This is a genomic window from Bacillota bacterium (genome assembly GCA_013178045.1).
Classification (GTDB): Bacteria; Bacillota; Ch66; order Ch66; family Ch66; genus Ch66.
Genome location: JABLXP010000009.1, coordinates 1 through 57,671 on the forward strand (window position 1 = coordinate 1; position 57,671 = coordinate 57,671).

General features: G+C 47.2%; 59 protein-coding genes, 6 tRNA genes, 4 pseudogenes and 2 other annotated features (1 of these 71 running past the window's edge). Of the genes and pseudogenes, 49 read left to right on the plus strand and 20 right to left on the minus strand.

Features of this window, described 5'->3' with window-relative positions; all coding sequences use genetic code 11:
• Nucleotides 1–112: 112 nt before the first annotated feature.
• Nucleotides 113–460 (minus strand): hypothetical protein, encoded by a 348-nt coding sequence (locus HPY81_06235; protein NPV27047.1) that lies wholly within the window; start codon nt 458–460, stop codon nt 113–115.
• Nucleotides 461–677: 217 nt separating this feature from the next.
• Between HPY81_06235 and HPY81_06240 the strand changes: the two genes are divergently transcribed.
• From HPY81_06240 to HPY81_06275, 8 genes are all read left to right on the plus strand, one after another.
• A complete protein-coding gene (locus HPY81_06240; protein NPV27048.1) occupies nt 678–1,136 on the plus strand; it encodes an arginine decarboxylase, pyruvoyl-dependent in 459 nt (152 codons plus the stop codon).
• Nucleotides 1,137–1,179: 43 nt separating this feature from the next.
• A complete protein-coding gene (gene speE / locus HPY81_06245) occupies nt 1,180–2,007 on the plus strand; it encodes a polyamine aminopropyltransferase (protein ID NPV27049.1) in 828 nt (275 codons plus the stop codon).
• A 12-nt stretch (nt 2,008–2,019) separates the two neighbouring features.
• Nucleotides 2,020–2,877: an agmatinase gene (gene speB, locus HPY81_06250; protein ID NPV27050.1), complete on the plus strand. Its 858-nt coding sequence runs from the start codon at nt 2,020–2,022 to the stop codon at nt 2,875–2,877.
• A 250-nt stretch (nt 2,878–3,127) separates the two neighbouring features.
• Nucleotides 3,128–3,204, plus strand: a tRNA-Asp gene (locus HPY81_06255).
• Between the two features lie 22 nt (nt 3,205–3,226).
• Nucleotides 3,227–3,302 (plus strand) — tRNA-Phe (locus tag HPY81_06260).
• A 5-nt stretch (nt 3,303–3,307) separates the two neighbouring features.
• Nucleotides 3,308–3,382: transfer RNA gene (locus HPY81_06265), tRNA-Gly, on the plus strand.
• Nucleotides 3,383–3,422: 40 nt separating this feature from the next.
• Nucleotides 3,423–3,497: transfer RNA gene (locus tag HPY81_06270), tRNA-Cys, on the plus strand.
• 34 nt (nt 3,498–3,531) lie between these two features.
• Nucleotides 3,532–3,620, plus strand: a tRNA-Leu gene (locus tag HPY81_06275).
• A 331-nt stretch (nt 3,621–3,951) separates the two neighbouring features.
• On the opposite strand, the gene HPY81_06280 is transcribed toward HPY81_06275, so the two are convergent.
• The 5 genes and pseudogenes from HPY81_06280 to HPY81_06300 all read right to left on the minus strand — a co-directional run bounded on the left by HPY81_06280 (nt 3,952) and on the right by HPY81_06300 (nt 6,547).
• Nucleotides 3,952–4,314: a hypothetical protein gene (locus HPY81_06280; GenBank protein NPV27051.1), complete on the minus strand. Its 363-nt coding sequence runs from the start codon at nt 4,312–4,314 to the stop codon at nt 3,952–3,954.
• A 41-nt stretch (nt 4,315–4,355) separates the two neighbouring features.
• Nucleotides 4,356–4,591, minus strand: a pseudogene (locus tag HPY81_06285) (type II toxin-antitoxin system HicA family toxin).
• On the minus strand, nt 4,588–4,809 hold the full coding sequence (locus HPY81_06290; GenBank protein ID NPV27052.1) for a type II toxin-antitoxin system HicB family antitoxin: 222 nt from the start codon (nt 4,807–4,809) through the stop codon (nt 4,588–4,590). Before HPY81_06290 ends, HPY81_06285 begins: the two are co-directional and overlap by 4 nt.
• 440 nt (nt 4,810–5,249) lie before the next feature.
• Nucleotides 5,250–6,014, minus strand: a pseudogene (locus HPY81_06295) (IS3 family transposase).
• Between the two features lie 233 nt (nt 6,015–6,247).
• Entirely contained in the window at nt 6,248–6,547 is a 300-nt protein-coding gene (locus tag HPY81_06300) for a hypothetical protein (protein ID NPV27053.1), read from the minus strand.
• 267 nt (nt 6,548–6,814) lie between these two features.
• On the opposite strand from HPY81_06300, the pseudogene HPY81_06305 reads away from it, so the two are divergent.
• From HPY81_06305 to HPY81_06360, 12 genes and pseudogenes are all read left to right on the plus strand, one after another.
• Nucleotides 6,815–7,945: pseudogene (locus HPY81_06305) on the plus strand (histidine kinase).
• A gap of 3 nt (nt 7,946–7,948) precedes the next feature.
• Nucleotides 7,949–10,491, plus strand: a pseudogene (locus HPY81_06310) (PAS domain S-box protein).
• A gap of 223 nt (nt 10,492–10,714) precedes the next feature.
• Complete coding sequence (locus HPY81_06315) at nt 10,715–12,859, plus strand: GAF domain-containing protein (GenBank protein ID NPV27054.1); 2,145 nt, start codon at nt 10,715–10,717, stop codon at nt 12,857–12,859.
• 358 nt (nt 12,860–13,217) lie between these two features.
• Nucleotides 13,218–13,589 carry a hypothetical protein gene (locus tag HPY81_06320; protein ID NPV27055.1) on the plus strand — a complete coding sequence of 124 codons (372 nt, stop codon included), beginning with the start codon at nt 13,218–13,220 and terminating at the stop codon, nt 13,587–13,589.
• Nucleotides 13,590–13,592: 3 nt separating this feature from the next.
• Entirely contained in the window at nt 13,593–14,996 is a 1,404-nt protein-coding gene (locus HPY81_06325) for a circadian clock protein KaiC (GenBank protein ID NPV27056.1), read from the plus strand.
• An 11-nt stretch (nt 14,997–15,007) separates the two neighbouring features.
• On the plus strand, nt 15,008–16,423 hold the full coding sequence (locus HPY81_06330; protein ID NPV27057.1) for a GGDEF domain-containing protein: 1,416 nt from the start codon (nt 15,008–15,010) through the stop codon (nt 16,421–16,423).
• Nucleotides 16,424–17,138: 715 nt separating this feature from the next.
• The gene (locus tag HPY81_06335; GenBank protein ID NPV27058.1) at nt 17,139–17,855 is read left to right on the plus strand and encodes an HD domain-containing protein; all 717 of its coding nucleotides are present in this window, start codon (nt 17,139–17,141) and stop codon (nt 17,853–17,855) included.
• 28 nt (nt 17,856–17,883) lie between these two features.
• Nucleotides 17,884–19,125: an ATP-binding protein gene (locus HPY81_06340; protein ID NPV27059.1), complete on the plus strand. Its 1,242-nt coding sequence runs from the start codon at nt 17,884–17,886 to the stop codon at nt 19,123–19,125.
• Nucleotides 19,126–19,154: 29 nt separating this feature from the next.
• A complete protein-coding gene (locus HPY81_06345) occupies nt 19,155–19,445 on the plus strand; it encodes an STAS domain-containing protein (protein ID NPV27060.1) in 291 nt (96 codons plus the stop codon).
• Between the two features lie 37 nt (nt 19,446–19,482).
• Nucleotides 19,483–20,217, plus strand: a complete 735-nt coding sequence (locus HPY81_06350; GenBank protein ID NPV27061.1) for a serine/threonine-protein phosphatase — start codon at nt 19,483–19,485, stop codon at nt 20,215–20,217.
• A gap of 112 nt (nt 20,218–20,329) precedes the next feature.
• Nucleotides 20,330–22,162: a DUF342 domain-containing protein gene (locus tag HPY81_06355; protein NPV27062.1), complete on the plus strand. Its 1,833-nt coding sequence runs from the start codon at nt 20,330–20,332 to the stop codon at nt 22,160–22,162.
• Nucleotides 22,163–22,481: 319 nt separating this feature from the next.
• Nucleotides 22,482–22,847 carry a helix-turn-helix transcriptional regulator gene (locus HPY81_06360; protein ID NPV27063.1) on the plus strand — a complete coding sequence of 122 codons (366 nt, stop codon included), beginning with the start codon at nt 22,482–22,484 and terminating at the stop codon, nt 22,845–22,847.
• Nucleotides 22,848–22,893: 46 nt separating this feature from the next.
• Here HPY81_06360 and HPY81_06365 read toward each other — a convergent pair whose 3' ends face one another.
• The 5 genes from HPY81_06365 to HPY81_06385 form a co-directional block, all read right to left on the minus strand.
• On the minus strand, nt 22,894–23,628 hold the full coding sequence (locus HPY81_06365) for a transposase (protein NPV27064.1): 735 nt from the start codon (nt 23,626–23,628) through the stop codon (nt 22,894–22,896).
• A 126-nt stretch (nt 23,629–23,754) separates the two neighbouring features.
• Entirely contained in the window at nt 23,755–24,717 is a 963-nt protein-coding gene (gene bioB, locus HPY81_06370) for a biotin synthase BioB (protein NPV27065.1), read from the minus strand.
• On the minus strand, nt 24,711–26,090 hold the full coding sequence (gene bioA, locus HPY81_06375) for an adenosylmethionine--8-amino-7-oxononanoate transaminase (protein NPV27066.1): 1,380 nt from the start codon (nt 26,088–26,090) through the stop codon (nt 24,711–24,713). Before bioA ends, bioB begins: the two co-directional genes overlap by 7 nt.
• A gap of 26 nt (nt 26,091–26,116) precedes the next feature.
• Entirely contained in the window at nt 26,117–26,836 is a 720-nt protein-coding gene (gene bioD / locus HPY81_06380) for a dethiobiotin synthase (protein ID NPV27067.1), read from the minus strand.
• Nucleotides 26,833–27,381, minus strand: a complete 549-nt coding sequence (locus HPY81_06385) for a biotin transporter BioY (GenBank protein ID NPV27068.1) — start codon at nt 27,379–27,381, stop codon at nt 26,833–26,835. Before HPY81_06385 ends, bioD begins: the two co-directional genes overlap by 4 nt.
• Before the next feature lie 100 nt (nt 27,382–27,481).
• Between HPY81_06385 and HPY81_06390 the strand changes: the two genes are divergently transcribed.
• From HPY81_06390 to HPY81_06410, 5 genes are all read left to right on the plus strand, one after another.
• Entirely contained in the window at nt 27,482–27,643 is a 162-nt protein-coding gene (locus tag HPY81_06390; protein NPV27069.1) for a hypothetical protein, read from the plus strand.
• 348 nt (nt 27,644–27,991) lie between these two features.
• A complete protein-coding gene (locus tag HPY81_06395) occupies nt 27,992–28,552 on the plus strand; it encodes a hypothetical protein (protein NPV27070.1) in 561 nt (186 codons plus the stop codon).
• A 4-nt stretch (nt 28,553–28,556) separates the two neighbouring features.
• Nucleotides 28,557–29,426: an ATP-binding cassette domain-containing protein gene (locus tag HPY81_06400; GenBank protein ID NPV27071.1), complete on the plus strand. Its 870-nt coding sequence runs from the start codon at nt 28,557–28,559 to the stop codon at nt 29,424–29,426.
• Nucleotide 29,427: 1 nt separating this feature from the next.
• Nucleotides 29,428–30,264: an energy-coupling factor transporter ATPase gene (locus HPY81_06405; GenBank protein NPV27072.1), complete on the plus strand. Its 837-nt coding sequence runs from the start codon at nt 29,428–29,430 to the stop codon at nt 30,262–30,264.
• The gene (locus tag HPY81_06410; protein ID NPV27073.1) at nt 30,248–31,015 is read left to right on the plus strand and encodes an energy-coupling factor transporter transmembrane protein EcfT; all 768 of its coding nucleotides are present in this window, start codon (nt 30,248–30,250) and stop codon (nt 31,013–31,015) included. Before HPY81_06405 ends, HPY81_06410 begins: the two co-directional genes overlap by 17 nt.
• 6 nt (nt 31,016–31,021) lie before the next feature.
• On the opposite strand, the gene HPY81_06415 is transcribed toward HPY81_06410, so the two are convergent.
• Complete coding sequence (locus HPY81_06415; protein NPV27074.1) at nt 31,022–31,348, minus strand: hypothetical protein; 327 nt, start codon at nt 31,346–31,348, stop codon at nt 31,022–31,024.
• Nucleotides 31,349–31,708: 360 nt separating this feature from the next.
• On the opposite strand from HPY81_06415, the gene HPY81_06420 reads away from it, so the two are divergent.
• On the plus strand, nt 31,709–31,933 hold the full coding sequence (locus HPY81_06420) for a hypothetical protein (GenBank protein NPV27075.1): 225 nt from the start codon (nt 31,709–31,711) through the stop codon (nt 31,931–31,933).
• 293 nt (nt 31,934–32,226) lie between these two features.
• Here HPY81_06420 and HPY81_06425 read toward each other — a convergent pair whose 3' ends face one another.
• Nucleotides 32,227–32,427: a hypothetical protein gene (locus HPY81_06425; protein NPV27076.1), complete on the minus strand. Its 201-nt coding sequence runs from the start codon at nt 32,425–32,427 to the stop codon at nt 32,227–32,229.
• Between the two features lie 708 nt (nt 32,428–33,135).
• Entirely contained in the window at nt 33,136–33,696 is a 561-nt protein-coding gene (locus HPY81_06430) for a hypothetical protein (GenBank protein ID NPV27077.1), read from the minus strand.
• A 240-nt stretch (nt 33,697–33,936) separates the two neighbouring features.
• On the opposite strand from HPY81_06430, the gene HPY81_06435 reads away from it, so the two are divergent.
• Complete coding sequence (locus HPY81_06435) at nt 33,937–34,332, plus strand: hypothetical protein (GenBank protein NPV27078.1); 396 nt, start codon at nt 33,937–33,939, stop codon at nt 34,330–34,332.
• Nucleotides 34,333–34,491: 159 nt separating this feature from the next.
• Complete coding sequence (locus tag HPY81_06440; protein NPV27079.1) at nt 34,492–34,962, plus strand: MGMT family protein; 471 nt, start codon at nt 34,492–34,494, stop codon at nt 34,960–34,962.
• Between the two features lie 109 nt (nt 34,963–35,071).
• On the opposite strand, the gene HPY81_06445 is transcribed toward HPY81_06440, so the two are convergent.
• Together HPY81_06445 and HPY81_06450 are read right to left on the minus strand one after the other, a co-directional pair.
• A complete protein-coding gene (locus HPY81_06445) occupies nt 35,072–35,515 on the minus strand; it encodes a hypothetical protein (GenBank protein NPV27080.1) in 444 nt (147 codons plus the stop codon).
• A gap of 61 nt (nt 35,516–35,576) precedes the next feature.
• On the minus strand, nt 35,577–35,816 hold the full coding sequence (locus HPY81_06450; GenBank protein NPV27081.1) for a hypothetical protein: 240 nt from the start codon (nt 35,814–35,816) through the stop codon (nt 35,577–35,579).
• A gap of 421 nt (nt 35,817–36,237) precedes the next feature.
• Here HPY81_06450 and sleB point away from each other — a divergent pair, with 421 nt between their 5' ends.
• From sleB to rnhA, 5 genes are all read left to right on the plus strand, one after another.
• On the plus strand, nt 36,238–36,945 hold the full coding sequence (gene sleB, locus HPY81_06455; GenBank protein NPV27082.1) for a spore cortex-lytic enzyme: 708 nt from the start codon (nt 36,238–36,240) through the stop codon (nt 36,943–36,945).
• A gap of 39 nt (nt 36,946–36,984) precedes the next feature.
• On the plus strand, nt 36,985–38,340 hold the full coding sequence (gene ypeB / locus HPY81_06460; protein NPV27083.1) for a germination protein YpeB: 1,356 nt from the start codon (nt 36,985–36,987) through the stop codon (nt 38,338–38,340).
• A gap of 386 nt (nt 38,341–38,726) precedes the next feature.
• Nucleotides 38,727–39,413, plus strand: coding sequence for a GntR family transcriptional regulator (locus HPY81_06465; GenBank protein ID NPV27084.1), 687 nt, complete (start codon nt 38,727–38,729; stop codon nt 39,411–39,413).
• A gap of 343 nt (nt 39,414–39,756) precedes the next feature.
• Entirely contained in the window at nt 39,757–40,611 is an 855-nt protein-coding gene (locus HPY81_06470; protein NPV27085.1) for a 4-hydroxy-tetrahydrodipicolinate reductase, read from the plus strand.
• A gap of 147 nt (nt 40,612–40,758) precedes the next feature.
• On the plus strand, nt 40,759–41,229 hold the full coding sequence (gene rnhA, locus HPY81_06475; GenBank protein NPV27086.1) for a ribonuclease HI: 471 nt from the start codon (nt 40,759–40,761) through the stop codon (nt 41,227–41,229).
• 15 nt (nt 41,230–41,244) lie between these two features.
• Here rnhA and pdaB read toward each other — a convergent pair whose 3' ends face one another.
• Nucleotides 41,245–41,982, minus strand: a complete 738-nt coding sequence (gene pdaB / locus HPY81_06480) for a polysaccharide deacetylase family sporulation protein PdaB (GenBank protein NPV27087.1) — start codon at nt 41,980–41,982, stop codon at nt 41,245–41,247.
• 120 nt (nt 41,983–42,102) lie between these two features.
• The gene (locus HPY81_06485; protein NPV27088.1) at nt 42,103–42,315 is read right to left on the minus strand and encodes a hypothetical protein; all 213 of its coding nucleotides are present in this window, start codon (nt 42,313–42,315) and stop codon (nt 42,103–42,105) included.
• Between the two features lie 188 nt (nt 42,316–42,503).
• Here HPY81_06485 and HPY81_06490 point away from each other — a divergent pair.
• Nucleotides 42,504–42,578 (plus strand) — tRNA-Val (locus HPY81_06490).
• Between the two features lie 79 nt (nt 42,579–42,657).
• Here HPY81_06490 and HPY81_06495 read toward each other — a convergent pair.
• Nucleotides 42,658–43,320 carry a hypothetical protein gene (locus tag HPY81_06495; GenBank protein ID NPV27089.1) on the minus strand — a complete coding sequence of 221 codons (663 nt, stop codon included), beginning with the start codon at nt 43,318–43,320 and terminating at the stop codon, nt 42,658–42,660.
• Nucleotides 43,321–43,490: 170 nt separating this feature from the next.
• Between HPY81_06495 and HPY81_06500 the strand changes: the two genes are divergently transcribed.
• Both HPY81_06500 and HPY81_06505 read left to right on the plus strand, forming a co-directional pair.
• Nucleotides 43,491–43,781, plus strand: a complete 291-nt coding sequence (locus tag HPY81_06500) for a hypothetical protein (protein ID NPV27090.1) — start codon at nt 43,491–43,493, stop codon at nt 43,779–43,781.
• On the plus strand, nt 43,778–44,302 hold the full coding sequence (locus HPY81_06505; GenBank protein ID NPV27091.1) for a heme NO-binding domain-containing protein: 525 nt from the start codon (nt 43,778–43,780) through the stop codon (nt 44,300–44,302). Before HPY81_06500 ends, HPY81_06505 begins: the two co-directional genes overlap by 4 nt.
• Nucleotides 44,303–44,399: 97 nt before the next feature.
• Here HPY81_06505 and HPY81_06510 read toward each other — a convergent pair whose 3' ends face one another.
• Nucleotides 44,400–45,212 (minus strand): 3-keto-5-aminohexanoate cleavage protein, encoded by an 813-nt coding sequence (locus tag HPY81_06510; GenBank protein ID NPV27092.1) that lies wholly within the window; start codon nt 45,210–45,212, stop codon nt 44,400–44,402.
• 172 nt (nt 45,213–45,384) lie between these two features.
• Here HPY81_06510 and ytxC point away from each other — a divergent pair, with 172 nt between their 5' ends.
• The 13 genes from ytxC to zapA all read left to right on the plus strand — a co-directional run.
• Nucleotides 45,385–46,287 (plus strand): putative sporulation protein YtxC, encoded by a 903-nt coding sequence (gene ytxC, locus HPY81_06515; protein ID NPV27093.1) that lies wholly within the window; start codon nt 45,385–45,387, stop codon nt 46,285–46,287.
• A gap of 132 nt (nt 46,288–46,419) precedes the next feature.
• Nucleotides 46,420–46,599 (plus strand): DUF445 family protein, encoded by a 180-nt coding sequence (locus HPY81_06520; GenBank protein ID NPV27094.1) that lies wholly within the window; start codon nt 46,420–46,422, stop codon nt 46,597–46,599.
• Between the two features lies 1 nt (nt 46,600).
• A complete protein-coding gene (locus HPY81_06525; GenBank protein ID NPV27095.1) occupies nt 46,601–47,023 on the plus strand; it encodes a DUF445 family protein in 423 nt (140 codons plus the stop codon).
• Between the two features lie 65 nt (nt 47,024–47,088).
• Nucleotides 47,089–47,325 (plus strand) — a binding site (T-box leader).
• 172 nt (nt 47,326–47,497) lie between these two features.
• Nucleotides 47,498–49,408: a threonine--tRNA ligase gene (thrS, locus tag HPY81_06530; GenBank protein ID NPV27096.1), complete on the plus strand. Its 1,911-nt coding sequence runs from the start codon at nt 47,498–47,500 to the stop codon at nt 49,406–49,408.
• A gap of 114 nt (nt 49,409–49,522) precedes the next feature.
• Nucleotides 49,523–49,667 (plus strand) — a sequence feature (ribosomal protein L20 leader region).
• On the plus strand, nt 49,666–50,193 hold the full coding sequence (locus HPY81_06535) for a translation initiation factor IF-3 (protein NPV27097.1): 528 nt from the start codon (nt 49,666–49,668) through the stop codon (nt 50,191–50,193). Its footprint overlaps the feature before it by 2 nt.
• 17 nt (nt 50,194–50,210) lie before the next feature.
• Nucleotides 50,211–50,408: a 50S ribosomal protein L35 gene (rpmI, locus tag HPY81_06540; GenBank protein NPV27098.1), complete on the plus strand. Its 198-nt coding sequence runs from the start codon at nt 50,211–50,213 to the stop codon at nt 50,406–50,408.
• A 38-nt stretch (nt 50,409–50,446) separates the two neighbouring features.
• Nucleotides 50,447–50,806, plus strand: a complete 360-nt coding sequence (gene rplT, locus HPY81_06545) for a 50S ribosomal protein L20 (protein ID NPV27099.1) — start codon at nt 50,447–50,449, stop codon at nt 50,804–50,806.
• A gap of 148 nt (nt 50,807–50,954) precedes the next feature.
• The gene (locus HPY81_06550) at nt 50,955–52,295 is read left to right on the plus strand and encodes a Trk family potassium uptake protein (GenBank protein ID NPV27100.1); all 1,341 of its coding nucleotides are present in this window, start codon (nt 50,955–50,957) and stop codon (nt 52,293–52,295) included.
• Nucleotides 52,296–52,308: 13 nt separating this feature from the next.
• Nucleotides 52,309–52,965, plus strand: a complete 657-nt coding sequence (locus tag HPY81_06555) for a TrkA family potassium uptake protein (GenBank protein ID NPV27101.1) — start codon at nt 52,309–52,311, stop codon at nt 52,963–52,965.
• A gap of 38 nt (nt 52,966–53,003) precedes the next feature.
• Nucleotides 53,004–53,822: an RNA methyltransferase gene (locus HPY81_06560; GenBank protein ID NPV27102.1), complete on the plus strand. Its 819-nt coding sequence runs from the start codon at nt 53,004–53,006 to the stop codon at nt 53,820–53,822.
• 476 nt (nt 53,823–54,298) lie between these two features.
• Nucleotides 54,299–55,321, plus strand: coding sequence for a phenylalanine--tRNA ligase subunit alpha (gene pheS, locus HPY81_06565; GenBank protein NPV27103.1), 1,023 nt, complete (start codon nt 54,299–54,301; stop codon nt 55,319–55,321).
• Nucleotides 55,322–55,382: 61 nt separating this feature from the next.
• Nucleotides 55,383–57,455 carry a phenylalanine--tRNA ligase subunit beta gene (locus HPY81_06570; GenBank protein NPV27104.1) on the plus strand — a complete coding sequence of 691 codons (2,073 nt, stop codon included), beginning with the start codon at nt 55,383–55,385 and terminating at the stop codon, nt 57,453–57,455.
• 133 nt (nt 57,456–57,588) lie between these two features.
• Nucleotides 57,589–57,671, plus strand: the 5' portion of a protein-coding gene (gene zapA, locus HPY81_06575) for a cell division protein ZapA (GenBank protein NPV27105.1). 226 nt of this gene lie beyond the right edge of the window; 83 of the gene's 309 nt are visible here — the first part of the coding sequence; its start codon is at nt 57,589–57,591; its stop codon lies beyond the right edge, outside the window.

Below are 57,671 nucleotides of genomic sequence, written 5' to 3' on the forward strand. Positions count from 1 at the left end.
TTCAATATGATGGATGCTTCAGCATCACTTTCATCTTGAAGGATTATGGATAGTATTTCTATCATGAATTGAGCTTTTTCAATTATTTTTGCACTCGACTTGACATAAGCAATTACTTTGCATAATTCCCTACGCCACCTTTTCCGCTGGTGACCGCGATCACGCGGGTGCGTCGGCCAGAGTTGGTCAGCGACCAGGGAGTGGCCAGGGTTAAACCAGGTTGTGGACTGAAACATCTGTCAATGACTTCGGAATAAAATGTAGTGCCCGGATTAATAATGACCTTGAGCAGGGTCCCTACTCCCAGTAGAACCAGCTTACCGTCTTGATAGGGCATGCTAGTTCTCAGGTGACGCTCGGTTATGTCTATCACTTGAGTCTCGTAGGTACTCTTGTAGAGAACTGAGCGAGGCTCGAGATAAATGATCTGGCCTTTGTGGATACTGAGGTTACGTTCCATTAACTGCTCCTCGCGCTGCACATTGAATATTTGTGCTCATGAGTCGGTTCACTAATACTATTTTTCGACCCCCAAGGCATTTTTCCTGCAAATTGTTACTAATTCCCACCCTTGACAACAGAGGAAAATAACTGTTTATTTTTAAGAAGTTTCTGGTATAATAGTTCATGTATGCAATCAGACAGGTTAAATAAATGAAGTAAGGAGAGGATGACAGATGCTGCCAACCCCCACCAAGTTTTTTGTCACAGCGGCCAGTGCTGAAGGAGAAAGTAAATTAACTGCATTTGACAAAGCGTTGCTCAAGGCCAGGATTGGTAATGTCAACCTGCTGCGGATCAGCAGTATTCTGCCCCCCAAGGCCGAATATGTACCCGATCTGACTATCCCTCCCGGTTCGTTGGTACCGACTGCCTATGGCTCAATCGTCAGCGATGTTCCGGGGGAAATCATCTCGGCGGCGGTTGGGGTAGGAATTTCTGAAGATTCGTTTGGCGTGATCATGGAGTTCTCTGGCCGCTGCCGGAAGGAAGAAGCAGAAAAGGCAATTGAACAAATGGTCAGAGAGGCTTTTTCTGTTCGCAACATGCCTCTGGCGGACCTGAAGATAGCGGTGGTTGAACACAAAGTGGAGAAGATCGGCTGCGCGTTTGCGGCAGTACCGCTCTGGTATTAAAGATGCACATGGATAAGCCACGGTAAGGAGGTTGGTTGCACCAATGGACCTATGGTTTACGGAAAAACAAACCCCGCATTTGGGTATTACTTGTAAGGTACGGGCTACTTTACATTCGGAAAAAACTCCGTACCAGGAGCTGGCGATCATTGATACCGAGCAATTTGGCCGTATGCTGGTTCTTGACGGAATGGTAATGACAACAGTCAAAGATGAGTTTGTTTATCACGAGATGATTACCTGGGTTGCTTTGAATACTCACCCGGCACCCAAGCAGGTATTAGTAATTGGTGGGGGCGATGGTGGTGCTATTCGGGAGATTGTCAAGCACCCTGTCGTAGAAAAAGCAACTCTTGCTGAAATTGATGTGCGGGTTATCGAAACCGCTAAAGAATATTTACCAGAGATTGCTTGTGGGTACAAGAATCCCAAAGTAGAGATTCTTGTTGTTGATGGAATTAAACACGTCCAGGATTCGCCAAACACCTACGATGTGATTATCGTGGATTCAACAGAACCAGTAGGGCCAGCAGTAGGCTTATTTAGCCAAGATTTTTACCGTTCTGTTTTTGTGGCGTTAAAGGAAGATGGATTGTTTGTTGCCCAAACCGAGTCGCCTTTTATTAATAATGACTTGATATCTCAAGTTTATAAAGATATTTCGAGGATTTTCCCGATCACTAAACTGTACCTGGCCAGTATTCCTACTTATCCCAGTGGATTATGGAGTTTTACCATGGGTTCCAAAAAGCATGATCCAGAAATGGTAGATGAAAAAAGATGTTTAGCTATCGATACCAAATACTATACCCCGGAACTGCATAAGGCTGTTTTTAAATTACCGCGATTTGTAGCCGACCTTTTGAAGTAGGAGGATGTGAATTTGCATCAGTTTATCGAAAAAAGCTTGGGCTTTATGGGCAGCCGGGAGAAATACGAGGATGCGGACATCGTCCTTGTCGGGGTGCCGATGGATTTTACCGTTAGCTTTCGTCCGGGAACCAGGATGGGACCCCAGCAGGTACGCACAGTATCAATCGGGATTGAAGAATACAGTGTTTATCTTGACCGTGACTTGGCTGACTGCCGGTACTACGATGCCGGGGATATTGTCTTACCATTTGGTAATGTAACGGAGAGCCTTAACCGTATTCAAGAGGTGACAAGTCATCTTCTGTCTCACGGAAAAAAGCCAATTTTTATCGGCGGTGAGCATCTGGTTACTTATCCGATCGTTAAAGCGGTGGCTGCGAAGGTTCCTGATCTCACGATTATTCATTTTGACGCCCATGCCGATTTGCGGGAAAACTACCTGGATGAGGTCTACTCGCACGCGACCGTCATGCGTCGGGTTTGTGAAACCGTGGGCGCGCAGAATGTTTATCAGTTCGGTGTCCGCTCCGGGACAAAAGAGGAGTTTGCTTACGCCAAGGAGAACACCCACCTATTTGTCGATCAGGTGCTGGAGCCCCTGGAACAATTGTTGCCAACCTTCAAGGGGCGGCCGGTGTATATCACGCTGGACATCGACGTGGTTGACCCTGCTTATGCGCCAGGTACCGGTACGCCAGAGCCTGGTGGCTGCAGTACCCGCGACATTATCAAGGCGATTCACCTGCTGGGACAGCTTGAAGTGGTGGGATTTGACCTGGTGGAAGTCAGTCCGGTTTACGACACTAACGACCAGACGGCCCTTTTGGCCGCCAAGCTGATCCGGGAGGCAATACTTGCACTCTGGTAGCCTAAAATAGTGGGTTGGATGAAGAAAATTACATTTGACTTGGAATTTTGGCGCATGATATAATAAAAACGCTCCTTGATGAATATTGCCAGAAAATTACCTTTGACATCCGTCCTTAAATGCGTTATAGTAATTCCTGTAATTCCTGCTGACGGGCGATTAGCTTAACGAGGAGACTACCTGTCTTAGAAGCAGGGGGTTGACAGGTTGCTCTAATCATTGCTCTCACCATTCATGAGTTGCAAAATACGGAGCTGTGGTGTAGTGGCCTAACATGCCTGCCTGTCACGCAGGAGATCGCGGGTTCGACTCCCGTCAGCTCCGCCATAAAATTATTAATGAGTAACGTGGCTCGGTAGCTCAGTTGGTAGAGCAGCGGACTGAAAATCCGCGTGTCGCCAGTTCGATTCTGGCCTGAGCCACCATTTATGCGGAAGTAGCTCAGTGGTAGAGCATCGCCTTGCCAAGGCGAGGGTCGCGGGTTCGAATCCCGTTTTCCGCTCCATAAAATAATTAACATGCGGCGCTGAGCCGCATTTATCTAAGGCGCCATAGCCAAGCGGTAAGGCAGAGGACTGCAAATCCTTTATTCTCCGGTTCAAATCCGGATGGCGCCTCCAATTTGTCTGATCAGCCAAAATGGCTAAAACATATGCCCGGGTGGCGGAACTGGCAGACGCACGGGACTTAAAATCCCGCGGTCCTTACCGACCGTACCGGTTCGATTCCGGTTCCGGGCACCAGGAAAATTAAGGTTTTTCAGATATAAGGCACTTCATTGTGAGGTGCCTAAATCTTTGATCTTTCCAACGCCATCCCAGGAGTTCAGCCCTTCGCATACCGCTTAAGATGGCCGTAAAAATCAACGCACAATCTCGGTGATTTTGAAGCGCATCAATTAGTCTCTGAACACCGGTCTATATCTGCCTCCAACTCAATCCTATCGTCATACCTGTCTTACCCAATAAAAGTTCGTAGTCTTAGAGAGATTTCGATGATGTGTTTCAGCTCGTAGAAGAAGACTTGCTGGCGGATTGATGGATCGCGGGTCACTATTGTGATGCTCCAGCGACATTATTTTACCCGGCGGATATGAGCGGTCTCCATTTGGAGAACGTCAATTTTGGCCTCGATACGTTCCAGCGTTGAGGTTATCCGTTCGTTCACATTGTTCTGGACTTCGCGGAAATCATACAGACCGCGGATTTTTTCGATAATCTCGTTTTCTATGCGAGTTTCCAATCTAGCCATTTGATTTTCAAGTTTACCTACTTGTGTTGTTAACTCCTTAACATTTTTTTGTGTTTCCATTAGATTTGCTGCCAGGAGATTTTGTCCTTGTTCCAGAGTTCCAACACGATGGATCAGCATATTTTGGCCTTCAGAAAGCATCTTTAACTGCTGAAGTACCAGTTCCTGGAATTTTTCGTTATCCATAATTGAACACTCCTTGCTTCGGTTTAAGAGAGGCAGTTTTCTTACAAGACTTCTCGCCTTAATTTTTCATATTCCTCCAGGGATATATCTAATCGCGAAGAATCTTTCTGATTAAACCCCTGGCTAAATCTTTTCCCTGGTGGAAGGGAACAACTGTGCAGCGCCCATCGGGGTGAGCGAACAGTACATGACTACCAGCCTGCCTTTTGCGAAAGAAGCCCAGGTAAACCAGTATCCTTTCCATATCTTCAGCTGAGATAACCACAAGCTTTGTCATGGATGTACCTCAACCTGGTGAATACCTATAAATTTCTCTGGCGCAGGGATAAAATCGCTTTTTTCAACAAGGTAAAGCATGATCGCTTCATGAACCCGTTTTTCCAGTTCGGCTAAATTATCTGCCTGAGTATGGCAACCGGGAAGAGAGGGTACAGAAGCAATGTACTTGCCGTCTTCGTCCTGTTCAATGATAACCAGAAAGCGGTGAGAAGACATTTGACTTACTCCTTTCTTGGTATAATATTCCCCTTGTTCCGAGCAATTCATGCTCGGTCAATTTGGCCACCTCTTTCCCGGGTTAATATTTTCCCTGCTACTCTGTACCTTTTCGTGATGACCTGAGAGCTACACGGCTTATTCCTATCTTATTAGCTCGCTCTTGTTTTTGTCAAGAAAAAAAGAGAGCCACAGTTGATCGTGAGGGTGCCTAAATCTTTATTTTTTTGTCCAAGGTGGACCCCTTTGTCAAGACACGAATTTAAAAATTTTAAGCGTGGAAACGTGGACAGATAAACCTAATATGGTGAATAGTGGTATAGAAGGATTTATGGACAAATTTTTCAGATTCCAGATTTGGCATAATATGTCTTAGATTTTCCATAGTAGACTTCTGCTGGCGTTTTGTATTTTAAGGATTGGTGAGGCCGGCGATAGTTGTAAAACTCTAGATACCGAGATATGCCCTGCCTGGCTTCACGTGGACTTTGATATTCATTTTGATATTCATTGAGATACACTTCTTCGTATTTCAGGCTACGCCAGAGGCGTTCGGTGAATATGTTGTCGGTAGCCCGACCTTTGCCGTCCATGCTAATCCTTATACCCGCTCCTTCCAGGAGTTTTATGTAGTCCGGGTCGGTAAACTGAGCTCCCTGGTCGCTGTTCATTATCTCGGGCTTGGCTTTAGCCATTGCTTCTTTCACCGCAACTAATACAAAGGCTGTCTCTAAGCACTGGTCTAAGGCCCAGCTTACTACAAAGCGGGAGTACCAGTCCATGATGGCCACCAGGTACATCCATCCCCGGACTAGCCGGATGTAGGTGATGTCTATACCCCAAACCTGGTTGGGGTAAGTAATAGCAAGGCCCCGCAACAAGTAGGGATATACTCGATGCTCATGGTTTCTTTTGCTTAAGTTAGACTTGGGATAGATGGCGGCTATACCCATTTCTCGCATGTGGCGCTGGACGGCTTTGCGGTTGACCAAGAATCCTTCCCTTCGAAGCTGGATCGTAATGCGCCTGGAACCGTAAAAGGGAAACTCGGTATATATTTCGTCGATGCGGTGTTTGGCTATTTCTTCTGGGGAAGGGGGCACTGGGTGGTAGTATAAGCTAGAACGGTTTAGGTTTAAGAGCTCGGCTTGCTTCTTGATAGATAGTTCTGGATGACCCCATTCCACCAAACCCAGGCGCTCATCTATATTCACAAGGTACAGAATAGGCATTGGTTTCAAGCGGATTAAGGATTGCCGGTCGACTTGGCTTTCTACCACGCGGCAAGCGTCAAACGGCACTTTGGGAATGGGGAGAAGGTGTTCTTTTTCCCTTTCCCACACAGTAGCTATTAACTCATTGGTATACGGCACTCTGGTTTTCCGGGCATATTCAAGGCACTCCTGCTCCAACAGTTCGTTAAGCTCCTCCAGGGTGCTCACTTCTGGGATAGGAACCATGAAGTTGCGGCGGGCAAAGCCGACCAGCCCTTCAACCTCCCCTTTTTCATTACCAGCGTTGGTATTGCAGAGGAATTTCCAGTATGCCGTTGCTTTTTCGGAAGCTTTTGGTCTTGTTCGATCCAAGTGCGGACAATTTCCAGAATTGGGCCAGTCACTGGTGAAACCCTTTGTCGTGGCTCCTGCTGCTTCTTACGGTAACTTGGTTCCTTCGGTTCATTTACATACTTTGACACCGTGTGCCGAGTAAGATTGAGTTCACGGGCAATTTGCCGAATTGATTTTCTTTCCCTCCTGTACGTTAAGTGCTTCCAACCTTAAGCAAACAGGAAAATTGGAAATTAGGTGGCTCACTTTTTATGTGATCAAAACCCTTCGATCTGGCTCACTATTAGATTAGCGTATACAACTGATTTTGCGAACTTAATTGTACTCTATCTGCATTAGATGTTTTGCTGTATAATTTATAATCAATAATAATATTTTAACTTACTTCTTGTGTCGAGCAGGCATGATGATATAAAGTTGGCGGTGATATTTAAGAGATGCAGGTTGGGATAGGCTTTAGTAGTGCAGAGGACCCGAGTGCTGCTGGACAGGCTGCTTCCGAACAGGCTGTTCAGCAATCTGGACGCCCAGTAATAACTTTAGTTTGGACTACTGACAATTACGATCAGGAGCGTGTCTTGTCGGCCGTTAAAAAAGTTATCGGTAATTCCAGACTGGTTGGTGCCTGCGTTCCGGGAGTAATTGTTAACTTGAGGCTGTACGAGAAGGGTGTGGGCATCTGTACAGTTAGTGGAGAAGGTGTGGAGGCGATAACCCACCTGCAGAGGAATATATCCAAGTGCTCATACGGAAAAGGCGAGAAAGTAGGCGAAGCCTTGATGGAAAAGGGCGGGGAATCACCTGGTACAGTATTGCTCTTTCCTGATGGTTTTGCAGCAAACATTTCTGGACTGCTCAGGGGATTATATAATGTTATGGGACCTGCATTTGAGTAAATTGGGGGAGGAAGCGGAAGCAATCTGCGGTTTAAGCCTACATATCAGTTTACTGATGAAGGCGTGAGTACTGATGCCGTAGCAACAGCAGTAATCAGGGGAATGAACCTTCAGACAAGTCTGGGACATGGATGGAAGCCGATGGGAGAGCCGTTAGTAGTGACAAAAGCCAAAGGACGAAGAGTCTATGAAATCGACGGAGTGCCGGCACTTGACAGATATTCAGCTTTAATAGGTTTGCGTGATGAGTACGCTTTTTCTTGCTACAGCATGAAATACCCGCTGGGATTGCCTGCTGCCGGCGGTGAATTTATTATCCGCGACCCGGTTAAAGCTGAGGAAGATAAGAGCATTTTGTTCGTAACCGAAATTCCAGAAAATACAATCACCACAATAATGCAGGGAGATACTGCCAATTTTGTTGCTGCTGCTGAAGAGGTATCGCGAAGGGTATTGGAGACTCCAGTTGCCCCGAAGATTCTAATGATATTTGACTGTGTTTCACGCTATTTGTTAATGAAGAACGATTTTTCGCGCGAGATGGAAGCAGTAGCCAGAAATATCAAAGTAGATGTTCCTGTAATAGGCATACTGTCTTTTGGCGAGATTAGCAGTATTTCAGGGATACCTTTGTTTTACAACAAGACCATTGTGGCTACTGCGGGGTGGTAGAGATTGCACCTGGACATTTCTGAGCTCTTAACGCTGTATGATGTCGTTACTTTCTCCTTTCCGGAGCAATATGATGATTTAATGCGAGAAATAGTGGAAAAAGCGACCAGGCTTTTTGGTATACGGCGTCTGGCCTTAATACTTCGCGAGGGTGAGGGGCATAGATGTCTGGGGCGGTGGGGATTTCGCAAAGACGAAGAGGTTCTGGAAAAGATCAAGAGCAACAAAAGTAATGGGGAAGGGAGCTTTATATATATATAATGCAAAACGGTGTGCAGGGTCTGCTGTACATGGAACCTTCTGGGAGGATTTCTGAACGTGACAGGAGGCTTTTCACCATTTTTGCATGCCGTATTGAGAGCATAGTTGCCCGGAAACAAATGGAAGAAAAAATAAGAAATTCCGAGCGGGAAAAGAAGATCATCCTGAACAGCCTAATGGAGCTCCTAGTTTTTCAGGACCCAGATCATCGGATTTTATGGGCTAACAGAGCTGCTGCGGAATACGCGGGCATGACACCTGAGGAGTTGGTTGGGCGAACTTGTTATGAGGCGATGAGTCGGAGGGGTGTACCGTGTGAAGAATGCCCAGTGGCTAAGGTGTGGCAATCGGGTATGCCCGAGGAGGGTACTGTAGCCTTTCTGAGGGGCAGGCAGTTTTTTGTGATAGGCTATCCTGTGAAGAGCGAGACAGGAACGATTGAAGGCATAGTCGAAGTCTGTGTGGACATTACCGAGCGCATCCAGGCCGAAGAGGCGTTTCAGGCAGTCTTTAACAGCGTCCACGATGCCATCTTCCTACATCAACTGGACGGAACAATCATTGATGTAAACCAGAGAATGCTGCAAATCTATGGGGTAAGTTCGAAAGAAGAAGCTGTAAAATTGTCGATAATCAGGGATTATTCCAGTCCCAACAGTCCGGTGGATCAGCTGCAGCAATTATGGGAAAAAGCGATCTCTGGAGAGAGTTTGGTGTTTGAGTGGAAAGCCAGGCGCCCCGGCGATGGCTCGGTGTTTGATGCAGAGGTTGTTTTAAGAAAAATATCTGTCGCAGGCAAGGACGTGATCCTGGCCACTGTGCGTGACATTAGTGAACGCAAACGTGAAGTGGAGCTACTGAAGAGTCTTTTCACCTATTCCCCTATAGCGATGTACATAGTCAGCGGGGGAAAGTTCCAGCTTGTAAACCCGGAATTTGAAAGGCTCTCAGGCTATCGCCAGGAAGAATTGATTGGAAGGGAATCATTGGGTCTCGTCTATCCAGAAGATAGGCAAATGGTAAAGGAAAACGCTGTTAAAATGCTGAAAGGGGAGATCGTTAAGCCGTATGAGTTTCGGATCATTACCAAACAGGGTGATATAAGATGGGTTCAGGAGACGGCTGCTTCCCTCTGGCATGCAGGCAGGCACGTAACTGTGGGGAACATGATAGATGTTACCGAGAAAAAGAATTTTGAGGAGAAACTGAAATATCTAAGTCTGCATGACCAACTGACAGGTCTTTACAACCGCGCTTATTACGAAGAGGAACTCGAACGCCTGAATGCCAGTCGTGAGTACCCGATTACGATCATAGTAGCTGACGTAAATGGACTGAAGTTGATTAACGATAGTATGGGACATGACAAAGGTGATCAGCTCTTGACTGCTTGTGCGCAGATCTTGAAGAAGGATTTCCGTGCTTCGGATATCCTCGCCAGAGTGGGAGGTGACGAGTTTGTTGCTATCCTGCCGCGTACCGATGAGAAAGCCGGTGCTGGTATCCTGGCGCGCCTCCGCTTGTCTATCGAAAGACACAACCAGGAGCACCCGGAATTGCCGCTGAACGTATCATTCGGCATAGCGACGGCCGATGCTGCAGGACAACCCTTAAAAGAGACTTATAAGAAGGCAGACGACCTGATGTACCAGGAAAAACTTTATTTCAGCGCCAGCGCGCGGAGCAAGATCGTCGATGCGTTGTTAAGCGCGCTATCAGAAAGAGATTTCGTCACTGAAGGTCATACCAGGCGTGTACAGAAGTTGTGCCAGAAATTAGGCGAAAAACTCGGGCTTTCTGCGCAGCAGCTTGTGAACCTGTCCCTTCTGGCTCAAGTCCACGACCTGGGTAAAGTCGGGATACCGGATCAAATTCTATTTAAGCAAGGGCCTCTTACAGAAAGAGAATGGGAGGTAATGCGCAAACACTCGGAGAAAGGATATCGAATTGCCTTGTCGTCCCCGGATCTGGCAGGAATTGCAGATCTAATCCTAAAGCATCACGAAAAATGGGATGGTACCGGATACCCTCTAGGCCTGAAGGGAGAAGAAATACCAATCGAGTGCCGTATTCTGTCGATTGCTGATGCGTTTGATGCTATGACGACCGGCAGGCCATACTGTGGGGCCAAGACAGTAGAGGAAGCGCTGGAGGAGATTCGACGGTGTGCCGGTACGCAGTTTGAGCCGGCACTGGTGGAGGCATTCATAGATATGATCGCTGGGGCCAAAAAAGAGCATGCCTTAGAGCAAAATTCCAAAAGCGAAAATTGGCGTAGGGCTTAGAGCACTACCCGGCGGGAAATAGAGATGGGAATTTGATGGAGGCTTCGTTTATTGAATATGCACGGACTTCTACGGCAAGCTAACAAAGCAACACTTCTTTTGAGTTTTTATGCATTGACTTTAATCATGTGGGCATATATCTTGCCTGCAGTTGCTACTGCAATACTTGCCCTTTTTTTTGGTTATCACCTGTGCCATGCGATGGGGATTAAGAGGTGGCACAGTGTCGGCCATTTGGTCTACCGGTGTGATGCTGGTTTCCTTCTACTCTCCTCAATATTCGACCACCCGGGGTTTAATATTTGGTTTATTGGCGTATTTCGTTATAGGCATTGGACTGGGCAAAGTTATTGATATAATGCGAAACCAGCAATTGCAGCTTCAGGAGAGTGAGAGTCGCTATCGCAGTCTGTTTGAGAAGGCCAACGACGCTATTCTCATCTTGAATGCAGAAGGTCGCATCCGGGACTGCAACCCGGCTGCCTGTGCTATGTTGGGATACAGCCGGGAGGAGATGCTCACCAAGGATCTCCGAGACCTCATCACGCCTGAGGACTTGGCTAACCTGGATTTGAAGATTGGCCAGGTGCTAAAAGGGGAGCCTCTATCCGTGGAGCGAAAGCTGCGACGCAAAGACGGGACTCTGGTGATTACAGATGCAAGCATCTCAAAACTGGAAAGCGATTTGCTTTTGGGTATAGCTCACGACATCACCCAGCGCAAGGAGACCGAGATTCAAATCCAGGAGCAGTTGCAAATCCTTAATGCTTTGTATACCGGAGCACGGAGGCTTTCTGAAAGTCTGGACTTAAAGGTAGTAGCTTATGAAATCACTCGCACCTGCGTGGAGGACTTTGGCGCTTCTTTAGCCTGGCTGGGTCGCGCAGAACCCAATGGCCAGGTGAAAATTCTAGTTCAGTATCCCGCGGAGCACCCCTACCCCCGTGATATCACTGTGCGCTGGGACGATACCCCACAAGGGCAGGGACCCACAGGAAGAGCTATTCGCCGTGGCATACTTCAGGTTACTGAGGACATTGCCACTGACCTCCGCTTTGCATCTTGGCGTGAGACTGCTTTACAAAAAGCACGATTTTGCACTTCTGCTGCTTTTCCGTTGGTAAGCCGGGGGCACACCTTTGGTGCGCTCAATCTGTACAGTGACCAGTCTGGCTTTTTCAATCCGAAGCGCCTGGAGATGTTTCAGGCCTTTGCTCACCAAGCTGCATCGGCTTTAGAGAACGCTCGCCTTTTTGAAGAGGCTCAGCGCCGTCTACAGCGCATCCAGGCTCTGCGCAATATTGATATGGCTATCACCGGAAGCTTAGATCCGCGTGTCACTTTCAGTGTGGCTTTGGATGAGATCACCCGTCAGTTAGATATTGATGCTGCTTCTATTCTTAAATTCAATCCTTACTCTCAGACTTTAGAATATGCTGCTGGGCGCGGCTTTCGCACCCGCACAATTGAGAAAACCAACCTGCGGTTAGGCGAGGGTCTTGCGGGGCGTGCTGTGCTGGAACAGCGTACTATCTATGTTTCCAGTCTTTCTGAAATTAGCGAGTTCACCCGAAAAGGTCTTTTCGCTGTAGAAAACTTTACTGCTTATTATGCGGTACCCCTCATTGCCAAGGGCCGTGTGCTTGGAGTCTTGGAAATCTTTTCCCGTTTACCGATTGAAGACAATAGTGAATGGCTGGAGTTTCTGGAAACCTTAGCTGGCCAGACAGCGATTGCGATTGATAATGCTGAACTTTTTCACAAACTGGAGCGCTCAAACACTGAAATTATCCAAGCCTACGATGCTACTATCGAAGCGCTTTCCTACGCTCTTGATCTTAAGGACAAAGAAACTGAGGGGCACAGCCGACGGGTGACACAGTTGACTCTGCGCATTGCCAGGGAAATGGGGATAAAGGATGAAGAGCTACTCCATATTAGGCGCGGGGCACTGCTCCATGATATCGGTAAAATGGGTATCCCAGATTCTATCCTCCTTAAGGCTGGAAAGCTTACTGATGAAGAATGGGAGATTATGCAAAAACACCCAATGTACGCTTACCAGATGCTTTCGCGCATTGAGTATCTGCGCCCGGCTTTGGATATTCCTTACTGCCATCATGAGAAATGGGACGGAACAGGTTATCCACGAGGCTTAAAGGGCGAGGAGATTCCCCTGGCGGCCCGGATTTTTGCTGTGGTGGATGTTTTTGATGCTTTAACAAATGATCGTCCTTACCGGAAAGCGTGGCCGAAGGAAAAAGTGCTTGCAGAGCTCCACGAGCAAAGCGGAAAGCACTTTGACTCCCGGGTAATAGAAGTATTTTTATCCCTTGCGGAGAAAAATCTTCTTTTTGAGGAAGAGTAGCTTATGGCTGAAAGAAGCAATCACTTCCCTGTGCGAGGAACACGACTATGAATAGCTCACCCGAGGGACGAAGTGCGGGAGGCGTACAAGTCTTTCTTTGCCCTCAAGAAAAGGGGCATCACCCAGCATCAGGCTCCCGGCTTCCGCTGGAAGGGACAAACCTCCTGGGGTGGCACGGTGTCGCTGAACCGAAGCACAGGGATAGAACTCTGTGCGTATCCACTTGAGGATGCCCCTCAATTCATCGAGGGGAGGACGTCACCGCAGCACAAGTTGCTCTATTTTTTTTGAAACAGGCTTATAATCAATATTTATGGGGATTTACAAGGCTATAAAAAAGAGGTTGGGAGGGATAATTTTGAATGTTCTCGTCGAGAAAAAGATCGAACGTTATGAAAATTTACTGAGAGAAATTTGGGCTGCGTCAGAGAAGTACCTAGGGGCGTTTTCTGTGAAACTTTTAGTGGAAAGGATTGTGTGGGAACTTTCTACGGAGTATAGGGAAATAGAACTGCTGCACTACGATGAGGGTAAGATATCGTGCGTAGAGATAGCGGCCAGTTTAAAGAAAAACCCAGACTTGCCGGTCGATGATATGTTTATGAAGTTTATTACCAGGTATGTAGAAATTCTAGCCAGGCTCATTGGTCATGAAAAAACAGAAAAAATAGCAAAGAAACTAGACGAAGATTTCGGAGATATTTCACTTAAGCGCTTAAGGGAGGAATAAGAGTTGGATAAATTGACAACAGGCATAAAGAATCTTGATGGTATTCTTGCCGGTGGCATACCTTTATATTCACTGAACATCGTTTCTGGTTCTCCAGGTAGTGGAAAAACGATATTTGTACAAAACATTATATTTAACAACGCGAGGAACGGCCTCAAAAGTTTATACCTGACCACTATATCTGAATCACAATTCAAGATGGTAAGGCATTTGCAGAAGTTTGAGTTTTTTTCGGACGATTTCCTGGGGGACAAGTTTATTTACGGTGATCTGGGAGCTGTTCTGCGCGAACAAGGCACGGATAAGGTTCTGGGATACCTGACTGAAATGATTAAAAGACATCAACCGAATATAGTTGTAATCGATAGTTTCAAGGCTATAAGAGACATCTTTCCGGACGAGAAAACTTTTAAGGCTTTTGTTTTTGATCTGGCTGCTGCTTTATCGATATGGGAGGTTACTGTATTTCTCGTAGGCGAGTATGAAGAAAAAGAACTGACACTCTTAAGTGAATTTGCCATTGCTGATGGAATTTTTCACCTTTACGGGCATGAAGAAAAACGGTTCCAAAAAAGGTATTTGCGTATTCTGAAGATGAGAGGGACTAATTTTGAACAGGGGGAACACCTGTTTCAAATTAGTCCTGCGGGAATAGAAATCTACCCGAGGATAAAACTGGAGGGTAAAGAACTCCAGTATGAGGTCAGGACGGGGAAAAGAGGATTCGGAATCACAGGCTTGGATGAAATGCTGAGTGGTGGTTTAACAGAAGGGACTATTACACTCATTTCTGGTGGTACAGGCACGGGAAAAACTGCGTTTGCTCTTAAATTCTTACTTGAGGGGGCTGAAAAAGGCGAAAAGGGACTATTTATATCTTTTGAAGAGCCTGTTGCTCAACTTCAGGATAACGCTCGTCATTTGGGATGGGAGCTGGATAGATATCTAGAAGATGGTCGACTCGATATCAAGTTTATTTCTCCTATAGAACTGGACGTAGATAAGCACGCTTTTGAAATACTGGATATGGTTCAGGAAAATAAGGTGGAAAGGTTTGTCATCGACAGCATATCTTCTTTTGAAAGTAGCGTTTCTGATATACAAAAGTATAAAGATTATCTCTGGGCGATAGGACAGCAGCTCAAAAGGCGGCATATCACTACCATATTCACGGTACTAAACGAAGACCTTTTTTCACCGGTAGTAGTAAGTAAAGCTCAAATATCTTTAATGGCTGATAATATAATCATTCTGCGTTACGTGGAAGATAATTCAAGCGTTAAAAAAGTTGTTGGAGTCCTTAAAACCCGTGGAACCAACCACAACAAGAACCTTAAGGAGTATGAGATTACCCCGAATGGAATAAATATTCTTGGCAAATTAGAAATAGAAAATATGCTGAGATGAGGTGCTACTAAATGCCAACAAACCTGTTGCTCAGTATATCGGTAAAATACTGGCAGGATTTTCAGGATACGCTGGCCAAGGTCATGGATGCAAATATTTACATCTTTGATGCAAAAGGTGGCTCTTTTTCCCGATTCAGTCGGCCCGTTGAATTATGCCAGGAGTTAAACAAAGAAGGAAAGATCTGTAACGAAAAGTGCATCTGTTTTTACAAGTCCGTTCTTGGTTCATTAGAAGATAAAGGTATGTTTACCTGTCCTTACGGGGTTAGACTTTATATGTACCGGTTGGGCACCTATGCCCAAAATATGGGGTTCCTTGTTATTACTCCTACCAGGATCAGAACCCAAGTGGGAAGCGAGGAAGAAAATACATTTATCACCAAAGCACACAGTATTTACCAGACGATCAATGAGGTTCTTAAGGCTATCCTGGAAAACAATCTGTTAGGATTACGGAGGCTTGAACTGAACAGCATTTACGAAATCAGCCGCCTGTTAGCTTCCACCGTTGAACTGGACAAGGTTCTAGACCTCATAACAAATTCGTTGATCATAATTTACAAGGTCGATCTATGTTTTGTCGGCCTTCGCGAGAATGATAAAATCAGGATAGCACAAGCTAAAGGTGAATACGGCCACCTTTTGATTGGGAAAGAATGGCCAATGGTTCAGCCGTTGATTGAGCAGGTTTTTTCAAAAGTTGAGCCCTCATCTCTGAGTATTGAGAAATTAATGACTCTACCAGGTTTCACCAGTTTAGAGATTGCTCCCGGAAAGGAAATCATGATTTACCCCCTCTGGACTGCTTTGGGTGCTGTCGGGCTACTAGGTATAGTGCTCCCTGTTTTCATGGATGACAACGGTAGCAGGAACCTGCAGATATATGTAAACTTCGCCGCGGTAGCCCTGGCTAACGCGAAGCTTATACTCCGCCTGGAAAGAGAAGCTGAAACTGATTTCATGACAGGTTTCTTTAATAAGCGTTCTCTTCGGAACATACTGGTTGCTGAACTTGAGAAGACAGTCAGGTATGGTATCCCTTTGTCGGTTATTTTTATGGATATTGATGACTTCAAGACTTACAATGATACTTTTGGCCACATGGCCGGCGACATAGTATTGCAGAAAACGGCGGAGATAATAAAAAACTCCATCAGGACTGTGGATATTGCGAGCCGCTACGGAGGTGAGGAGTTTGTAATTATTCTTCCAGGGACAAAAGGAGAAGGTGCTATAGCGGTGGCGGAAAGAATACGGAGATCTATAGAACTTTACCCTTTCCCACACCGCCAAGTTACTGCAAGCTTGGGTATAACCTCAGCGAAAAACAGTGATTCTGTTGATTCTTTGCTTGGAAGGGCAGATCGGTCCTTATATCAGGCGAAGAGACAAGGGAAAAACTGCTTCTATTTGGACCTATCATAATAGAATTTCCTACAATTGCTTGAATACGGACCCAGGTCAAGCGCGTTATAAGGTTTCCCAGATTGAAACGTCAAAGGCGTTATTGACGCGGTTGTTAGAATCGAGGTAAGAGCCAAGGACGATAGGCAACCTGTTTTATGTTTGTTTTACTGTTATAATGCGTACTGACAGTTTGCTGTATGAAGAAATTTGCCTAAAGAAGGACAAAACAAATTTTTGTAGAATAATTTGTTAAATACATGAATCCGTGAACTAATAACACAAAAATGCTCGATAAAAAGAGGAAAATATCATAATATTGAAAAAAACCAAATTATCTCCTTTTTGCGGATATGCTTATGATGGCTAATCACGTCTTTATAAATGTTGAGATAGGAAGGAATGAGTAAGAGATGAAATTGCAGGAATACGCCAATAGAACATATGTTCTGGGGGGGCATTATATGTAAATGATTCCAATATCTGGCAGCATTTTATTTCCCTTATTTACACGAGATGGGTTTTGTCTTGCAAAAAAACCTTTATGGTGTGTCTAACCTTCCGAATTGCCTACGCAAGGTTTTCCTTCCTTTTTTCCCCAGTTGCTGACGGAGTACATCATAATCAAATTTTGTCCACCCGCTTGTTTAGACATATAATCCCGCTAATTTATTCCAGAGAGCTTAAATTCTAATGGAGAAAAAAGAAAAAGTTAAAAGAGGGGCGGTATGTATCAGTGGAGCTAACCGACCTAAGTGATTTATTAAGGCTAATGAAAGAGGCATGGCCAAAACTATACTCCCACAGTGCTGGTGTTGCCAATCTGACCTTAAGAATATGCAATTATCTCCGCCTTAACGAAGTGGAACAGGAAATTTTGATAACAGGAGCTTTCCTCCATGATGTGGGAAAAATGTTTATTAAACGGGAAATTATCGACAAGCCGGGACTGCTCACGGAAGAGGAATGGGCGGAATTAAAGGAACACACTGGGCGGGGTGCTTCCTTGATTGCAGAGAGGGGAGGGGACAGCTCCCTGGTGGAAATAGTTCGCTACCACCACGAGAGGTGGGATGGAAAAGGGTACGAGGGGCTGAGAGAACAACAGATTCCTTGGCGCGCCCGTGTCATTGCCCTGGCCGATGCCCTGAATGCCATGATTTCCTTACGTCCTTACCGTTTGCCTTTAAAAATGGATGAAGCGCTGGAAGAAGTCTATCAGGGTGCTGGTTCCCAGTTTGACCCGCAACTGGTAGCGGCTCTCGCCAAAGAGTCCTTTTGGCAAATCGCCACCTATCGCGATCCGGCCAGGCTGAAAAGACAGATAGACGAGGAAAAACAATGGCTTGCTCAATTGGCGGATTCATATGTCACTTTATCTTATCTATTGGTATACGCCCAGAGCCAATGGCTGGACCATTTGCTGGTAATGTTGCGGCAATTAAAAGGATGAGGGGCTGACAGCCAGAAGGAGGGTAGAAATGCGACGATGTCTTGTATGCGCAAAGAAAGAACCAGAACGTCCATGTGTAGAGTGCAGGTACTTTGTTCAGCAGGGGCCCCTTCGCCGGGTGCCTTCACCGCCTGTCCGAGTAATACTGGAGGATGAGCATGGCAAGCAGTATCCGGCACATATTCTGGTGTTAAACACCACAGAATTTGGATTGGAAACGGAAGCCCCAGTGCCGGGCCGGTATGTAATCAGGCTGCAGGAAAGTTTGTGGGTCGAGGTAGCCGGAGTACCATTCAGGGGGAAAAATAACGTCCGCTTGTTTGATATATTATGTGTCCACCGGAAGCAGGAAACTGCGAGCCGGCTTAACAACGACGAATACCAGTTGCTGGCTGGAAACGCTGGTGAGCTGGTCCAGGAGATTACTAGACACTTGCCAGAGCACCTTCAGGACTTAGTCAGGGAGAAACTGCTGGCCGAAATAGAGAAATCCGAACTAATTAACGCGCTCAGGGTGGGGAAGGTGATGAAATATGAAGGAGGGCGCTTCCGCTTCCTGTCAGGCCAGGTCGACTTGGAACTTCCCATGGAAGAAGCGGAAAAACTGATGCGACAGGTTACCCGTCAAGGCACACATCAGCGCGAGGTGATCATTAGTGCTGACGGTAAAAATATATTTGATCTTCACGGTGTGCCGTTCGACCACAGGAGCGGTGGATTACTGGCCTTTGATGTTACCGAGGTGATTGAAAAGGAGAGAAGGATGCACCAGTTGGAGATGCAGGCTTACCGGGAGGCCATAGCGGCGGTAACCGGGGGTCGGTTATACCTGGTGAATGGTGAAGAGATAGAGAAAGTGGTCTCAGAAGGAACAGAACTGGCCAAGGGTGAGGTTTGGCAGACCCATGACCTGCCGGAAGCGCGCCAGGCAATACGAGATGCTTTGCCTGTTCTCGACAACCGCAGTTGGCATGCGATTGCCTTGTGCTTGTCAGAGGCACTGACCAACACTCTTAAGCATGCGGGGGGCGGTTGCTGGCAAGTCAGACAGTCAGGGGATGCAGTCCGGATTATTGTGCAGGATCGGGGTCCGGGAATCAAAACCAGCGAATTGGCCCAGGCGACGCTGATGCAACATTATTCAACCAAGAATTCCATGGGGTGTGGATTTACCCTGATGCTCTACTATGCGGATTACCTTTACCTTAATACAGGGCCGTCAGGTACTACCCTGGTCCTGGACTTTGGCATTAGGACTGCAGAACGGTAAAAACAGACTAATGAAGGAAGGTGATGTTATTGCTGAAAGTGGATGTTTATGTTGCCCGGGGAGTGTGCCGGGTTGTGCTAAACGGTGAATTGGACATGGAAACGATAGCGCAATTGCAAGAGGTTGTGGGGAAAGTGGGAGAACACACGCTGGAGGTTGACCTGTCAGGCGTTTCTTTTGTTGATTCCACCGGTTTGAAAAGTTTGCTGGACATTAACAACGACTGGCGACAAAAAGGAGGCCAGATGCTGATTTTGCGGCCGCAACCTGATGTGGCGGAGGTGATGCGGTTGGTAGGGCTGGACAGACTCCTGGCATAAAATACCCCTCCAGCCGGAGAAGAGAGGTAGGAGCAGGATGAGAGAAGTGATCACAGGGAATGGGAAAATACTAAGGGCTTACGGGTTAGAAGTTAGTGGTTGTAGTCTGCCTGTCGGACAAGTAGGGGGGGATTTTTTTGAGTTTATCGCCGGCGACGAGAGAACCGTGTTTGTTGCCATTGGCGATGTAATGGGAAAAGGATTCCAGGCAGCCCGGCTGATGAAAACAATCAGCCATATGCTCCGGGAATGTGTTAGAATTCATCCGCATCCTCTGGAGGTGGTACGCCGGTTAAACAAGGTGGGCGGGTATGAACTTCGAAAATCTGGAGCTTTTGCCACCTTATGCCTACTTTCTTACGACGGTATAGCTGGACGCTTCACCTGTGTCAATGCAGGGCACCACCCTCCCCTCCTTCTAACCAACGGTAGGGTGAAAGTGGCCCAATGCTGGGGAGTAGCCTTAGGCCTGTTGGATGATTATCTTGGGTCAGGGGTAGAGGAAACTTTTCTTACCGTTGGAGATGCAGTAGTGTTGTATACTGATGGACTTGTGGAAGCAACTGGCACCGGCGAGCAGAGGTACGGGCAGGAACGATTGAAGGAACTAATTTGTCACCAGTATGGTGATGATGCAGACAGGATAAAACAAAATATTTTATCTGATCTGAAGACATTTACACGCGGTTTTCCTCAAAAGGATGATGTGACATTGGTTGTCATGAAGGTAACGGGGAGGCCAGACACTTGTACAGGCAGGGGCGCGCCCTGAGAATTGTTCACATTCCTGATCTTATTCGAGAGGACCTGGAAGTGATTGGGTTTTTCCATGCACTGGTAATCCTAGAGACAAATCCCAACACTTAGCAGGAGGTGAGTTCCTATTGAAAGAGGAGATTACCCGTGGTTTTCCTGCAGTAACAGCGAGTGGGGCGGAAAATGTTTCCCCAGACAAAGAAACAGTGGATTCATATGCTTTTGTGAAAGGGGGACGCCTTGTTGTCTGGCACCGACCGGAAGGGCCTTACCCGGTGGTGGTACCTTGCTCAGGGGTAAGATTGATTGTGAACGGCCAGGAGTGTACTCAACCCACACCCGTATTTATGCATGATGTGGTGCAACTGGAGACGGTAAATGAACGAAGGGAAGGGGAATGGTCTGTAACTGTTTCTTCCGATGGTCTACAGGCGATATTGCGAACGCGCCCTACGGTAGTAATTCACCGGGAGTTGGCGGATCGCCCTGCTTCTAGGAAATTACAACTGGCGGTAGTAGAGCGGGAAGAACGTCTTCCCCCACTCACATGGGACGAACTCTTACAGAAGTTATCCCAACTGGGGATTAAATATGGCATAGACTGGGAAGCATGCTCTCACGGTGTTACATCCTGCACTGAAGAGGAGGTAGTTATCGCCCGGAGAAACCCTGCAGAACCAGGAAAAGACGGCCGGGTAGAACTGCTTTTTTCTTCTAATTCCAGGGTGCCGGTACTGGCGGAGGAAGACGAAGCGGTGGATTTCCGGGAACGCTTTGTTTTTACTTCGGTGGAGGCGGGAGACCTCCTGGCGGTCAAACACCCACCTGAACCGGGGCGACCCGGCACCAGTGTTAAGGGTGAATTAATTGTGCCTCCGCCTCCACGCGACGTTGTCCTTTCTGCGGGTGAAGGAGCGGTGCTTACCAGGGATGGTGGAAGAACCGTCGCGACCCGGGCTGGACGTCCTGCGGCCTCTCGCTGGCGCGACCTAGTGAGGATTAGTGTATTACCTGAACTGGTGCATACAGGTGATGTGGATCTTGCTTCAGGTAACATTACCTTTAAAGGCGATGTGGTAATTACCGGTAATGTGGAAGAAGGAATGTTAGTGGAAGCGGACGGTAATGTTACGGTGGGAGGGCTGGTCTCAGGGGCCAGGGTGCAAGCCACTGGGTCCGTCTTGATCAGGGGAAATGTCCTGGCATCGGTAGTGGCCGCAGGAGGAACTGCCGCTTTCCTACAAGGAATGCAGCTGCAGGTTCATGCTTTGGCAGTTGGTTTACAAAAGATGGCCATGGCTATCCGGCAGTTACTGGGTCACCCAGCGTTCAAGCAGGGCGATCTTAAAAGCGGTATTGGTCCTCTGGTAAAGCTGCTGCTGGAGGGAAAGTATCGCCATCTTCCTGCTACCGTTAATACCTTCAAGAAGCAGGTTGAAACCATGCCCTCGGGATTAACCGATAAAGGCGTAGAAGAATTTATCCGGGAAGCCGAAAGGGTGCTGATTCGTTCTCCTTTGGCCGTGCGTGATCTCCAAGAGATAGAAACATTGGCCCGGCGAGCAGAGGAATGGGAAAAGATCCTTGCGTCCCTGCCATTTACGGAAAGCGATGTGGTTGTGTCAAGTGTCCTTAATTCCACCGTTATAGCTACCGGCAATGTCCGGGTGGTGGGCAGCGGTTGTTATATTTCCCGGATTCAGGCTGGTAAAAAAGTGACTGTATCCGGGGTATTTCGTGGTGGCGAGATACAGGCTGGCGGGAATGTGTATGTGGGAGAACTGGGGGCCAGAGTTGGGACTACCACCAGGGTGGTGACTGGACCGGAAGCTGTAGTTACCGTGGGATACGCTTTTGAGAACGCTTTGGTAATTGTAGGCGGGCGAGCTTACCTCTTTGATAAGGAGCAAAAAGATGTTCGATTGTGGTTGGATAAAGAAGGAAATCTGAGATTTAATTGATTATTTATCTAAAATCACTGGCATTTTTCGTACTTTTTGGTTATTTGTGGTTCGACGGTCTTTGAGCATGTTATAAAATCTTCGACTGTCTTGCATTTTTCGGTTAATAAAGCTTGTTTTGTTTTGCATAAATGGTTATCTCCTTATTAGTAGTTATAACCATTTACCCAAAATCTTAGATGTCCTCGTCGCGGTTGTTTACTAAATCAGGTTTGCGGTTAATTCCGACACAAGTGAATCGTTGCTCTTTTCTTTATGCATGAATCATAAATATCGCTTGTTTCTGCTCTATAGTTTTAATTTATTGAGGAAGTCTAAAATGAATACATCCTTGGGTAACCGACTCAAATATTACCGTCAGCGATGCAACCTGACCTTATCAAACGTGGAAGAAATCACTGGTCTCCATGTCACTACTATTTCCAGTTATGAACGTGGGACAAGAGAACCCTCCCATCGCACCCTGCGCCTTTTAGCTGATGTCTATAAGGTTAACGTAGCCTTTTTGTTTTTAAACGAAGAAGAACTGAACGAACTGCTATCACTCAACCACCCTGTCCTGCCATACATGGACAGCCTGCGTCCCGATATCCAAGAACTTCTGCCGGTCCTGGCTAAATTAAAACCGCAGTCGGTCAAAATGCTCCGTAAATTCCTTACTTCACTCTTGGCCGCAGAGGAGTGAAAAACAAGCGTTGACCAGCAATTATGTCACTGACCCGCTGTACAGATCAAGGACAAAGACCATAAGTGGCTGGGGTTATTGGGACAGCTGTCGCTGCTGGCATGTTTATCTCCATGCTTGGAGGTAAATAGGTTAAATTTGAGGTTAAAAACTTAAAGGAAAAATTTTGAACGGACTGGGAGTGATCCTGTATGGTGATCCCGGCCTCTTTTATTTTTATTATATATTTTTTCAGTAGTGTTGCATAAAATAATTTGACCTTAAAAGAGTCTAAATCCCCAGACATCACCTGCTTTACGGTGAATCGGTATATTATCATTTCGTCTTTGAGCTTCCGCCGCCCTTTTGAAAACCTTGCTGCCTCGCGCTTGAGCAGTTTTATAAATGCGATAAACGGCAGACAAATACAGTTTTTCAGCAACTGGGTTACATGTAGCAGCGGCCCCCGACTACCAGTTCGCGACGGGAGCAATAAAGCCAGACAGTAGGTGATTAAGGCTATGAATATCTGATTTTCTACCGCCGCCAGGCTTAAGCCATAGAAGTGTTTGATCTTAAGGTGCTGTTTTATCCACTTGAAAAACAGTTCTATCTGCCAGCGGTGGCGATAAATGCAGGAGATTTCGCTTGCCAGCAAATCAAGCATATTGGTAATGATTACTACCAGCTTGCCTTTGCTGTCCTTAATTTTATTAAGCATAGCGCTGATATCCCGGAGGCCTGGCTGTTGCTCAAGCTGAGCGCAAGCTAATAATTCGATGGTAGCATGGTATTGAGCCATTGCAAGACCTCCTTGGTTTGGGTTGTTTGGCTAACATCGTTTTAACCGGCGGCTTTGTTTTGGCATCTTTCGTTTTTACCCAATTATAAGGACTTAACTAACGTATATAATCGGGTACTTATTCTATCATACGTTTAACCCTAAATCGTAAATCATTTGAATGTCTATGGCTATAGTTCTACCTTTTGTGGTCAAATAGTTCCCAACCAGAACGGCATCAATACCAGCCGTTAAAACCAGAGCCTGTAAGTCCCTGAGCGCGTTTTCCCGTCCACCACAAATTCGTAAACTGGTCTGGGGCATGATCAAACGAAAGATGGCGATGGTTTTGAGAATGTCCAAAGGCGACATTACAGGTTGACTTTCTAAAGGCGTGCCTTTGATGGGGTGCAAGATGTTAATAGGCACGGAGTCGACCTGAAGTGCCTTTAAGGTAAAGGCCAGCTCAAGTCGGTCATCCCAAGTTTCGCCGAGGGAGATGATCCCCCCACTGCAGACCTGAAGCCCAACCTGCTGGGCATTTTTGATGGTCGCGATGCGTTCATCGTAGGTGTGAGTGGTGCAGATTTTTCCAAAGTAACTCTGGTTGGTTTCAAGGTTGTGGTGATATCTGGTTACGCCGACTTCTTTTAGCTGTCTGAGTTTATCAAGGCTGATGATACCAAAAGAGGCACACAGGCTCAGGTTAGTATGACGGCGCAGTAGGTCATAAATTTCCAGGGTTTGAGCGAAGTCTCGATCACCTAACCCACGTCCGCTGGTGACCAACGCATACCGTTTCACGCCAGCAGCTTCCATTTCTTTAGCGTGTACTAAAACTTGTTCAGCCGAGAGTAGGGGATAACTCTCGGCACTTGTTTGATAATGGGCGGATTGGGCACAGTATTGGCAATCTTCCGAACAACGTCCTGATTTAGCGTTGATAATAGCACACAGGTCAACCTTCTGGCCATGATAGTAACGTGTCAAATCACCAGCCCAATAGAGCAATTCGAATAACTTTGTCCCTTCAAGGGATGAACACTCTTTAGCCTCCTCATAAGTAATTTCTCCTCCAGCTTTAATCCTGGTTACCAGCTCTCTTAACATTTGCGGCTCACCTCCGTAACGACCCGAATCGAGTCATAGGTGATGTCGACAACTTGCTTGAGTTCATCAAGGCTCATGGCCAGAATGGGCATGAGGACAATGACATTCCCCAGGGGCCGGATGACGAGACCACGTCGGCGGGCTTCCAGAATAACCTGGTGACCGATATTTATTTCAGGCGGATAAGGTGTTTTTGTTGCCTTGTCTTGAACCAGTTCGATCCCAATCATCATTCCCTTTTGGCGGATTTCTCCCACGTGAGGTAATTCGTTAAATCGCTTCAATTCTTGAGCCAGAAAAGCGGCTTTTTCCTGAACTGACGCAAGCAGATTGTTTTCTTCGAATAGTCTGAGGCTGGCTAAGGCCACGGCGCATCCCAGCGGGTTGCCCGTATAGGTATGGCCATGAAAGAAGGTCTTGTTTTCGCTGTGTTTCCCCAGAAAGGCCGAATAAACCTCGTCGGTCGTCAAGGTGGCCGCCAGCGGCAGGTAGCCGCCAGTAAGACCTTTGGCCACACACATCAAATCAGGGGATACTCCTTCTTGTTCAGAAGCGAACATGGTGCCAGTCCGACCAAAGCCGACAGCCACCTCGTCACAGATCAGCAATACATTATACCGGGTGCAGATTTCCCTAAGACGGCGGAGGAATCCCGGCGGTTGGACGATCATCCCTGCAGCTCCCTGAACCAGGGGTTCGATAATTAAGGCGGCGACTTCATGGGCGTGTTCGCTGATCACTTGTTCTGCCACTGCCAGGCATTCCTGCTGACAACCGTCAGTCGCCTGACTAAGCGGACAACGGTAGCAATAAGGAGTGGGAATATGGTAGACATTGAATAGGAGAGGTTTGAAAATGGAGTGAAATAATTCAATGCCACCAACGCTGACTGAGCCAATCGTATCCCCGTGGTAAGCTTCTCCGAGCGAGATGAACTTGGTTTTTGACTTGTATCGACCATTGTCTTTCAATTGCCAGTACTGGTAGGCGATCTTCAGGGCGATTTCAACTGCGGTAGCGCCGGCATCGGAATAGAAAACTTTATTCAGCCCTGGAGGGCTAATTTCTACTAATTTTTTAGCCAGCAAAATGGACGGGACATTGGCCAGGCCAAGCAGGGTAGAATGGGCGATCTGGTCAATCTGTTTTTTGAGGGCTGAATTAAGGACGGGATGGTTGTGTCCATGGACGGTTACCCATAGTGAAGAAATTCCGTCCAGGTAGCGTCTTCCCATAACATCAATGAGATAACTACCTTCTCCTCGCTCAATAATGAGTGGTTCTTCCTGTCGATACTCTTGCATCTGGGTAAAGGGATGCCAGACAAACTCCTTGTCCCATTCAGCCAAGTGCTCAATTGAATATGTAGTCATCTGCTTCATATCCTCCTTGATTCTTCTTACGGCTCAAGTAATTCATGCCAGTTTAGGTGGGCGTTTATTATTTCCACAAGGTTCACCGGATTGTTTTTTTCCACGCTTAGACCATCAACCTGAGGGAGTAATCCAAGAATGGGGGCACCGGTCATTTGCGTGATCATGGCCACGTTATTTTGTTCCATCAGGTCAAGACCGGTCGGGTTACAGCCGTTGATGATGATCCCTTTAACAGTTAGACCAAGGTGTTGGGCCCATTTTACGGTAAGGACGGTATGGTTAATGGTGCCTAAACCCGGTCGGGCGACAATAATTAGTGGCAGTCCCAGGTCCTTTGCCAAATCGGCCATGGTAAACTCCGGCCCAGTCAAGGGGACGCACAATCCACCGGCTCCTTCAACCAGGACGAGCTGGTATTGCTTAGTCAGCCGAGTGAAGGCTTGCCGGATCACCGATAACTGGATCTGTTGGCCGGTTAGAGCCGCAGCTAGATGTGGCGAAACGGCGGGTTGAAAACAGTAACAATTGATGTCGCTTTGCGGCAGGTCTAGATTACCTGTTTTTAGATAGAACTGGGCGTCCTCGGCAATTAATTGACCGTCTACCAAGACTCCTCCAGTGGCTACGGGTTTCATGGCGATCGCTTCAATTCCACGCTGTCGCCATCCAGCCATTAGTCCGGCGGTAACAACCGTTTTGCCTACGCCGGTGTCGGTACCGGTAATGAAGTAGCCTTTAGTCAATTGACGATCATCTCCCTTTTCCTGAGATTAGGTAATGCTCTACCGAGCTTGACACTGACAGCAGCTCCGATGATTGACAGAATAATATCGCCGGGTGAACAAATCACAGCCCCAAACCAAACAGCCTGACTGAAGGGTAAGGTTTTATGTAATACCCAGTTGACAATGAGAAACAGGTAAATTACCCCGAATGTATATGTTACTGCCAAACCAGCAAGGTTAGCTAATAAGCAGCGATAAAACTTAATTTCCGTCTGTGTTTCAGTTAAACGGCCGACAACATAGGCGGTAACTGCAAACCCAATAAGATAACCGAAAGTAGGTTGAAGGATGTATGATGGCCCTCCACCCATAGTAAAAACTGGTATCCCAATTAAACCTACTGTCAAGTAAACTAATTGGCTGAGTAAGCCTAGTCGACTACCCAGCAGAGCACCGGCCAGCAGAACAAAGAAAAACTGTAACGTAAACGGTACGTAAGGGATGGGGATCTTGACAAAAGCCCCAACAGCGGTTAAGGCGGCAAACATAGCGGCCAAAACCATGTCTCTGTGTTTTAAACGCAAAAAACCACCTCCTAGATGTATTGTTAACCATTTATAGATTATAGGTTAACAATGTCATCATAACAAACCATTTGATGGTATGTCAACCATTAATAAAATAATAGGCGCTTTGATTATCGGCCTTGGATCAATTTCGATAGTGCGGCGTCATATCCGTGGAGTAAACCAGCAGGGTAAAACAATCAACATCGGGGTAATAGCTGAGATAGACGACGTAGAAGCCTTTTTAGCGGTGCAGTAGATTTTCTACGGGATCACTGGGCCCGAATGTGCAAAGAGATATAACAGGATGGTATAAAGTTGGCGGGTTTTTGCAAGCCAAGCAAAAAAAGAGGGGTTCGAATACCCTGGGGGAATTATTCGTTCTAAAAATTTCACCAAGAGGTATTGACGGACAATTTCAGTTCTTTGTAAAATGAAAGTAATTAGTGTTATGAGCTGAGCTGAGAAGAGAATAGTTGAGATGAGATGAGAAGAGGCCTACTATAAATGAACAAGCTAGTTTATAGTCAGGACTTTTCCTGGCTATTTCATTTTTCATCTCAACCTTCTCGGCTCACCACAATAATCCGAAGGAGGTTGATTTTTTATGCAGACAGTAACAAAAAAAGGTATGGCGCGAAGAGACGGCTTGAAAACCGCGGATCTCGTTTTGGTGGGGATGCTTCTGGCCGCAGGGGCCGTATTAAGACTTTTTACCCCTTCCGTGGCGGGAATTACCCCCAACTTCGTCATCGTCATGTACTGTCTGGCCATTTGTCTTTTAAAGCCAAGAGTATCCGAAGTCCTGGGGATCAGCTTAATTGCGGCGGCAATCTGTCAGCTAACCAGTAAATCCGCCATTCCCTACATCAATTTTATCAGCGAACCTATTGGCGCGTTGGTGGCCTTGGCCCTGGTCAAAGCCCCTTTTAAATTGTCATTCAAAAACTATTCCTTTAAGCCAGCCGTCGTGACTTTGCTTGGGACACTGGCCAGCGGACTGACCTATATCACCACCATGAAATCTATTCTCCTATTTAGGGGCGCGGCTGGCGGTAAAGCATTTACTGCCCTGCTTCTCGTTGTGTTGACAACAGCGCTGGCTAACACAGTTATCGCCCAACTAATCTATTATCCCCTTAAAACCGCCGTGGCTAAAAAGGAGTAATCATATGATTCAGGTCAGGAATCTTACCTTTAGCTACAGCAATGCTACTGCCCCGGCGCTTAAGAATATAAACCTGAATATCTCCCCAGGAGAATTCGTGGGCGTAGTCGGCCCCACGGGAGCCGGCAAGTCCACCTTCACGATGTGTTTAAACGGGGTGATCCCTCACTTCCAGCCGGGTGATTTTGCCGGGACGGTGATCTGCGACGGAAAGAATACAGCTGAGCACAGTTGTGCCGCTCTGGCCTGTTCCATCGGCAGTGTGTTTCAAGACCCGGAAGCCCAGCTTGTTTTAGCTATCGTCGAGGATGAAATAGCCTTCGGGTTAGAAAACCTCAACACACCGCGTAACGAAATTCATTCCCGGATTACCGAAAGCCTGGAGCTCGTCGGGATATCCCAGCTAAGACATTCCCCCACGACGCAACTTTCTGGCGGACAAAAACAACGGGTCGCTATCGCGGCCGCGGTCGCTCTTCGCCCCAAAATTCTGGTTTTGGATGAACCCACCTCAGAATTAGACCCACAGGGGGCACTTGATGTTTTCAACACCTTAAAAAAACTCAACCGGGAATACAACATCACCATCGTCATTGTCGAACAAAAGGTCCAGCTATTGTCCCAGTATTGTTCGCGGTTAATAGTTATGGATCAAGGCAGAATAATCCTCGACGGTCCAACCCGGATGGTTCTTGCTCAACAGGACCTTTTACAAAATCTAGGAATTAACTGTCCTCCTGTTACCCAACTGGCTTACCGGTTAAAAAAAGCCGGGATGTACGGTGGGGATTTGCCCGTAAATGTTGAAGAGGCCTATCTCATTGTCTGCCAGGTACTGTCAAGACAAAGCAGCCGAAAACTTGGAGTGATGTAAAATGATCCATGTGCAAAACTTGAGTTATCGTTATAACAACGGCAGCGAAATCTTAAAAGGACTCAGTTTCACCATTAAGGATGGTGAGTTTGTCGCCATCATCGGGCAAAACGGCGCAGGAAAAACCACTCTCTTAAAGCACTTTAACGGTCTGTTAAAACCAACCGCGGGTAGAGTACTAGTCAATAACCTGGACGTGGCTAAGACCAAAACCAGCCAGCTTGCCCGTCAGATCGGGTTTCTGTTTCAGAACCCGGACCACCAGATTTTTTGCCCGACAGTCTACGAAGAAATCGCGTTCGGATTAAAAAACCTCGGGATAAACCACAGCGACCTGGACATGCTGGTGAGGCAGGCAGCAGAAAAGGTTGGAATCTCGACTTATCTACAGTGCAATCCCTTTTCTCTCAGCAAAGGTCAGCGCCAGCGAGTCGCCCTGGCTTCGGTCCTGGCCGTGAACACCGAAAATCTTGTCTTAGACGAACCCACCACCGGCCTGGATTACCAGGAAGGAATCGCGATTATGGAAATCATTAAGAAATTAAATGAAGAGGGGAAGACCATCATCATCGTCACCCATGACATGGAACTGGTAGCCAGATACGCCAAAAGGGTAATCATCCTGAAAAACGGCGAGGTGCTCCAGGATGGCCCCACCAAAAAGGTGCTGAGCAAAACGGCCAGTCTGGCTGCTTCAGGCCTGCAACCACCCCAGATTTACCTGCTGGCCGAGAAGTTTCATAAACAAGGTTTATTCAATGACGTCTACACCGTTGAGGAAATGTTTAACGCGATCATGTTTTATCTTGGAAGTGAGAAAAATGCCGGCCTTCGTTGAGTATGTCAAAGGAGATTCTTTTCTTCACCGACTGAACCCAATGACAAAGATTGTCTGGACATTTGTGGTTATCATCCTGAGTTTTCGCTTTGCCGAGCCAATAATCCTGGCCGGGATTTTGATGTCCAACCTGCTCATCGCCCTGGTCGGCCGGGTTTTCAACCGGATTTTACCAGTAATCAAAGGGTTGTTTGTGTTTGCCTTGTTCCTGGTTGTCTTCCAAATCTTTTTCGTCACTGAGGGCCAGACGCTTTTTTACGTGATACCGTATTTCCACCTTGGTCGAATCACTGACGTTGGGCTGAACCTTAGTCTGGTGATGGCCCTCCGCATGGTGAACACCGTTTCAACGATCCCAATTTTGCTCATGACCACCCCTGTAACCGACATCGTGGTTCTCCTGGTCGACAAGCTGAGAGTACCATTTAAATACGCATTTATCCTAACAATTGCGTTAAGGTTTTTCCCAACTTTCCTGAATGAAATGGAACAGATCCTGCAAGCTCAAATGTCCAGGGGTTACCAAGCAGACACCAGGAACCCTTTCAAGAAATTAGTTATCGTTGTTCCGCTGGCCATTCCCCTCTTGGTTTCGGCCGCAAAAAAAGCCGAAAAAATGGCTATCTCCATGGAAGTCAGAGGCTTCGGTGCCGGTCCCCGCTCAAACCATCGGGAAATTATAATGAGCACGGCCGATTATATGACTTTGCTGGCCTTGGGCACTATATTAATAAGCGGACTTACATTCTAATCTGGATCAAGCGCAGAAAAAGAGCGAGTTTTCCAACACTCGCTCTTTTTCTGATGTGGAATTGGTAGGAGTTCCCATGCCGCTTGCCGCTAATAGCGGCACCGCGAAGGTGAAGGTCGTGGTATCGAAAAACACCGGGTCAACCGTCTGGTTAAAAAGGTCCCGGCCCTGGAAAAACAACTGCTCTTTAAGGCTCTCTTTATGCTGAGCTAGAAAGTCCAGAGACCGGTGGTAGTGATGGAGCTGAAGGTATGAGAACCTGGGTTCATAAACGTCTTCCTTTGCCCATTCGCTGACTCGGAGCTTGCTCTGAGGGGCAATTAATCGGTTCAAGACCATAGCAAAGACAGTGTATTCCGTAAGAACCAGGCATTTCCAGCACTTTTAGCGCTTTTGCGCCGAATGCATCTAATCCACCGCAGGGACCTGCTCTGGGTGGAAACCTTCCTCTAGACCCAGCGGAAAGTCACAATAAAGCCTTTTACCTCCTACTTTCCCATTGTGCCTTAAAGACAACCTAACTAACAAACAGGGCCAGCTCAAACAACCTGGTGCCTTGGTAATGCCAGAGCTTTTTCGGATTGATTAGGGGGATAAATAGAAATTCCTTGTGAAACCCAGTAGCAGGAAACGGCAATTCGTTGAAGAACTTTGCTTTACATGGAGACTGAAATACAAGGTGGTTTTCAATAGATGTCTGTCTCAATAACCTTCTACGATGGCGCCGACTGCATTGGCGGCAACAAGATACTCCTGGAGGACAATGGAACAGCTTTAATGCTGGACTTCGGCACCGATTACAAGGCTGAGGGCATGTATTTCGAAAAGTTCCTTAGTTTCCAGAACACCTTCGGCTTTTCCGATCATTTAGCCCTGAGAATATTACCGCTGCTGAGATGGGCTCATCCAGGCAACTAATTACCGCCAGGTGCTGTATGAGCAGAGATGTTTTCACATCTTCAATTGCGAAGCCGTTCTTGATGAGGCGGCTTCCTTCTGGAAGCGCTGCGTTCGGTATCAAGACTTCTGCGGGGTGGGTAGTGTACACGGGTGACCTCCGGCTCCACGGAAAATAAGCACATCTGACCAGACAGTTTGTCAGTGAAGCGGCGGCGCTCAAACCTACAGCCCTGATATGCGAAGACATACACCAGCTGATCGACAAGCCTGTCCCTGAAGATGGGCAAAATAAAAAAGCCCCCCAGGGCGTTTTAGTTAAGGTAGTCAATTATCCCTGAGACGTAGTAATCGTCTAGCAATAAGTCATAAAACTTGAGGACCAAATCTTCAGCCGATTTCTTGAGATGTTCTTTGTATGTTTCAATTACAGTTTCCGGTAGGGTTCCTTGTTGCGCATAAAATTTTACAAGGAATTGAACAGCCTCTTCAACTTCAGCTAGGGTATTCCACATCATGGCTATCCTCCCTATTTATCAACTGTTTACTGTATACATTATACCATACGAAATAAAATAAATAAATACCAAAACCAAATTTAATTGCTTTGAGCGATCATACTCTCTTAAAAACCCTTAAAGTTTTGAGTAACAAGAAAAAAGGCCCTTCAACAGGGCAAAAGGAGGAAAGAGTAGTAGGTGAGCGCTTAAATGAGTATTACCAAGGAGGGCTTTGTTATTATTATACTACGTTATTAAATAATTGTACAGAACATTAAGATAATTAAAAAATTTTTTATGGCCAGTTAATAATTTTTGTCTTGCAGTTTGGGCAAATTACTGTTTTAGCGTTTTTTGGATAATGTAGAGCCTGTTTACAGTTCGGACATCTGGTTCTTGGTTCCCAAAAATGATAGAACCGGAGATTTTCTACCACTTTCTTTACGATAGGCGATACTATGCTATAAACTAAGAAAATGAACAATATTGTTAATACTAATCTGAACAACCCGATTTTCAAGACCCCCTATAAAAATAAACTTTTAAAAAATGAACTTCGCGATCTGATCAAGTTTGTCCTGCTGAGAAAAAACAAAAGTCACCCCAGCGGGGTGACTTACTCATAAGCGTCTAGTATTTAGTTGTATTCCCTGGTTTCCCACCGTACATAGGCATAACCGAGAGCAAATGCATATTGCTGAGTGGCTAAAATCTGTTCATAGATTATATCCCAACTGCCTGGGAGAGTTTGTTTTCATCGGGCAGTTGTGTTTTAATAAGGTCGATGGTGTTTTCCGAACGTTTTTGAAATACAGTCAGCAGGTTGTGTTCATTTTGTTCAATAATTCCGTAAGCTTCATTGATGTAGTCATCTAAAGCGCGCCGAATATCGTCCCTGACCAGTTTAATCAGGTCGTTAACAAAACGCTGAAGAGCTGTTTCTCGAATATAGTCCAGTAAGTGCTGATATTCTTCTAGTGGTCCTTGCATAGCCATTTTTTTCATTTCCGAGCAGGGAGAAACTTCATATCCGAGCAGGTCTTCGGGCCGTAAATCAAGATCGGCCGGGAGAAGTTTTTTTATTTGAGCAACGGCCAAGGAACGAACTTTAGGATTTTCTACACCTTGACTTTTCTCATTTATCTGATCGTTAGTGGCTTTAACTGCCCCAACTAACTCGGCATTTCGAAGATAACACTTTACAATGGCCATTCGATTTCCCTGGTAGTAAAACACATATTTACCATGTTGGCTCCGGACCTCTAGTAATGAGAAGTCGATCATATAACCCCTATCACCTCCTGACACCGGTTGAGTATTTCCCGATTTTAAAGGAAGTAGTTTTGCATTATTAATTTGATATAGATTATGCGGTATTTCAGGTTATGTGTCAAATTGGGTGTAGCCACCGGTTTGAAGATACTGTGGAATGGTTAGAAATGATTGAATGTATTTAAGTGGCTTAGATAAAACTAACAATGGTAACGAATAATTCAGTTATTACTAATCGCGGAGGAAAAAAAGATGAAACTGAATGCCAATGAACGTTCGATTCTGGCTTATTTCCCTAGCGACACTGCAGCCAATGAAGTTGCCAATACTCTTAAGAATATGGGAATTGAAACAGTGCAAGTTGACTGGGTCAGTCGTTACGGTGTGGTCAACGATACGGAATACAACAGCCCCATCACTGGTCAAACCAATACCTTAACCGGACTGGCTTTGTACTCTGCTGACACCGACCTACGGGCGAATCAGGATGCCCGAATTTTGTTGGGCGCTGATCCATCGGTCAGCGGAATGTCTGCGCGCAGTTATGGGCAAGCGGGGGGAAGAGCCTTTATGGTGACGGTTGTGACAACCGAAGACCGATTACCTGAAGTGATCCGGGTTATGCGAGAAAATGGGGGATTTTTCTAAGCCTAATCTGTCTAACTGGAGAGATGATCCTGTTTCAGCCAAGACATAGTATAATGAGAATATGATTAAACTCGGAAGGGTTGAAGGGATTTGTTGACCTGGTACAATGTTGTGGGGACCCCGCATGGGTGGGTTGGTTTTGGCTGGACAGGACGGGGCCTGTACGCGGTGACCTTACCGCAGAAAGACCGGACTAAGACGGTCGAAGAATTGCTGTTGCACCCGGTTTTAAGTAGGGCTGTTCAGCGGAGCTACCCCTCATTAGAGAATGATCTCTTGAATTATTGGCGAGGAGAGCAAGTGACTTTCGCTCATTATCCACTAGACTTCTCTGACTATTCCCTCTTCTGTCAGCGGGTTCTGACGTTGGTTCGGGATATTCCTTATGGAGAAACCCGCAGTTACAAATGGGTGGCTGAACAAATCGGTCAACCAAAAGCAGCCAGAGCCGTAGGTCAGGCTGTTGGGCATAACCGTTTTTTGATCGTCGTACCTTGTCACCGAGTGACTGCTCACCGGGGGATGCTCGGTGGTTTTTCCAGTGGCCTGACCTGGAAGAGGTATCTTTTAGCCCTCGAAGGGGTCTGTTTCTCAGCGGAGGGCATTATCCTCAATAATTATCCTCAATAAATATATAAAAAGAACAACGAAACCCCTGAGGAGCCGCTCCCAGGGGTTTCTCAAAGAGAATATATGAACGGGGAGGGTGGTTTCCCCGTCGTCGTTAGTATATCCTGTTTTACGTGACTTCATTCCCTGCGGATTCTAAATCCCGGTGTTTAAGCGACCGGTGACGCTGCTGGGGGTATTCTTCGTGGGCTATCTTTCTCAGGATCAACCATGTCCCAAGGCTGATGAAGATAGTAAAGATCAAAGCCAACCACATCGGAGCCTTGATTGAGGGAATATAGACAATGGGAAAGACCCAACTGCTTCGAATTAAAGCCTGAGCCAGTGCTTTAGACCGGGTCGTTCGCCGGCCGGTACTAATGAAATGACCAAAAAATGTCCACAGGGTGAAGAAAAGAGCGGTGACCATCCCGATTCTTTCTTCACCCATCTTAACTTCAAGCATAGTCAGAAAATCCATGGCTTGATCAACGAAAAGCAGTAAGTGATTGAACCAGATCGACAAATGAGTGATCACCCCAAACTCGCCCTTTCCTGCGACTTTTATTAGCATAATTCGACGCGATCACTCTTCATTCCTTCACGGGGGGATAAGCTAGAAGCTAAAATTGCGCCTATTCCACCAGTTCCTCAGTTTCAGGTGATTCTTCAGCCTTGGAGGGTACTCTTTTTTCAAAAGTGGGACAAAACACTCCGTGAGGACAACGTTCATATTCGTGGCACCAGGCACAACAGTGGTGATGGTCTCCAAGATAGTTACAACGAACCCAACAACTTTTCGAATCTTTGTATTGACAGAACTTAGCCAGAGTGACCGCTTCCTGCCGGTCTATTTTTACCCACTTGGTTGTCATCTTCATCCCCTCCTTGTTACTTATTGGTTTTCTTTCCCCTGTTTGGTTCAAGTTTGCTCTGCCCCTTCTGACGAAATCTTCCTACGAGCCGACATGTTGTATTTAATATATTGTATTCGAGAGAATCGAAGGAATTTCCTCCAAAAAATCACATATTTTTTAAAATTATATTCAAAATAAAATCCCCGGGTACAAGACCCGGGGATTCCAAGGAGGATATATAAGGGGTGGGAAATTAATCCCGTTCGTATTATACCCACTTTTTGAAAAATACTTACATACATAGAGAAAATTTTTATTAAAAAATCCCCATAATTTGAGAGAAATGCCATTGATTTATTAAATAAAGGGTTGGTATATCTTGAAAGAAACGAAGAAAAAATAGGGTTGAAAAGCGTATTTCAGTAAGAGGAGGAGTAGTATGCTTGGACGCAGTCAACTGAGGATTATTTCAACCCTCGTTTTTCTGGTGTTCGTGATTACCTTGCTTTGGATCAGTTATCCCCCGCAGCGGGCTTCGGCTCAGCGCCCCACTTTATATTGGGGGAGCAGCGGGCGCGATGTTCGTCTGGTCCAGTGGAAGCTGCAGCAGTGGGGTTACTACCGGGGCCCGATTGACGGAATCTACGGGCCGCGGACCTTTGCCGCTGTCAAAGATTTTCAGCGGAAGAATGGTTTAACCCCGGACGGCGTTTGTGGAAATGCTACCTGGGCGGCTTTGGGTTTCAGTACAGGTCCAGTAACAAGAACTGCAGTAAGTACGCGTGGGGTGTCCTATAGTGACGAAGTGGAGATATTAGCCCGTGCCATCACGGGTGAAGCCAGGGGGGAGCCCTACATTGGGCAGGTAGCTGTCGGAGCGGTGATTCTTAACCGAGTGCGTAGTGGAAAGTTCCCCAATTCGATTGCCGGTGTGGTTTACCAGCCCGGGGCCTTTACCGCAGTCGCAGACGGGCAGATTAATCTGGAACCAACTCCTGAAGCCCGCCGGGCGGCAATCGATGCCTTAAACGGGTGGGACCCGACGTACGGGGCTCTATACTACTATAATCCGGCCAAGACAACCAACCAATGGATTTATGGGCGGCCAATTATTACTCAGATCGGGAAACACATTTTTGCCCGTTAGACAAGCCAAGGGATTAAGCAAAACGAAAGGGTGATGTCAGTGAAACGATATTGGCTGAGCATAGTTTTGTCGGTGGCCCTGGTCGGCACAGCCGTCTGGGGATACACCGAGCACCGGACCAAAACCCAACTCCGCAACTACGTGGAAAACAATTATCAGCGGTCATTCTATGAGCTCGTGGCTGCTGTGGAAAATATTGATGTTTTGCTAAGTAAGGGCTTAGTTTCTACTTCACCCCGGCAAAATATTTTGTTGTTTTCTGATGTCTGGCGCCAGGCCTATGTGGCTCAGGAAGATTTGGGGATGTTGCCAATTTCCCAAGTAATCATTTCCCAGACTGAAAAATTTTTGACCCAAACGGGGGATTTTGCCTACAGCCTGGCCAAGCAGATTGCCCGGGGGACCCAGATGAATGATCAACAGCGCGAAACGCTGGAGCGGCTACAAAAGGATGCCGACTCGCTGACTGCGGAGTTGCAGAAATTAAGAAACGAAATCGGGGAGAAGCGCTTTGCCTGGGGCTCGATCAGAGAAACGAGTCCGGGCCTGCTGAAAAACGTCTCAGAAAATGTGGCTGAGGTTGGTTTCCAGCGGATTGACAAATCGATGCAAGAACTGCCGACCTTAATCTATGATGGACCCTTTTCTGACCACATCGATCAGGTTAAACCCAAGGGGTTAACTGGAAATAAGATCACCGAAGCCGATGCCCAGCAGATTGCCAGACGGTTTGTAGAGGTTGATCCCAGCAAGACTTATACCGTCAGATCGTATGGCGGGGGGAACGGCAAAATCCCGGTTTTCCGCGTCCTGGTTACCCAGGATGTTGCGAACAGTCCAGAGGAGATTCTGGTTGATGTTAGCCATCAAGGTGGCCACGTCGTTAATTTTCTGAACGCGCGGCCCTTAGGTGCTCCGACGCTTAACCAGGAGCAAGCCGTTGCCAAGGCAAAACAGTTCCTGGAAAGAAACGGTTTCCGCGGTTTTATGCCTAATTTTGCCCATTTGGATGAAGGAAGGGCGACGATCAACTTCAGTCCAATGCAGGACGGCGTTATTATTTATCCCGACCTGATCAAGATCACGGTTGCCCTCGACAACGGGCAGGTGATCGGCTATGAGGCTTTAAACTATCTGATGAACCATCACGAGCGCTCTTTGCCGAAACCTAATGTGACCGAAGCAGAAGTTCGGGAACTGGTCAGTCAGAGACTTAAGGTTGAGCATGTGCGGTTAGCCTTGATCCCCTTAGAAACCTTGGAAGAGGTCTTATGCTATGAGGCTAAGGGGAGAGTGCAGGACGAGGAATTTTATATCTACATCAATGCAATTAATGGCGAAGAAGAACAGATTCTCAAGGTCATCAAGACGAGCGGGGGTGCCTTGACTCTATAGTGCATGAGGGGAAACATCGGCGTCAGCCTGAAGGCTGACGCCGATGTTGTGCGTGCGCCCGGCATGGGCGAATCTTACAATTGTAATTCCCGGATGGTGAAGGTAGCAGTAACCATAGCTTAGGGCAGAGGCGTCCGTAGCGAGAGAGAATCAATTGGTGAGCCGGCGGCAAACCTCCGGCCCGATTATGTCAGACAGGATGAAACTTTTCACGGTCGACTTTAGGAGCTGGTAATGTAGTTTTTATGAAAGAAACTTTTTAAAAAGGATTTTTTAGAGATTTGTAGAAATACCCAAAATTCAAGCATATTTGCTGTTGGATAAATAATATTCGTAAGATTCTTTGATTCAAATAAGGAAATGATAGGAATGAATGGGGGTTGTTTATGAAATCGACGATTTTATCCGGTCAGGGTGATGGTCAAGGAAGTGAGAGAGGAGCAGGACGGTCAGCCTACGAACTAGCGCGTTATGAACAAATCGCATTTGACATAGCGACCAAAATTGTCCGCAAAGAATATATCGAAGGAGAAAAGCTTTATGGGCGTTCCACTCTGGCCGGCCAGTACAATGTTTCGCCAGAAACCATCAGACGAGCGGTGGCTCTGTTGCAGAGTATGAATGTCGTACTGGTTGAGGCCGGGCGAGGAATTATCGTCGGTTCCAGAGAAGCCGCAGAACTTTTTGTCAAAGAGTTTGAGACACGGCATATTATGGATGATATGCGGAGCCGAATCAGCGAACTGGTTGAGGAACGGAACAAGATCAATCGGGAGATAGACGAAATTCTGGGGAAACTAATCAGTTACACGGTTAAGATGACTGGATGGCTGCAAAAAATCGAAGAAGTAGAGGTACCACCAGGCTCATATCTAATTGGAAAGAGCTTGGCTTCGGTTGGATTCAGAGCTAGAACCGGGGCGACTGTGCTGGCTTTAGAACGGAATGGTGAAGAGATTTTTTCTCCTGATGTATCGATGACCATTCAAGAAGGAGATTTGCTAGTATACGTTGGACCTTCCGATTGCGTAAGTAAAGTAGAAGAATTGTTAAAAGCTGAACAACCTGGCTAAAAATCAGGTTGCTTTTTTTGCTTGACCCAAAGACAACTTCATGATAACATAAAGTTGTCGGAACAAACAACTTTTCAGATACTATGAGTTGTCAGGTACAAACAACAATTTTGTCAACAAGTTAGTACTGTTATTGCTTTTTCTAGCAAAAATCGTTGGCTTCAGGTGTCGTAATGATTTAGGTGCAGTGTTAGCCCTATGAAGCGATGGTTTTAGAATGTTAGTAGCTTTGAAGCCGTGATGAGGGTTCCCGGTGATGTAATGAAGATTGTTGTGACCTAACCAATGATTTAAGTAGATCGATTTTTTGTCTGTTCGGTATTTTGGAAGGGAGGAAAAATTAATGATCAGTGTTGGACTGATTGGGTTGGGACGCACCGGCGCGGAAGTAGCGAAAGGAATCATTAAACATCCGAAATTGTCCCTCGTCATGGTTGTTTGTAGCCCGAAGAGCCCGAAGATTGGACACGATGTTGGCGAGATTCTGGGCATTCGTTCCCAAGGAGTACTTATTCAGGGAAGTACTCAACTTGAGACTGAAATTAGACGGGCCCAGCCGGACGTGATCATTGATTTTAGCTCGCCTGAGGCTTGCCTAAATAATCTACCAGTGGTAGTTCAGCAAAGAAAGCCTATGATCATTGGGACCACCGGTTTTACCGAGGAGCAAGTTCAGTATTTTTCCCATCTGGCCAGTAGATACCGGACATCGATTGTCTATGCCCCTAATCTTTCTTTGGGCATTAATGTTTTAATGGCATTAATTAGAAGAGCGGCCGAGGTTTTGGGTGATTGGGATATTGAGATTATCGAGACCCATCACCGGCATAAAAAAGACGCACCATCAGGGACCGCCTTGAAAATTGGCCAGGTGCTTAGTGAGCGGTTGGGAGTTTCTTCAGATAACATTACTTTTGGCCACGAAAGAATGGGTCAACGGCCTAGCGACCGGATCGCGATTCACGCTGTTCGGGGTGGAGGTGTGGTTGGGATTCACCAGGTGTTGTTCATTAGTGAAAATGAAAAGCTGGAAATTAAACACGAGTCCTTAAACCGGATGGCGTTTGTCGACTGCTTAACTCGGGTCATCCACTATGTGGTTACCCATCGAGCTGATTTTTACACTGTAGAAGATATTTTGGGACTTAATGAACCAGTCCATTGCATTGAAAAAGAATATGCTGTGGTTGCCCAATAAAAGCATAGCCAAGAAAACAAAACGGCTATATCGGATTAATATCTCGGGATGATATTCCGAGATTTTTTGATTTCAAACATGTGTTGGCGTTTTTAGGCATTTTTGTGTTAAGATTGTGATAACTTAAAATATAAAAGGTGAGTTCTGATGGCCAAACAAGAAGAAGTTATTATCTATACTGACGGGGGCTGTCGGGGAAACGGGAAAACAACTAATGTGGGCGGCTACGGGGCGGTCTTGATCCACCCGGCTTCCGGGAAGAGGAAAGAGATCTCGGCCGGCTTCCGCAATGTGACCAACAACCAAATGGAGTTGCAGGGGGTTATTGCGGCCCTGTCCCAACTGAAACGACCCGCGATTGTCCACCTCTACACCGACAGCGCCTATATCCACAACGCTTTTACTCAGGGCTGGATTGAAAAATGGCAAAAAAACAACTGGCTGACCAGCACCCGGGAACCCGTTAAGAATCGGGAGTTATGGGAAGAGATTATTCGCTTAACGCATGTTCATCAGATACACTGGCATAAAGTCAAGGGGCATGCCGATAATGAAGAGAACAACCGGGCGGATGAACTGGCTAACCAGGCGATGGATCAGTTAGAGCAAGGTCTATAGGGTGAGCTAGTGTTATCAACGAGAATTTATCTGGTTTTGTTCAAGCTGGAGTAGTTCCGAAACCGTGACGAATTGATAGCCCTGTTCGCGGAGGCCCTCGATAATGCGCGGTAATGCATCAACTGTTTGCTTACAGGTGTCACTGGCGTGCATCAGAATGATGTCTCCCGGATGGGCGCGTTTCAAAACGCGGTTGACGATGGCATCAACACCCGGGTTCTTCCAGTCGAGAGAATCTGTTCCCCATTGAATGACCCGGTAGCCGCATTCGTTGGCAGTGCTGATGACTTGGTTGTTGTAGTCGCCGTTGGGCGTCCGGATGAGGTTGGGGGTGTGCCCGGTGACCGCCTGGATGCTCTGGTGGGCTAGCATTATTTCTTCCCTGATCTTTTCTTTAGAAACGGTACTCAAGTTAATGTGTTCATTGCCGTGACTCCCGATTTCGTGTCCGTCAGCGGCAATCCGTTGGGGAATGGAGGGGTATTTTTTTACCCATGGGCCAGAGAGAAAAAAGGTGGCTCTGACATTGTGCTTTTTTAATATATCAAGCACCGGGGTCGGGGTATTAGTTCCCCAACTGATATCAAAGGTAAGGGCCAGTACCTTCTGATCGGTTTTTACCTCAAAAGTTGGCTTTAGTCGGTGTTCTGCTTGGACGTAAACCACACTGCTACCAATGAGAAAGAGGGTGCAGAACAGGGTTAGGATGATCTTGGCTTTGGCCGATAAATGGTAAAAGTAGATCAGCCGCATGGGATCACCACCTTCGTATTATTTCGTATTATTATCATTATTAATATTCTTATTAGGCCGAGATATGCATGCCTTCTATTGAATTTAATCTAATCAGATAATAGGCGGGATGGTGGTCGGCTACTTCATATAAGGAATGATTTCCGGGATCCAGTAAGGACCGGGATGGGGTCTGTACAGAGTGATCAACCCTGCTTCGTCCAGGTCATTGAGCAGACTAAAAAAGCGTAATCTCCGCTCTTCGGGTAAGTTTCTGAGATATTCGTCAATTTCATCTTCCGAGGCGTTGACGGTGAAGCTTATGGCCCGTAAGCCATAGAAGGGTGTTGGCATTGGCTTTTTCCTCCTGTTGGAATTGTTTAAACTCAAGAGGGCGTGGCAATGTAAATCCCATCATTTTAGTGTGGTCATTCTTTAGTAAAATATACCCGTGGTTTAGAGGAGGAAAGTTGCCCTTGACTTTTTGGGCGGCTTGTATATAATAAGTAATGTAGCCCGTGCGGGTAAAATAAAATAAATATGGGTCGCTAGCTCAGGGGGAGAGCACTTCCTTGACGCGGAAGGGGTCATAGGTTCAATTCCTATGCGACCCACCAGAAGAGAATGAAACCAGCCGTAAAGGCTGGTTTTTGCGTGTGTGCCCGACATGGGCGTTATTTCTTTGCGTCTATCTACTTATTTCCTGCCACGAAATTTAATCTTTGCTTCCACAACTTCGCCCACAATGGTTACCTCAGGCAGCGGAGCAACTATCGGCTGGTAAGCGGCATTTTCAGGCTTAAGAATAGCCAGGTTTCCTTGTCGATAGAACTTCTTGATCATTGGTTTCCCATCGACAATTACTAACCCAATCTGCCCATCTTCAAGGGTGGGCTGTTTGCGCACTAAGACCAGATCGCCGTCTTGAATTCGTGCGCCAATCATGCTGTCGCCCTTGACGCGGACAAAGAAATATTCTCCCCCCTTAACGTCTTTGGCCGGTACGTAATCGTAGCCAATAATTTGTTCTAGAACCAGCAATGGTTCACCAGTTCGTACCTCCCCATAGATAGGAACACGGGCCATTTCATCCACGGAAGGTGTCGCAGGTATAGATTGGTTGCCGCGTTCCAGGTAACCCGCAGCCACCATGAGATCCTCGTAGGTAATTTCATTATGGGCTTTATCGGCCAGTTTTTTGATTGTTGGCGGTAAAGGGGGTGAATCAACCAGTCCCCGGAGTAATCTGGAAATGTACCCGGGGTCAACTTCGCTTTGTAACCCATACTGATTAATCGAACGCTGGCCTTTAGCTATATTTAAAAGTCGGGCGAACTCGAATTTGTTGAATCTCTCCATCACACATCCTCCCAAATTTATCAAACTATATTGTAACCCGAATATTGCCAATAGACAATAAAGAAAGAGAAAAAAGTGTTGTTAACAGACAAAGAAAGGCTTGAGTGTTGCCCATAGACATGATATTATGGTATTGTCAATAGACAAAAGAGGGGGGGTGAAAATGTCTTGTGAAAATGAAAGTTAACGTGGATGCGTTACGCGAACTGATTAAACAAAAGTTCAATCAGTCTGTTCCTCAAGCCGCAGAAGCTTTTGGGATTGATTATTCGTATCTTTTTCGTGTTCTTTCAGGGGAAAAGGATGGCGGGCCAAAGCTTTTTGGGGGCCTGTTTAATTACTGTAATAACAATAATCTTAATTTTAATGACTATATTTTTTTAAATCAACCCTTGAATAATGGCAAAACAAAATTAAAGTCCAGTACTGGGGTGCAGTCTAAAATAGAGGTGGAAGAGTGAAAGGGGTAATTATAAGTTGTTTGCGGGATATGGTGGTCGATTATTATGGACTCAGTAAGTGGGAGGAAGTATTGGAAAGAGCCGGTTTAGATAGACAACATGTGTTCTTACTAACAAATAGCATTGATTTTAGGTTGGCCGTTCAGATTATTGCTTCGGCGTGTAAAGTGCTAAATTCTTCGTTTGAACAGATCATGGAAGCGTTTGGCGAATACTGGGTTAAGGTTTATGCTCCGAAATTGTATGGGTTTTATTTAAGAAACGTGAATTCGGCGAAGGACTTGATCTTACGGATTGACGAGATTCACCAGAAGGCTGCGCGCGATTTAACAAACACAAAACCGCCTAGATTCCAATATGAATGGAAGGATGATAAAACCCTAATCATAAAGTGTTTTTCTTCCTGGCGATTGGTTGATTTAGCAGTCGGGATTTTTAGAGGTGTCAGTAAACGTTATCAAGAGAACCTCCGGGTGGAAAAGATCGATAACCACCGAATAGAAATCGTCTTTCCCTTTTAATTTGATGCGGGGGTTAACAAAGAATTACAAAGAGACATCAAGAAACGCCTAGCTCCATTTGAAGGGAGCTAGGCGTTTCTTAGTTTTTTGTATTTATTTAAACAATCCCTAGAATTTTTCTGGCTTCTGCTGGAGAAGCCGCTTCGCGTTCGAGCTCACGCGCGATTCTTACAACTCTTTCTACAAGCTGGGCATTGCTTTCGGCTTTAATTCCTTTGCTGTAGTAGAGGTTGTCCTCAAAGCCGACCCGAACGTGCCCACCGAGGAGGATCGCCATGGTAGTCAACGGCAGTTCCCAGCGGCCGACTGCGGATAGTGACCAGGTTGATCCCGCTGGTAAATTGTCTACCATATAAAGTACATTTTTGAGTGACCCGGGAATCGATCCAGGCAAACCGAAAAGAAGATTAAAGTGCAGCGGGGGAGAAATTAGCCCCTGCTCGACCAGGGCCTGGGCGTTGTTGATTGCACCTACTTCCATCACATCAAGCTCGGGTTTCACACCGTATTCCCGCATCTTTTTGGCGGCCAGTTCCATGTAAGGTTTCGGGCTATAGAATACTTCGTCCTGGAAGTTAACTGTCCCTGCGATCAAGGTAGCCATTTCCGGCCTTAATGCAATGGGTGCTAAGCGGTCTTCAATCGAATCTTCAACGGTACCGCTGGTGGAAATTTGAATAATGATATCACAGCGTTGGCGAATCAGTTCTATTGTTTCTTTAAAGATTTCCAGATCATGAGTATCCTTACCCTGAGAGTCGCGCACGTGGAGGTGAACGATCGAGGCCCCTGCTTGCCAGGCCTGATAGACTTCTTCAGCAATTTCAGCTGGGGTCATAGGTAACCTGGGGTGGTGTTGCTTGGTACCCTTTTTCCCAGTGGGGGCGACTGTGATGATCAGTTTTTCCATCCATGACTCACCTTCTTTAGTTAAATTTAGTTAATTTCATAACCCTTATTATAGCATAGTTGGTGGGGATGTGATACCCTGGAAACCATCCTCATGGTACACGGCTGGTGATAACTGTATACTCAAAAAACTACCCACATATAATATTACTAACACGAAAGGGGGGATTTTGGTGACCGCAGGAATCTTGATTGGTTCAAGCAAATACGTTGAAGCTATCCGCGACAAACTCTACGGTGAGGTCAAAACCCTTCAAAATAATGGCTTTCAGGTTGTCCTCAATTCCAAAGAACGGGGAGAGTACACCTTTTTGGGGTGTAATATTATAAATCCAGGTGGGATTACCGATTACTCCAACGAGGAGTTGTTCTTACTCTTTAAACACTATATAGCCAACGTAGTTTCAGAAATTATCGTCAATTACTGGGAACCCATACTGATCAGGAAACTGATTAAGGAGCATTACCCATACTTCAGTGAACAGGAAAAAGAGAACTTGGCCCAGAAGACTTTGCGTTTCTTAAACCAGTGTGACGGTATCTCCGCCAATCAACTGGTTTATCAACTCGACCGCAAAAGCAAAATCTTGCATAAGGCCATCGATTACCTACATGCCAATAACGAAATAATTATCGATGGGTTCATTAATTTTCGTTTGAAAGAATACCTCAATGAGCTCCGTGAGGCGGTTGACATGGCCGTCGACGAGCTGATGATGGAAAAGGAATACAACGAGTTTGTCCGACTCTTACAATATTTTGTAGAAATCCAGGAACCTCGAATGGCTGAAATACACGTGGTTTTGCGTGCCTCCGGAATTTTTCAACTGTATGATGCAAAAGGCAGTCTTGTCAAAAGCGACTATCTTGAAGGGTTTGTCGCTGGCCTTGACAGCGAGATTAATTATGAAGACCTGCTGATCAGCGCCCTGATCACCATTGCCCCGCAGCGAGTAATCCTGCATTTCCATGAAAGCAACATGTACCTTGAATCAATGGTTACGATCAAGAATGTATTTGGTGATCGGGTGGGCATTTGTCCTGGATGTGATACCTGTCTTTATCAGCGCCAGTAAGGCTGGCCCCAACTGAACACCGAGACTAGGGGGGGTCGATTGTTTTCGACCCTTTTTGTGTGAATAAGTTGAAAATATGTTCTTATTTTGCTATATTCGTCCTAGATTGTAATGGTTTGGAGAAATAACACTATGCTGGTGCAGTATATTGCCATTCCGCTGATTAGTGCCTTGATCGGTTGGCTCACAAATGTGATTGCTATTCGTTTGTTGTTTCGGCCAGTTGAGCCCATCAAGCTGCCGCTGCTCAATTACGAATTACAGGGTTTGATTCCTAGAAGGCAGGCGGAGATAGCAAAAAAAAATCGGTGAAGTGATCGAAAACGACTTGCTTTCGGTCGATGATGTGCTCAACCGCTTTAACACGCCAGAGACGCAGGAGAAGGTTGCCCGAATCGCTAGCCTTATTATTGTTAGCCGCCTGGTGAGAAGTATACCGGCGTTTGTTCCGTCTTCTATAAGCAATCTGCTTGCTGAATCAATCCGGGCGATTCTGAATCGGGAAGCGCCAGCGCTAATTGAGCGAATAACCGGGCAAATAAGTAATTATTTGAGGTCGGAAGTCCACTTGGGGAAAATCGTGGAAGAGAAGATTTTAAGCTACCAACTTGATGAATTGGAGAACCTGGTCATCGCTGTGGCGCAGCGAGAATTTCGTCACATCGAATGGCTTGGTGGGGTGTTGGGTTTGTTGATTGGTTTAATGCAGGTGGGGATTATCTACCTGTTTCGTTGAGATTGACAAGCCAGCAGAAAAACCATATAATTAATGCCGAAAAGCTGGTAAAATATCATAATATAAGAACGGTAATGCTGAGGACGAGTACACTTATTGGCTTGCACCAGAGAGAAAGTGCCAGGGCTGAAAGCACTTTTTGTATTGGCCAAAGTGGAAAACCCCCTCAAAACCGCCTAGTAGAAAACCTTTGGGGTGAGTAAATGAGGCCGGCCGCCGCCGTTACCTGGCAATCGAGTGAGAAAACAGTTCTTTGTCTTCTAAACAGGGTGGAACCACGGGAGAAACCTCTCGCCCCTAACCGGCGAGGGGTTTATTTTCGTCTAGAAAACTATGCTTAAACTCTAGCTGTGGATAAGTTTCCTAAAGTAAATCGACAACCTGATATAGTCGACGAAGTCGATTTTCTTGTTTATGTAGGATGCGGTTGGCTAAGGAGTCGATAGAATTTTTATAAGTTGGGAGGAGTTAGCGTTGGAACAAGTCAAAATCCGTTTAAAAGATGGTTCAATCAGAGAGTATCCGGCGGGAGTGACCATTAGTCAGGTGGCTGCTGACATCAGCCGCGGTCTGGCCCAGAGGGCCCTAGTGGGTAAATACAACGGGATTCTGCGCGACCTGGACTGGCCGATTAAGGAAGACGGCGAATTGGAGATCATCACATTTGAGAGCGAAGAGGGACAGAGCGTCTACCGGCACAGTACTTCCCATATCATGGCGCAAGCTGTCCAACGGTTGTTTCCGGGCACCAGACTGGGGATTGGGCCGGCCATACAAAACGGTTTCTATTATGACTTTGACTCGGAGTATACCTTTACTCCTGATGACTTGGCGAGAATTGAACAGGAAATGGAAGCCATCATTAAGGCCGACTATCCTTTTATCCGTCAGGAGTTGAGTCGGGAAGACGCAATCCAGTTTTTTGCCGAGCGTGGTGAGAACTACAAGGTAGAATTAATCCGCGACCTGCCAGAAGAGGCAGTCATCAGCACCTATCAGCAGGGCGAGTTTGTTGACCTGTGCGCCGGTCCGCACGTCCCTTCGACCGGGAGGATCAAGGCGGTAAAACTGATGAACTTGGCTGGTGCATACTGGCGCGGGAGCGAAAAAAACAAGATGCTCCAGCGTATTTACGGGACTTCTTTCCCCAAAAAGGCTGAACTGGATGATTATTTGTACCGCCTGGAAGAGGCGAAACGGCGCGACCACCGTAAGCTGGGCGCTGAACTGCAGTTATTCACCATTATGGACGAAGGTCCGGGATTCCCGTTTTTCTTACCGAAAGGCATGATCATCAGGAATGAACTCGAAAACTTTTGGCGGACAGAACACCGCAAACGGGGTTATCAGGAGATCCGGACCCCGATCATCCTCAACCGGTCCCTGTGGGAGCGGTCCGGCCACTGGGATCACTACCGGGACAACATGTATTTTACGCAGATTGATGAAGAGGACTATGCGGTTAAGCCTATGAATTGCCCGGGTGGCATCCTGGTCTACAAAACCCAACTGCATAGTTACCGGGATTTACCGATTCGCTTAGGTGAACTGGGGCTGGTTCACCGACACGAAAAATCCGGGGTCTTGCATGGGTTGATGCGGGTCCGCTGCTTTACCCAGGATGATGCTCATATCTTTATGCTCCCATCCCAGATTACCGACGAGATCAAGGGTGTCATCGATCTGGTCGACGATTTCTATAAGATTTTCGGCTTTTCCTATCATGTGGAGCTTTCGACCAAACCCGAGAAGGCCATGGGTTCAGACGAGATTTGGGAGCGAGCGACCTCGGCCCTGCGTCAGGCTCTGGAGGAAAAGAGGATGCCATATGTGGTTAACGAAGGCGACGGCGCTTTCTACGGACCGAAGATTGACTTCCACCTCAAGGATTCCCTTGGTCGGACCTGGCAGTGCGGCACGATTCAGTTGGATTTCCTTATGCCCGAGAAGTTCGACCTGACCTATGTCGGTGACGATGGCCAGAAACACCGGCCGGTGATGATTCACCGGGTGATCTTTGGCAGCATCGAACGGTTCATTGGCATCTTGACGGAACACTATGCGGGTGCTTTTCCAGTCTGGCTGGCCCCGGTCCAGGCGAGAATCCTGCCGATCACGGAGCGGCATAGTAATTACGCCAACCAGGTTGCTAAACGATTGGAGGAAGCGGGCCTGCGGGTTGAGGTTGACGCGCGAAATGAGAAGACGGGCTTTAAGATTCGGGAAGGACAGTTAGCCAGGATCCCATACCTTCTGGTCGTCGGGGACAAGGAAATGGAAAGCGATACTGTCGCTGTCCGCCAGCGGGGGAAAGGCGACGTGGGGGTGATGCCCTTCGAGCGGTTTGTGGACCAGATTTTGGAGGAAATTCGTGAGAAAAAATAGGGGTTCCAGGGGATTCCACCGACGGTCTGCTGGTTCTGGAGAATTAGCCGGCAGAAAATGTTGACAATCTTTGGGGATTTGTGTATACTTTCTTCGAGAGAAAACTTGTATTAATGTATTAAGTAGAAGCCATCCGCTTCTCACCTTATGGTGCGGTTCCGCTACTGATAAGGTTTTTGGGCAAATATACAGCCATAAAAATGGTTTTCTTATTGCCTTTTTCAAGCGGGTGACTTTACACCTGCTTTTAATCTTTTATGGAGGTGACACTTATTAGCAAAGATTTGCGGATCAACGAGGATATCCGGGCCCGTGAGATTCGGCTGGTTAGTGAGACGGGCGAACAATTAGGAATAATGTCGGTGCGAGACGCGCTTAAAGTGGCTCAGGAAAAGGGCCTGGACCTGGTTGAAGTTGCTCCGACGGCCAAACCACCGGTTTGCCGAATTATGGACTACGGCAAGTTCAAGTATGAGCAGAGCAAGCGTGAACGAGAGGCGCGTAAGAAGCAACGGGTTATTAACATCAAAGAAATTAAGATGCGACCTAACATTGAGGAGCATGATTTCCAAGTAAAGGTCAAAAACGTGGCCAGATTTTTAGAAGATGGCGATAAAGTGAAGGTGACCGTAATGTTCAGAGGACGGGAAATCTCTCACGCTGAACTGGGCCAAGAACTGTGTGCCCGATTGGCGGAAGCGGTCAAGGATTTGGCTGCGGTCGAACGGGAGCCCAAAGTCGAGGGACGAAACATGATCATGATTCTCAGCCCGAAACACGATTAACGAGAGGAGGACTATTCGTGCCCAAAATTAAGACGCATCGTGGTGCTGCCAAGAGATTTAAGAAAACCGCAACTGGTAAGATCAAGAGGTCAAAAGCTTTTAAGAGCCATATCCTCGAGAAAAAGTCGGCAAAAAGAAAGCGTAACCTGCGCAAAGCCGGTCTGGTCAGTGCGGCTGATGCCAAGCGAGTCGTTCGATTAATTCCTTACCTATAATTTTAGTAATCGCGATAACAAGAGGGGGTTATATAGTCATGCCTAGAGTAAAAGGCGGCGTTACCAGCCATAGACGACATAAGAAGATTCTTAAATTGGCTAGAGGATACCGGGGCGCCAAGTCGAAGCTATACCGTACGGCGAAGCAGCAGGTAATGAAATCACTGAATTATGCTTACGCTCACCGCAAAGATAAGAAGAGTGATTTCCGCAAATTATGGATCGCGCGGATAAATGCCGCGGCTCGGCTGAATGGAATGTCCTACAGCCGGCTGATGTTTGGTCTGAAGCGAGCTGGGGTAGATATTAACCGGAAAATGCTGGCTGATCTAGCTGTGAACGATCCTTCTGCCTTCAACCAACTGGTCAGTATGGCCAAGGAAACACTAAACCAATAATTTGTATAAACCAGGTGACTTATATAGAAATTAAGTATGGTATGTCAAATACCATGCTTTTTCTTAGCCCAATTGTCTGGTGGTGGTACCGATGAATCGGTTGGTTTTTAGCCAGCGGGTGGAACATCGAGTTGGAGAAATCCGTCACATTCACAAGATCTTAGAACGTTTTACCCCAGCGCAAATTCTGGTGGCTGGTTTCGCGGGTTTGATCCTGATCGGGGCTCTATTTTTGACTTTACCTGTTGCGGCACGTAGCGGTCAGCCCACCCCGTTTCTCACAGCCTTGTTTACCGCCACTTCTGCTGTTTGTGTGACTGGCCTGGTGGTCGTAGACACAGGGACGCACTATACCGTTTTTGGTCAACTGGTGATCCTGGCCCTGATCCAGATGGGGGGATTGGGGATCATGACCATGACTACTCTGTTTGCTCTGGTGGTGGGGAAAAAGATCAACCTGCGCGAACGTTTGATCATGCAGGAGGCCCTGAACGCTCTAAGCCTGGAAGGGGTTGTTCGGCTGACCCGGAACATTATCAGCATGACGCTTCTGATTGAAGGGTTGGGGGCCATTGTTTTATCAATCCGCTTCGCTTACGATCTGGGTTGGGTAAAAGGGATTTACTTCGGTTTTTTCCACAGTATTTCTGCTTTTTGCAACGCGGGATTTGACCTGTTTGGCCCGGTATACGGCCCATTTTCCAGTCTGACCCACTATGTTGAAGATCCCGTTGTTTCCCTGACAATCCCCACGCTCATTATTCTAGGTGGATTGGGATTTTTCGTTCTGGGTGATGTGGCCCGTAACCGGCGGTTTTCCCGGTTGTCCCTGCACTCGAAAATGGCCATCGCTATCACTGCTCTGCTGATTTTGGTGGGCACAGCGCTGATCTGGCTCCTTGAGTCGAAGAATGCCATTGAGTCCTTGAGCCTGCTGGGTTCCGTGTTGTCGGCCTTTTTCCAGGCGGTGACACCGCGGACAGCTGGCTACAATACCCTGGATATATCGGCTTTGACCCAGGCTACGCAATTTCTGGTATTAATCCTGATGTTTATCGGTGCCTCACCCGGCGGGACCGGTGGTGGGATTAAGACAACCACCTTTGGGACTCTGGTTGTCGGGGCTTGGTCGGTGGTCGTGGGTAAGACCGATGCCGAGATTTTTGGTCGTCGCCTTCCGTCAGATGCTATTTTCAAATCTTTGGCCATCAGTTTATGGGCGGCTTCGCTGGTGACCGCTGTTACCATGATTTTGACTTTTACCGAACAGGCTGATTTTTTAATGGTTTTATTCGAAACCGTTTCGGCCTTCGGTACGGTGGGTCTCACCATGGGACTGACGCCTCGCCTGAGTGACATCGGCCGGGTATTAATTATTTTTACCATGTTCGCGGGCCGGGTTGGTCCACTAACCGTCATGCTGGCTATCTGGCAGCGCCAGCAGGCCGGGAAGTTCCGTTATCCGGAAGAAAAAATCATTGTTGGCTAGGAGGAAGGATTCAATGAAGAAGCAATTTGCGGTGATCGGCGTAGGCCGGTTTGGCAGCAGTCTGGCCCGGACACTGCACAAGATGGGCTACGAGGTCCTGGCAATTGATAATGATGAGCATGAAATTGAAGCGATCATGCACGACGTCACCCACGCCGTTCAGGTGGATGCACTGGATGTGGATGCCATGAAGGCCTTGGGAATCAGAAACTTTGACGTGGTCATCGTTGGGATCGGTAATGACCTGCAGGCCAGTATCCTGGTAACTGTGCAACTTAAAGAGTTGGGGGTTAAGTGCGTGGTCGCCAAAGCGATGAATGACCTCCACGGTAAGGTTTTAGAAAAGGTAGGCGCGGATAAGGTAGTCTATCCGGAACGCGATATGGGGGTGCGGGTAGCACACCACTTGGTGTCAGCCAATGTGATCGACCAGATTAACTTGTCGTCTGAGTATAGCATTGTTGAACTCCAAGCCCCGAAGAAAGTGGTTGGCTTATCGTTAGGGGAAGCCGATTTACGGGCCAGGTTTGGAGTAGTGGTCTTGGCGATCAGGCGAGAAAAAGAGATTATTGTTTCTCCCGGTGCTTCCGATGTTATTCAGGGAGGAGATATTTTGGTTGTTCTTGGCAATAACGACGACCTGGTAAAACTTGAAGTCGGTTGGGAATAAAACGAGAGTGAGCGGACTTGAAAAAGATCATTTATTCTATGAGTAATCCGTATATCAAACATCTACGCAACCTGGCTACCCGACGCGGGCGGGAAAAATGTGGGGAATTCCTGATCGAGGGGCTTCGGTTTGTTGAGGAGGCGCTGAGTTCGGCGCGAGTGCGTTCGGTGATTTATGCGGACAGGATTTTACAGCACGAGCGTGGTCGTCGGCTGATTGAAGTCGCCAAGTGCTTAGGGATTGATCTGGTGCCGGTGAAGGACCAGCTTCTGGCGTTGTTAGCCGATACGGAGACTCCGCAGGGTGTATTGGCCGTGGTCGAGCAATTCCATTGGACCTGGGATGACGTGCTGGGTCGAACCAGTATTCCTTTTTTATTAATCATTGATCAGTTGCGCGATCCAGGTAATCTGGGTACGATCATCCGGACTGCCGAAGCAGCGGGAGTAAGCGGGGTGGTGGTCTTAAAGGGCACGGTGGATCTGTACAATGCCAAGGTTCTCCGGGCCACCATGGGCTCAATTTTTCGTTTGCCGGTGCTGACCGAGGTTGAGCCAGCACAAATATGTTGGTTGAGAGAGCAGGGGATTAAACTGGTGGTGAGTGACCTGGAGACGGAACACCTCTATGATCAGGCGGACTACACCCAGCCGCTGGCGATAGTTGTTGGTAATGAAGCGCATGGTTGCCAGTCTGAACTCTGCCAAATAGCAGACCAGATTGTCAAAATTCCCCTGGCGGGACAGGTAGAATCGTTGAACGTGGGGGTGGCCACGGGAATTCTTTTGTATGAAGTGGCCAGACAGCGGCGGCTGGTCGGGAGCTCAGCTTGCCAAGGATGTGGCGGCGTGATATAATTTGGCTAAAAAAGACCCCAAAAAATCTCCTGGAGGGTGTTTAAACATGTTACCTGCCGACTTTTTTTGGAGGATCTTCGAAGCCACTGGTTCCATTGCCGCCTACATCATTTACAAACGATTGTTGTTGCAGTAGGTTGAGGTTTCAAATATTAAAATCGATGAAATGTGATGCGTGGGATAAGTAGCTAGGGGCAGCCTTCAGGGAGACGGTATCGTGACTGAAAGTACCGTTAGGTAAAAGCCCCTGGGGAAATTCACCCACAAACAGCGGACTGAACACACTGGACCCGGTGTTAAGTAGGTCTCGCCGGTTGATTCCGCCGTTAAGGGTAAGCCAGATCTATCGGTCTGGTTTGAGTGAATCGAGCAGAAAGATTAACTAGGGTGGTACCGCGGAAGACAAGCTTTCGTCCCTTCAGGGGAGGAAAGTTTTTTTTATGGTGTTTAAGCTTTATCGAAGGGGGTTTTTGCAAGTGTTAGAACAACTAGAAAAAATGCGGCAAGAAGCCGAGAAGGCAATTCTGTCGGCGGCAAACAGCGAGACCCTGAATGGATTGAGGATCAAGTACCTGGGGAAGAAAGGCGTCCTCACCCAGGTACTGCGGGGAATGGGAGCCCTGCCAGCCGAAGAACGCCCCCGGGTGGGACAGGTGGCCAACGCGGTTAGAAACGTCTTGGAAAACCTGCTGGCCCGGCGATTAGAAGAACTCAAGTTGTTAGAAAAACAGCGCCACCTCGAGCGGGAAACCATTGACGTTACTTTGCCGGGCCGAGTTTTTCAACTTGGTAAAAAACACCCGATCACCCAGGTGATGGATGAGATCAAGTCGATTTTTCTTGGGATGGGTTTTGAGATTGCTGAGGGGCCTGAAGTGGAACTGGACTACTATAACTTTGAGGCCTTGAACATCCCCAAGGAGCACCCAGCGCGCGACATGCAGGATTCATTTTACATTTCTTCTGAGATCCTTTTGCGTACCCATACCTCACCCGTCCAGGTACGCACGTTAGAGGCCAGGGTGCCATCCCTACCGGTCCGGATCATTGCCCCGGGGAAAGTCTACCGCCGGGATGATGATGCCACCCACTCCCCCATGTTCCATCAGGTAGAAGGGCTGATGGTGGACCGCCGGGTGACCCTGGCGGATCTGAAGGGGACGCTCTTAACCTTTGCCAGGCAAATGTTTGGCCCTGAGCGGGAGATCCGCCTGCGGCCAAGCTTTTTCCCCTTTACTGAACCAAGTGCTGAGGTTGATATTTCGTGTATGATGTGTGGTGGGGTGGGTTGCCGGGCCTGCTCCCACACTGGCTGGTTAGAGATTTTGGGGGCGGGAATGGTCCACCCGCGGGTGTTTGAAATGTCCGGTTATAACCCTGAGGAGGTCAGCGGTTTCGCTTTCGGGTTGGGGGTCGAACGAATCACTATGCTGAAGTACGGGATCGATGATCTGCGGCTGTTTTTCGAAAACGATTGGCGGTTCCTGAAGCAGTTCTAGCCGGTGATAAAGGTTGTGTGTACACCTTGAGCGAAGAAATATTTCGTGAGGAGTGAATCGAATGCGCGTTTCCTACAAGTGGTTAAAGGACTACGTTGATATTGCCCTTAGCCCGCCGGAACTGGCCCGGCGGTTGACGATGGCCGGCCTGGCTGTCGAGAACATTGAGCCGTTGGGAGCAGATGATTATATCCTGGAATTTGAACTTACCCCGAACCGGGCGGATTGCTTGAGTATCATTAACATCGCCAGGGAAATTGCGGCGATCACCGGTGGCCAGTTGCATTTGCCGACCATCTCGGTCAATGAGGGGGAAGGGGATATTCATAGGATGGCGGCCGTTGAGATCCTGGCACCCGACCTGTGTCGGCGTTACGCAGCCCGGGTGGTGAAAAATATCAAGATCGGTCCGGCGCCGGCCTGGATGCAGGAGCGTTTGCAGGCGGTCGGGGTGCGGCCCATCAACAATATCGTTGATATCACCAATTATGTGATGCTGGAGCTGGGCCAACCGCTCCACGCGTTTGACTACGATCTGTTGGCGGAACACCGGATTGTTGTCCGGCGGGCAGCTGAGGGAGAAAAAATAACCACCCTCGATGGGGTTGCCCGGAAACTAGATGGCGAGATGTTGGTTATCGCTGATGCGCGCCGGCCGGTGGCCCTGGCTGGTGTAATGGGAGGGTTGGAAACAGAAATCACCGACCAGACCCGAACAATTTTACTCGAGTCGGCCTACTTTGAAGGGGTGAACATCCGGCAAACATCCCGCAAAGTGGGATTGCATTCCGAGGCTTCGTTCCGCTTTGAAAAGGGAGTGAACCTGGAAGGAGCGGTTCGTGCGGCAGACCGAGCGGCGCAGCTGATCCAGGAACTAGGGTTTGGGGAAGTGGTTCCGGGGGTAATCGATGAGTATCCCCGCCCGGCTGAACCGATTGAGATAAACTTACGCGTTTCCCGGGTGAACGAAATCCTTGGGACCGATCTCAACCAGGCCGCGGTAGTGGAAATTTTCTCGCGCCTTCAGTTTGAGCTAACGGTGGTGGACGAGAACCTGATTAGAGTGAAGATCCCATCTTACCGCTGGGGGGATCTACGTTGGGAAATTGATTTGATTGAGGAAGTGGCCAGGTTGCGCGGTTATGACCAGATCCCTGTCACTTTACCAGAGGGCAAGGTGACTCAGGGACGGCAGACTTTTGCGCAAAAACTGATCAACCAGTGTCGGGAACTGCTCACAGCTTGTGGACTGAATGAGGTGATTACTTTTAGTTTTGTCAGCCCACGGGTTTTTGACTTGATCAAGCTGCCTGATACCAGTCCGCTGCGTCAGGCGGTGGTAATCACCAACCCGCTCAGCGAAGAACAGAGTATTATGCGGACGACTTTAATTCCTAACCTTCTTGAGGTTTTGCGGCGTAATACCAGTCGTCAGCAGTCTAACCTGGCCTTTTTCGAGCTCGGGAATGTGTTCTTTCCCAGCGGCAGTTCGGTGGCCCTGCCTAAAGAAACTATGACGGTCGCCGGCGCGGTCCTGGGAGAGCAGTGGGTTGGTTGGAGCGGTAAACCTGTGATCAGGGATTTCTATTACTTGAAGGGAATTGTCGAAGCTTTTTTGACCGGAATTGGTTTACAGAATTATTCTTTTGCTCCGCAAGTCAATGAACCTACTTTCCACCCCGGCCGGACGGCGGAGATTATTGGAGCAGAAGAAGTGATCGGGGTGATCGGCGAGGTTCATCCCGATGTCCTGGAAAACTACAATCTGCCAGGCCGGGCCTGTGTTTTTCAAATTGACCTGGAGCGGGTTATCCAGCATGTCCAGACCGCGAAACGTTACACAGCCTTACCAAAATATCCGTTCATCGACCGCGACATGGCGATGCTGGTCAAGGAAGAGGTCCTGGCGGATCAAATTGCTCGGGTCATCGCGGCCAATGGGCAGCCCCTGTTGAAACAATTCAACCTGTTTGATGTTTACCGTGGGACCCAGGTACCGCCGGGATATAAGAGTTTGGCCTATACGCTGATTTATCAGGCGGAGGACCGTACCCTGACTGACGAGGAAGTTAATCAACAACACGATCGGATTAAACAGGCGTTGCAGGCTGAGTTGGGAGTAGAGTTCAGATAACTCATTTTTCTGGTAATTCCGGTTCAATCCCTCTAAAAAACAGGATATTTGTCTTCACATGCAGAATATAGCCGGGAGTAGACTTGATTGTCGAAAGTAGCCCTGCTTGTTTTTCGCTACAAGTGTCAAGAAAATGCTGACATTGAGTCGGAGGGAATTGGAAGTGAGTGATTTGCCGGAAGTAAAAGACAGCAAAGCCCGGGTGATGGTGAAGAT

Bases quoted from the DNA above. Each gene is read 5' to 3' on its own strand.
- HPY81_06235 (NPV27047.1), bottom strand. From the start codon at position 460: ATGGAACGTAACCTCAGTATCCACAAAGGCCAGATCATTTATCTCGAG.
- HPY81_06240 (NPV27048.1), top strand. From the start codon at position 678: ATGCTGCCAACCCCCACCAAGTTTTTTGTCACAGCGGCCAGTGCTGAA.
- speE (NPV27049.1), top strand. From the start codon at position 1,180: ATGGACCTATGGTTTACGGAAAAACAAACCCCGCATTTGGGTATTACT.
- HPY81_06280 (NPV27051.1), bottom strand. From the start codon at position 4,314: ATGGATAACGAAAAATTCCAGGAACTGGTACTTCAGCAGTTAAAGATG.
- HPY81_06290 (NPV27052.1), bottom strand. From the start codon at position 4,809: ATGTCTTCTCACCGCTTTCTGGTTATCATTGAACAGGACGAAGACGGC.
- HPY81_06330 (NPV27057.1), top strand. From the start codon at position 15,008: ATGCCAACAAACCTGTTGCTCAGTATATCGGTAAAATACTGGCAGGAT.
- HPY81_06340 (NPV27059.1), top strand. From the start codon at position 17,884: ATGCGACGATGTCTTGTATGCGCAAAGAAAGAACCAGAACGTCCATGT.
- HPY81_06350 (NPV27061.1), top strand. From the start codon at position 19,483: ATGAGAGAAGTGATCACAGGGAATGGGAAAATACTAAGGGCTTACGGG.
- HPY81_06360 (NPV27063.1), top strand. From the start codon at position 22,482: ATGAATACATCCTTGGGTAACCGACTCAAATATTACCGTCAGCGATGC.
- HPY81_06365 (NPV27064.1), bottom strand. From the start codon at position 23,628: ATGGCTCAATACCATGCTACCATCGAATTATTAGCTTGCGCTCAGCTT.
- bioB (NPV27065.1), bottom strand. From the start codon at position 24,717: ATGTTAAGAGAGCTGGTAACCAGGATTAAAGCTGGAGGAGAAATTACT.
- bioA (NPV27066.1), bottom strand. From the start codon at position 26,090: ATGACTACATATTCAATTGAGCACTTGGCTGAATGGGACAAGGAGTTT.
- HPY81_06385 (NPV27068.1), bottom strand. From the start codon at position 27,381: ATGGTTTTGGCCGCTATGTTTGCCGCCTTAACCGCTGTTGGGGCTTTT.
- HPY81_06390 (NPV27069.1), top strand. From the start codon at position 27,482: ATGTCAACCATTAATAAAATAATAGGCGCTTTGATTATCGGCCTTGGA.
- HPY81_06395 (NPV27070.1), top strand. From the start codon at position 27,992: ATGCAGACAGTAACAAAAAAAGGTATGGCGCGAAGAGACGGCTTGAAA.
- HPY81_06400 (NPV27071.1), top strand. From the start codon at position 28,557: ATGATTCAGGTCAGGAATCTTACCTTTAGCTACAGCAATGCTACTGCC.
- HPY81_06405 (NPV27072.1), top strand. From the start codon at position 29,428: ATGATCCATGTGCAAAACTTGAGTTATCGTTATAACAACGGCAGCGAA.
- HPY81_06410 (NPV27073.1), top strand. From the start codon at position 30,248: ATGCCGGCCTTCGTTGAGTATGTCAAAGGAGATTCTTTTCTTCACCGA.
- HPY81_06420 (NPV27075.1), top strand. From the start codon at position 31,709: ATGTCTGTCTCAATAACCTTCTACGATGGCGCCGACTGCATTGGCGGC.
- HPY81_06425 (NPV27076.1), bottom strand. From the start codon at position 32,427: ATGTGGAATACCCTAGCTGAAGTTGAAGAGGCTGTTCAATTCCTTGTA.
- HPY81_06430 (NPV27077.1), bottom strand. From the start codon at position 33,696: ATGATCGACTTCTCATTACTAGAGGTCCGGAGCCAACATGGTAAATAT.
- HPY81_06435 (NPV27078.1), top strand. From the start codon at position 33,937: ATGAAACTGAATGCCAATGAACGTTCGATTCTGGCTTATTTCCCTAGC.
- HPY81_06445 (NPV27080.1), bottom strand. From the start codon at position 35,515: ATGCTAATAAAAGTCGCAGGAAAGGGCGAGTTTGGGGTGATCACTCAT.
- HPY81_06450 (NPV27081.1), bottom strand. From the start codon at position 35,816: ATGACAACCAAGTGGGTAAAAATAGACCGGCAGGAAGCGGTCACTCTG.
- sleB (NPV27082.1), top strand. From the start codon at position 36,238: ATGCTTGGACGCAGTCAACTGAGGATTATTTCAACCCTCGTTTTTCTG.
- HPY81_06465 (NPV27084.1), top strand. From the start codon at position 38,727: ATGAAATCGACGATTTTATCCGGTCAGGGTGATGGTCAAGGAAGTGAG.
- HPY81_06470 (NPV27085.1), top strand. From the start codon at position 39,757: ATGATCAGTGTTGGACTGATTGGGTTGGGACGCACCGGCGCGGAAGTA.
- rnhA (NPV27086.1), top strand. From the start codon at position 40,759: ATGGCCAAACAAGAAGAAGTTATTATCTATACTGACGGGGGCTGTCGG.
- pdaB (NPV27087.1), bottom strand. From the start codon at position 41,982: ATGCGGCTGATCTACTTTTACCATTTATCGGCCAAAGCCAAGATCATC.
- HPY81_06485 (NPV27088.1), bottom strand. From the start codon at position 42,315: ATGCCAACACCCTTCTATGGCTTACGGGCCATAAGCTTCACCGTCAAC.
- HPY81_06495 (NPV27089.1), bottom strand. From the start codon at position 43,320: ATGGAGAGATTCAACAAATTCGAGTTCGCCCGACTTTTAAATATAGCT.
- HPY81_06510 (NPV27092.1), bottom strand. From the start codon at position 45,212: ATGGAAAAACTGATCATCACAGTCGCCCCCACTGGGAAAAAGGGTACC.
- HPY81_06520 (NPV27094.1), top strand. From the start codon at position 46,420: ATGCTGGTGCAGTATATTGCCATTCCGCTGATTAGTGCCTTGATCGGT.
- HPY81_06535 (NPV27097.1), top strand. From the start codon at position 49,666: ATGGAGGTGACACTTATTAGCAAAGATTTGCGGATCAACGAGGATATC.
- rplT (NPV27099.1), top strand. From the start codon at position 50,447: ATGCCTAGAGTAAAAGGCGGCGTTACCAGCCATAGACGACATAAGAAG.
- HPY81_06555 (NPV27101.1), top strand. From the start codon at position 52,309: ATGAAGAAGCAATTTGCGGTGATCGGCGTAGGCCGGTTTGGCAGCAGT.
- HPY81_06560 (NPV27102.1), top strand. From the start codon at position 53,004: ATGAGTAATCCGTATATCAAACATCTACGCAACCTGGCTACCCGACGC.
- HPY81_06570 (NPV27104.1), top strand. From the start codon at position 55,383: ATGCGCGTTTCCTACAAGTGGTTAAAGGACTACGTTGATATTGCCCTT.